This window comes from Paraburkholderia sp. J8-2, assembly GCF_905220195.1.
GTDB lineage: Bacteria > Pseudomonadota > Gammaproteobacteria > Burkholderiales > Burkholderiaceae > Paraburkholderia.
Map to the genome: position 1 here is coordinate 1 of NZ_CAJMZA010000038.1, position 57,671 is coordinate 57,671.

Here is a 57,671-nt window from a genome sequence, read left to right on the forward strand (position 1 = left end):
GAGCTCGCTCACCGACTTGCCGCGCGGAATCGGCCCAGGATTGCGCCCCAACAGAATGGAAATGCCGTTTTCCACGATGGCAATCTGCTGCTCGATGGCCGGTATCGTGGACTGCGCGAGTTTGTACTGCGACTGCACTTGCGAAAGCTCCGTCTGGGAAACGAGGCCCTTGCGATAGCGCAGCTCGAAAATGCGCAACGTTTCGCCGAAATTATTCGCGGTGGCCCGCGCAATTTCGAGTTGCCGGTCGAGTCCGCGCAGCGTGATGTAGCTGGTCGCCACGCCTGTCACGAGCGAAAGCACGACGCCGCGCTGGGCCTGTTCGCTCGCATAGACCTGCGCCTGTGCGGCTTCGGTCAGGCGCCTTACCCGGCCGAACAGGTCGATTTGCCAGGAAGCGGACAGCGCGCCCTGATAGAGATTGAATACGGGATCGAGCAGCGGCGAGAGCGGCGGCATCCCGACCTCGCTGGTCCGGTTGCGGCTCACGTTCGCGCCATAACCGACTTGCGGCAGACCCTGCGAGCGCGCCGAGCGCAACAGGCCGATGAACTGGTCGACACGCGCCGCAGCGACACGCACATCCAGATTGCCCTCCAGCGCGGCCTGGATCAGATCGTTCAACACCGGATCGTCGAACTGCTCCCACCATGCCGTGTTCACGACGGCTTCGGCCGCGGGCAAATCGACCCGCCACGTTGCGGGCACCGGCACCTCGGGGCGGCTGTAATCTGGGCCCACGCTAAAGCAGCCGACCAGGCAACTGGTAGCGGCGGCAAGTATCGCAGTCCACGTCCGCGTTCTCATGACGTACTCCAGGTTCTGCTGCGACCGCGTCGCATAGGCGCAGGCGGTGCGCTCGTTTGCGCCACACACATCATGCCGCCACCGCCAGCAGGCCGCCGAACAGCAGCGCTGCGAGCAACAGCGTCAGACACGACACGGACCACCCACGCACGAATGCATCCGTACACACCGCGATGCGTGCGGCCTGCGCGCCGCCTCGTTGCAGTCCGCGCAAGAGGCCGCCTACGTCGCCCACGGGCACGGACGGCACGGTCTTGCCCCATCGGCTCCAGCCAATCGCGAGCGCCGCGCCAACGAGTACCGGCCACAGCGCGGACCACAGCGCCGCGGGAGCCAGGGCCTCGGGTAGCGAGCCGACCGGGATACGCAGATACAGCACCCACGGAACGGCCAGCGAGGCCACCACCATTGCGAGCCACGCGCCTCTGAGCGGCCCCGGAGCGCGCGCGTTGTAATGGGTCGTGCCTATCGCGCCGAGACAGCGCACGAAATGAAGCATCAGCAACGTGGTTGCGGCTGAAGACGCCGCAGCCAGCATGCTGGCCAGATCGCCGGACAGCAGATCCTTGGCCGCGTATTTGGCCAGCGAGCCGCCGGTCAACGGCAAGCCGCCGAGGCCGAGCGCGACGATCGCCGTGGGCACCTGCACGAGGCGCAACGATCCGGCGCCCGTCAACGCGACCACGCCCACGGCCAGAAACAGCGTGCCTTTCACGAGCAGATGGTGCGCGGCATAGTAAGCGGCCGCCAGCACGGTGGCGGGATCGCCAGCGGCCAGTCCCATGCCGATCACGGCCATCAGGAAGCCCATCTGGCTCACGCTCGAGTACGCCAGCACGACCTTCGGCTGAAACTGGGTGATGCCGATCGCCACGCCGTAGAACGCGCCGAACATGCCCAGCGCCGCGAATGGAATGCCGAACTGCGGCCATGCACCGTTCGAAGCGAATGGCAGAAAGCGGACCAATGCGATCACACTGGCCTTGACCACCGCGCCGCTCAGCACCGCTGCCGCGGGAATGGGCGCAGCGCGATAGGCGTGCGGCATCCAGAAGTGCAACGGCACCATCCCGGCCTTCATGCCGAGGCCAACCAGCAGCAATAGCACGGTGGCATCGCGCCATGGCGAGCCCGGCAAGGCGGCAGCCGCATCGCGAATCAGCAGGCTGCCGCCGGGCGTAGCCTGTGCCAGCAGGACCAGCCCGCCCAGCACGAAGGCCTCGGCCAGCAAGGCAACGCCAAGATAGAGTGCGCCCGCATAGCGTGCTTCGGGTCCGTCGCCCTGGAGCACCAGCCCGCTGGCGCCGACACTCAATACCGCCAGCATCAGATAGAAGCCAGGCAGATCGGCCGTCAAAAACACGCCCACACTGCCGGTCAAGGCCATGAACCAGCAGACGACAAAACCATCGATATCTTCGCGGCCGCGTACATATCGCGCGGCGTAGATGCCGGCGAAGAACCACAACAGCGCCGCCGTGCCGAGCAGCAACGCGCCCGGCGTATCGAGCGCGAAACGCAGGGCGAACCGGCTGTGGCCGAGCGTCAGCGTTTCGCTCTGCCCCGCCCCGACTGCCGCCGCCAGCGCAGGCAGCGCAGCGATCGCGAACCACGACGGCAAGCGCCTGCGAACAGGCGCGCAAGCGCAAAGCAGCAGCATCAGCAATGGCAAGCCGATGGCGGCGGCGAGCAGACCTTGGGACATGTTCATGGCAACCCCGCCTGCGGCATCACGGTGCGGCCAATCTGCGCCACGTCGACCGGCAGCAGCACGGCGAGGCCAAGCAGGAACGAACACGTTGCGAGGCCGAGCACCGCGAGCTGCTGGTAACGGGGCACCTGCCGTTGCGGCGACCAGCCGGGCGCGGCGGGCTCCATCGCGCGCACCACCACCATGAAGACGTAGACGCTCGTGAGCAGGCCGCCCGCCAGCATCACCAGCGCCCACCACCATTGCCCCGTCGCGAGCGCCGCCGACATCAGCAGCCACTTGGCCAGAAAGCCGCCGGAAGGCGGCAAGCCGATCAGCGTCGCGCCGGCCAGCGCGAATGCCGTCAACGTCATGGGCAAGGCGCGGGCCGCGCCGCGCAGGTCGGCCAGGCGGTCGTGACCCAGCGTGCTATAAATCAGCCCCGCCGCGAGGAACATGGCCGCTTTGGCGCTAGCGTGCGAAATGGCCTGCAACAGGCCGCCCGTGACGGCGCGGGCGCCTTCGTGCTGCGCGGCGAGCGGAAACAGCAGGAACAGGTAGCCGATCTGCGCAACCGTCGAGTAAGCGATCAGGAGCTTCAGACGCGCCTGGCGCAGCGCCACCACGTTGCCGAAGAGGATCGCCATCGCGCCGAGTCCCGCCAGCAGTTGCGCGCTGGATGCGCTCACGATGCCGGCGAAGACATCGAGCCACAATCGCACCACCACGAACCACGATCCCTTGATGACCAAGGCGGACAGCAGCGCGCTGGCGGCGGCGGGCGCGCCCGCGTGCGCGGGCGGCAGCCACAGATGCAGCGGAAAAAGCGCGGTTTTGGCGAGCATGCCTGCCGTCATCAGCGCCAACGCAGTCCAGGCCAGCGGCTGAGCGCCGATCCTCGCCGCAAGCAGCGCGATGTCGAGCGTGCCGTAGGCGCCATACAGCAGAAAAACACCCAGCAGATACAGCATCGAACCGATCAGCGCGTACAGCAGATAACGCAGCGCGGCCTGTAACGTTTCGGCGCGGCCATCGAGGGACACGAGGGGAACGCCGGCAAAAGTCAGCAGTTCGAGCGCGACGTAGAGCGTGAAAATGTCTCCGCTGACGAAGACCAGATTGAGCGCCCCCCATACCGCGAGCAGCAGCAGCCAGAATGCCAGCGGCGCGCGCGCCTCGCTCGTGCCGGACGGCGTGCCGAAATCGCCATTCGCGTAAATGGCCACCGCGCCCACCACCACGGCGACCACCACCATCATGCAGACCGAGAGGCCGTCCGCGCGCAGCACGACGCCCAGGGGCGGCGACCAGCCGCCCAGCAGATAACGCAATGCGTCGCCCGATACCAGCAGCCTGGCCGCAATCTCCAGCACGACGCCGAAACCGAGGGCAATCGTCACCCAGGCCACGCGTTGCGCGTGGCGGCCGCCGAGCGCGAGACCGGCCATCATCCCGGCGAACGGCAACAGAATGGCGAGCGCGAGCAGCAGGCCGCCCGGCGTCGACTGCGCCGTGGGCGCGAGCGTCGTCACGTGGCCTCCGAATTGCGCGTCTGGCCCGACGCCGCATCGCCGTCCGCCGCAAGCGAATTCGAGCCCGTTTCCGAGAACCGGCGCAGCATGAGCCCGACTGCCAGCGCGGAAGCGGCGAACGACACGACGATCGCCGTGATCAGCAGCGCCTGTGGCACCGGATCGCCGGACATGCCCGCGCCCGCCCCACGGTGTGCAATCACGGCACAGGCCAGAAAAACGCCGTTGCCCGTGAGATTGAAGGCCAGCACCTTGCGCAAGGGCTGCGGGTTGACGATCAGGCCGTACAGGCCGAGACCCACGAGGGCGGCAGCGGTCAAGCCGAACAACTGCGAGACGTTCATGGGCTCACCTCCGGCCGCTGGGGTGGCCCGACCAGCAGGAGGACCAGGGTCACGGCAAGCGAAGGCAGCAGCGCGGCTTCGATGACGATGATCCACAGCTTCGCCCGGCCGTCGGGGTACGCCAGAAGCGCGCCCGCGATGACGGCGCCGAGCAGGCCAAGCGCGATGAACACGGCCGGCCCGAGGATCAGCACGGCGCGCAACCAGCGCCGGCTGATCGGTGGCGCATCGCGCAGACCGGACATCATGACGAGCAGCCACATCGCGGCAATCACCGTGGCGCCCTGGAATTTGCCGCCCGGATGATCGGCGCCGACCCAGAAAATATAGATGCCGATCACGACGCCTATTGGCGGCAATACGCGCGCCAGATACACCAGAATGTCGTTGGGGCTCACCACCTGCGCCAGTCCCGGTCTGCCGCCCCAGAAGCGGTCCGGCGCCAGCGACCAGACGCCGACCACGCCCAGCAGCAGCACGATCGCTTCCAGCAGCGTGTCGATCGCGCGGAACGACAGCAGGACCGCCGTGATCGGGTTGCCGACGCCAGTCGCCTGAATGTGCTGCGCCACCTCGGGCGCGAGCGTTGGCGCGGGGTCCGGCAAGTTCCACAGGCAAGCGGCAATCACGACGGCGACGCCCGTGGCGGCGGCTCCTGCCGCGACACGCATTGCGAGACCCGGCTCCTCGGCCTGGGCTGCCGCTTCCGTTGGCTGCAGCCGCGAAGCCGCGCGGATCAGCAGCGCGCCGGTCAAACCCGCACCGATCGCCGCTTCGGTCAACGCGACGTCGACCGCGCGCAGCACGAGCCACGCAAGCGTGAGCAGCAGGCCATAAGGAATGAACCCGGCGACCGCGGCGAACGTATCGCGCACCACGACGGTCCATAGCGCGAGCGCCAGCAGCAGAATCCCGATGCCAAAGGAGATGGCGGAGATCATCTGCCCTCCTCCTGCCGGCGCGCCGCGCGCGCGATGAGCTGCGACACATCGGACGACGTCAGCATTACCAGCAGCCAGACCACGATCAGCTTGAGGGCGATCACGATATGGCCCGTCTGCGGCACGAGGCCCAGCACCACCATGCCTAGGCCCAGATTGTCGGCCTTGGTCAACGCGTGCAGCCGCGTGTACGTGTCCGGGAACCGCAACAGCCCGACCGTACCGGCCACGAAGAAGAAAACGCCGGCCAGCATGGCAACGATCGTGAAGACGTCGGCTGCGGTTTTCATTTCCGGTCCTCCTTCGCGATCTCGCCTTCGGCCTGGCGATCGGCCTTGACGAAGGCCACCGAGGCGAACGCCGCAAGCACGGCGAGCGTCAACGCCACATCCACGACCGCTTCGACGCCGCTTGCCGTGCCGACCAGCAGCAAGGCCGCGATTCCTCCCGTGCCGAACAGTTGCGCGGCCATCATGCGGTCGGCGCGCGTGGGCCCGCGCAGCACGCTCAACAAGCCCACCGCCACCATCAGCAGCACCAGCGCGCAAACGGCAATGAGCACGTCAGCCATGACGGTCACCGCTGACCGAAGCGCCCACCAAAGCACCGGCGAGGCGCCGTTCTTCGTCGGCCAGCTGCTCGGCAACGGGCTGCGAAATGTCGAGGCAGTGGTAGACGAGCCCGTCGGCGGTCTCGTCTACCGGAAGCGACCCTGGCAAGAGACTCGTGATGATGGCGAACCCATTGCGGGCCGTTCCCGGCGGAAAGCCGACACGATAGACCACGATGCCCGGCCGCAAAGGCAGGCGCGGGTCCAATGCGCGGCGCGCTACGTCGATACCCGCGAGCAGCGACTGCAGGAGAAAATGCGGCGCGAATACGAGTAAGGCGCCAAGGCGCAACATGCCTGTGGCGGGAGGCTGCAGACGCAGGCTCATCTGTGTCGCGATGAACGTCGCGATCAGACCGCACGCGAGATCGGCCGGCTTCACGCTCGGCATCAGAATGAACCAAAGCGCCAGAAAACACAGCGCGCGCGCCAGCGCGACGCGCCAATGCGAACGCCAGTCGAGCAGGAAAGCACGCAGCGATGGTGGGCTCATGAACGATGCGCCTCCTCTATGGAAAACCAGCGAGCGCGAACATGGCGGATGGCCCCGGAGGGAATCCGCCCCACGCGGCTTACACCGCCCCGCTCGCCGTACCCGAATGCGATGCCGGCCGGTCTTCCTTGCCGAACACCACCATGTACAGCGCCGGCAGGAACACCAGGGTCAGCAGCGTCGCCACCAGCAACCCGCCCATGATCGCGAAGGCCATGGCGCCCCAGAACACGGTGGGCGCGATCGGGATCAGGCCGAGCACGGTTGAGATCGAGGTCAGCATCATGGGCCGTATGCGCGAAGTGCCCGAGGCGACCACGGCCTCCAGCACACCCATCCCCTCTTGCCGATAGGTCTCGATCTGCACGATCAGGATCAGCCCGTTCTTGGCGATCATGCCGATCAACGCGAGAATGCCCAGAATGGCGACGAAACCCAGCGGCCGGTTGAAGATCAGCAGCGCGAGCACCACGCCGATCAGGCCCAATGGCATCACCGAGACCACCATGGCCAGCCGCTTGAAGCTCACCAGCAGCACCATCATGATCGTGAGCATCAGCACGATCATCACCGGGATCACGGCAAACACCGACGCTTGTGAAATGGCGCTTTCCTCGAAAATGCCGCCGGTCGCGACGTGGTAGCCCTTGGGCAGCTTCGCGCTGAACTCGGCGATCTTCGGCGCGAGCGTGGCGACGACATCGTCCGGCAGCGTGCCATGCATCACGTCGGCGCGCACCGTGAGCGTCGGAACACGGTTGCGCCGCCATACCAGCGGCGACTCCTGCTCCTCCGTGAACGTCGCGAACTGGCTGAGCGGCACCATCCGGCCGCTCGGCGTGGGCACCTGCAGCGTACTCAGCGACTGCACCGTGAGCGGCTGCTCTTCCTGCGCTCGCGCCACGACGTTGACGAGGTAAATGTCGTCGCGTATTTGCGTAAGCGGCGTGCCGGTAATCACGGTGTTCATGATGGCGGCCAGCGCCGCGGAACTCACGCCGAGCTGGCGCGCTTCATCCTGGTTGATGTGGATGCGAATCTGCCGGGCCGGCTCCATCCAGTCGAAATTGATGTGGCGCGCGCGCTCGTCGGAACCCACGATAGCGGCCAGATCGAGTGCGGTCCTGCGCACCTGCGCCGGGTCGGGACCCGACACGCGATACTGCAGCGGCCACCCCACCGGCGGCCCCAGTTCCAGCGGCGACACGCGCGCGACGATGCCGGGAAACTGGTCGCTCAGCGTCTTCTCCAGCTTCGATTGCAGCCGGTCCCGTGCTTCGAGATTCTTCGCGACCACAATGATCTGCGCGAAAAACGGATTGGGCAGCTGAACATTGAGCGTGAGAATGAAACGCACGGCGCCGCGGCCCACATAGCTGCTGAAGTGATCGACATCGGGATCGCTTTTCAACATGGCTTCGAGCCGCGCGACTTGCGCCTCGGTCGCGTGGATCGAAGCGTTCTGGCGCAAGGTCAGATCCACCGTGAGTTCGGGCCGGTCCGATGCGGGGAAGAACTGCCGCGGCACGAACCGCACGAGGAAGATCGACACCACGAACGCCGCGAGCGTGATGGCGATCGTCAACCCCTTTAGCCGCAGCGCGCCACGCAGAAAGCGGTCATAGGCCATGAGCATCTTGCCGGGCTTGCGCGGCTCCTTCTCCGGCTTGGGCGCTTTCAGGATCACCACGCCGACGAGCGGCGAGAAAATCACCGCGCCGAACCACGACGCGAGCAGTGCGATCGCGACCACCGCAAAAATGGAAAACGTATACTCGCCCGCCGAACTCTTCGCGAAGCCGATCGGCACGAAACTGGAGATCGACACGAGCGTGCCGATCAGCATCGGCGCGGCCAGCGTGCGGTACGCGAACGTCGCGGCCTGATCCTTGCTGTCGCCGGCGGCGAGCCGGTTGATCATGGCGTCGACCGTGGTCATGGCGTCGTCGACCAGCAGGGTCAGCGCAATGATCAGGGCCCCTAACGACACCCGGTGCAGGTCGATATGCACGGCGTCCATGATCGCGAATACGATCGCGAGCGTGAGGGGAATCGACAGCGCCACCACCGTCCCGGGCCGCACCCCCAGACTCAGGAAGCTGCACACCAGAATGATGATGATGGCCTGCCAGAGCGACGCCATGAAGTCGTTGATTGCGACATCGACAGTATCCGACTGATTGGCGACGAGGAACGGCTCGATGCCGGCGGGCAGGTTCGCGGTGGCGTCGGCCATCTCGGCCTTCAGGTTGTGGCCGAGCGCGAGGATGTCGCCCGAATCGCGCATCGCAATCGCGAGACCGATGGCCGGCTTGCCGTTCACACGGAACATCGGCTGCGGAGGATCGGCGAAGCCGCGCCTCACGGTGGCGATGTCGCCGAGGCGAACGATGCGACCGCCGAGCACCAGGTTGACATCCTCGATGTCGCGTTCGGAATCGAAGGCGCCCGTCACCCTGAAGAACACCCGCTCCTGCCCGGTTTGCAGGACGCCGGTCGGCCTGATGAGATTTTGCGCTCTCAATGCCGCGACGATGGTCGGGTAATCCAGGCGCAAGCCCGCAAGACGCGTGGTCGAGAACTCGATGTAGATCTGTTCGTCCTGCGCGCCCAGCACCTCGATCTTCGACACGTCGGGCACGAGCAGCAGGCGCGAGCGGATCGCCTCGACGTGATCGCGCAACTCGCGCATGTTGTAGCCGTCGGCGGTGAAGCCGTAGATGATGCCGTAGGTGTCGCCGAAGTCGTCGTTGAAGAACGGCCCGAGCGTGCCGGCCGGGAGCGTTAGCCGCATGTCGTCCACGTTCTTGCGCACCTGGTACCAGATGTTCTGGACCTCGGAGGGCGGCGTGGATTGCAGAAGATCGACGAAGATCGTCGTCTGGCCCGCTGTCGTATAGCTGCGTATGCGATCGAGATGGCGGGTCTCCTGCAACGTGCGCTCGAGCCGCTCGGTGACCTGCGAGAGGGTGTCGTCGACTGTCGCGCCCGGCCACGCGGCGGCCACGATCATGGTGCGAAAGGTAAAAACCGGATCTTCGGCACGCCCCAACCGCAAGAATGACAGCGTTCCCGCCACCAGTGCGGCGATCATCAGGAACACCACCAGGGGGCGCTTCGAAAGCGCCCACTCGGAGAGATTCGGGCCAATCACCTGGGAGCCTCGGTCCAGTTAATTTTTTGTCCCGGCCGCAATGCCTGAACACCGGCAGTCACGACCACGTCGCCGGTGGCGAGGCCCTGGGAAACCTGAACGCGGTCCTCGCCATACGCCTGAAGCTCGACCTCACGCACCGAAACCGTCCCCGTCTTCGTATCGATCACCCAGACTGCCGGTTTGCCGCCGGGCTGGATCAGCGCGCTCGAGGGAATTTCGATGGCCGGCGCGCGCTGCAGCGTCATGTGGCCAATGACCGTGCTGCCAAGGCGCATGGCAGCCGGTGGATTGAGAACCTGAACCCGGACCGCAAAGGTTCCGGTCACCGGGTCGGCCCGGGGCGATACTTCGCGCACCTTACCAACGGCGGTGACCTCAGGGTTGCTGGCAAGCGCGATGACAATGTCGGGGTTGCCAGGCGCGACATCCTTGATCGCGGCGGGCACATCGAATACGGCATCCACCGCGCCTTCGCGAGCGATCTGCACGACCATGCGGCCAGCCGGAACCACCTCGCCCGGCTCCGCCCCGCGCGCCGTGACCACGCCCGCAACGTCGGAAACCAGATCGGTGTAGCTGAGCCGGTTCTGCGCGATGCTGACCAACGACTGCGCCGAATCGACTTGCGACTGGGTGATCTTCGCCATCGCTTCCGATTGTTCGAACGAAGCGCGCGACACGGCATGCTCCGCAAGCAGATCGCGCATGCGGGTGAACATGGTGCGCGCTTCCAGGGCTTGTGCCTGGGCCGCGGCCAGTTGCGCCCGCGCGGACTGCAGGCTGCTTTCCTCGTTCATCCGGTCGAGCCGCGCCAGCACCTGGCCCGCCCGCACGCGGTCCCCGACATCGACGTTGCGGGACGTCATTCTTCCGTCGATACGGAACGACTGATTGATCTCGGCCTGCGCCTGCAACCTTCCGGTCAAGGAGATAGTGGTTCCCGCCTCCTGCTTTTCCACCCTGACGGCGCGTACCGGGCGGACCTCCGTCACCGGCGCTTCTTCGCCTTTACGGCAGCCCGTCAGTGAGCCTGCCGCCAATACGCACAGCACCGCACTCAGCGTCACGGCCAAAGGCAGGGAAACCGCTCGACCCGTAGCATGATTCGCACACACTGGCGTATTCCTCTGAATCCCTGGAGCGGCTGCCCGCGTCCACCCTGAAATGACTTCGCGCCTTGTTGCCGCCTTGCCGGGCGCGCCGGGGTATCCATCCGAAAACAAAACGATTCAAGCGCTAGCCCATCGCGCGCACGTTCTCCGCGCACCGCTCGAGGGACATCGGAAGGCGCCGTACCTGAATACGAAAAGTGCTAGACGATGAACACCCTGATCGAAATGATCCGGGGGGCGAACGTCGCGATGGTGTTGATGAAAGCGGCCTGCTTTACGCCGCGCAGAATGAGAAAGCGAAACAGCCGGATAGCAATCGAAGCCACGACGATAGTCGTGACCGTGTTGCTGTCGCCGAAAGCGGGGAAAAATACGCCCGGCATGGCCTTGATCGGCACCCAGTACGAAACGTTGCCAACACAACTGCCGATCGCGGCGCCCGCCATGCCCCCGGCTAGCATTGCGGTCAAGTGCAGCGGCCAACGGCACGCGACTCATCTTCTGCCCGGTATCGGCCATCGGTTTCCTCGCTTTGTCCGGAACTTCGCGTTATCGAGAGACCAACCGCACCTGCGTTCACTTCATCGGGTCACGCGCACCGAGTTGTTGCCGAGCAGGACACGCACACGGTCGCCCGGCACGAACTGCTGATCCGCATCCTGAACCACCGACATCAGTTGCCCCGAATCCAGACGCACCACGATTTCGAGGCCCGCGCGCTGCGTGACGCGCTGCTCCACGGCATTGCCTGCCGCGCCGCCCAGCACGGCGCCGCCGATGCCCGCCGCAACCGAACCCGTGCCGCGCCCGATGTTGCTGCCTGCCGCGATACCGCCGAGCGCGCCGCCGGTTATCGCACCAATGCCGGTCGGGCCCGGCTGGATCGAGACGGGCCTCACGTTTTCAACGACACCGAGCTCGACCACCATCACCTGCTGCGCCTGTGCAGGCGTAAAGGTGGAGCCCGAAGTTGGGGCCTCGCAGGCGGAAAGCGCGAGCGTTGCAATCAGCAAAGGGACAAACGCGCGGCCAGCACCTCGCATGCCAGTCTCCTTGTCAGCGTCACCGGAGCGGACCCTGTGACGGCAATCGAAAGACAGTCTTTGCCACGAGGCATCGTGCGTATCCGGCTTCCAGAGCGCCGCACGATCCCGATAGAGACCGGATCACGCACGAAGATTCAGGAATTGTGCGCACGCGTAAAGACTAGCCGGTTTTAGAAGGGAACGCTCGGTGAGTGGATAAACCGGCGTTCACCATTTTGTCAGCTGCATGTTATGTCTCTTTTCGACAAATTGGCTGTCTTCACAGACAGCGGAATGCAGATGGTTGGTTTGCCAACATTTATGCGCCTCGCTTTTGTGCATGCTTCCTAAGCCCCGATAAATGAATGTCTGCAAATATCCAGGCGTTGGCTCGCGCCCTCGTAATACTGTCTAAATCGCGGGCCGCGTCCGGAACGGGACTCGCGGGTTCGTCGTCATGTTGATGGGAACCAGTGAACGCGTAGTGGGCCAGCTCTCAATATCAGGAATCCTTAGCGTCTGATGACGGATTGCGACTGTGCTTACGGCCGAGACAACCTTGTGCGCGTCCTCCGGCATCGTTTCCATATGGCATCCCTGCGCCGGGCCGTGCTCACTCTCCAGCAGCGCCCGCGCGTAGGCGTCAGAGACGGCACCGAACCCCGCCGGCAAGGTCGCCCCAAGGTGCGGACCGCTGCTCCCATGAAACATCGCCAGCTCTGCGCGCTCGCGAAAAGCCACGTTAGGGCAAACCCCTCTTTCGCTGCGCCGGAATAACGATATAAAAATCCATTATTTGGAAAACGCATTCTGAACGCGTAAGAATGCGAATTCTGAATTCTTACGCGCCGGGACACCCACGGAAGATGGAACTACGCCAGCTCGAAGCCTTCGCCGCAGTGATCACGGCCGGCAGCGTCACCGCCGCCGGCCGTTTGCTGGGGCGCTCGCAGCCCGCGATCACGCGGCTGATCCAGGAGCTCGAAACCGAGGTCGGCTATCCGCTGTTCACGCGCAATGGCCCGCGCGTCACGCCCACCGAGCAAGGCATCCAGCTCTACGAGGACGTCGAGCACGTGCTGACGGGCGTTCATCAGATCCAGAAGCGCGCCGGCGAGATCGGCCGCGGCGAAACCCGGCCGCTGCGCATCGCCGCCACTTCCGCGCTCGCCGCCGGCCTCGTGCCCGCAGCGCTCGCGCGCACCGAACTCGCGGGCGCCGCGCAGACGATCCAGCTGCGCAGCCTGCCCCCCGAGCAGGTCGTGCACGATGTCTTGACCGGCGCGGCGGACATTGGCGTGGCGAGCCTGCCGCTCGAGCACCGCGGCGTGGTCGTGCACTGGATCGGGCAATCCGCGTGCGTGGCCGCGCTGCGCGACGACGATCCCCTCGCGCGCCATGACCGGCTGCCGCTTTCGGCCTGCGCGGGCCGGCGCATCGTCACGATGCAGAACCCCTATCGCCTGCGCCGCCGCCTCGACCACGCGTTCGCGCAAGCCGACGTCACGCCAGCCGGTCTGATCGAAACGAATTCGTCGATGAACGCGCTGACCGCGGTTCGCGCCGGACTCGGCATCTCGGTGCTCGAACCGGTCACGGCCTACGGCATGCCGCTTGCCGGCGTGGCGATCCGCACGATCGACGCCGACATTCCGTACTTCTTTGGCGTGATCTCGCGCGACGCGATCGCGCTGCCCCCCGTGGCCGCGACGCTCATCGACGCGCTCGCCGACGCAGCGCGCGCCGTGCTGCCCGATTTCACGCTGCGCGCGAGCGCCGAGCACGCCCAAGTCCTGCAGTCGCTCTATGGCGACCTGCCTGCCAACAAGGAATCCTTGCCGTAATGAATCCGACCACTCCACCGTCCGCTGGTCTCGCCGCGCTCGAAGCCCGCCTGCGCGAAGATCTCGCGTGGCTCGAACTGCCCCCGAAGCGCTGGATTCCCGAGCGCACCCACGACGGCCGCCCCGTGGTCAATGTGGCGATTGTCGGCGGCGGTATGGCTGGGCTTGCGCTCGCCGCCGCGCTCGACCATCTCGGCATCGACGCCGTCATCTACGATCAGTCGCCGCGCGGCTTCGAAGGCCCATGGGCCACCACCGCGCGCATGGAAACGCTCCGTTCTCCGAAGCAGCTCACGGGCCCCGCGCTCGGCCTGCCCTCGCTCACGTTCCGCGCGTGGTTCGAAGCGCAGTTCGGCGGCGAGGCGTGGGAGGCGCTCGACAAGATCCCGCGCCTGCAATGGATGGACTATCTGCGCTGGTATCGCGATGTACTCGACATCGATGTGCGCAACGAACACCGGGTCACCGCAATCACGCCGCGCGCGGACGGCGGCGTGGCGCTGTCTGTCACGAGCCCCGGCGGCAGCGAGACTGTGTTTGCGCGCCACGTTGTCCTCGCGACGGGCCGCGACGGCCTGGGTGGGCCTTCCGTACCTGCATTCGCGCGTGATCTGCCGCGCCGCTTCTATGCCCACTCTTCCGATGTGCTGGACTACGGCACGCTGCGCGGCAAGCGCGTAGGCGTTGTCGGCGCGGGTGCGTCGGCCATGGACAGCGCGGCAACGGCGCTCGAAGCGGGTGCAGCGTCGGTCGATCTGCTGATTCGCCGCGCGGACATCCCGCGCATCAATAAAGGCAAAGGCGCGGGTAATCCGGGCCTCACGCACGGCCATGTCGCGCTTGCCGATGACTGGAAATGGCGCATCCGCCACTACATCAACGTGCAGCAGGTGCCGCCGCCGCGCGGCAGTACGTTGCGCGTGTCGCGCCACGCCAACGCCCGCTTCAACCTCGGTGCGCCAGTCACCGGCATCGAGCAGGTGGACGACGAACTGTACGTAAGCACCCCGAAGGGTGTCTTCGTGCTGGACTTTCTCGTGTTCGCAACAGGCTTCCGTATCGATCTGGCGAGCCGCCCCGAATTCGCGCCGTTCGCCCGCCACGTGCGCGCGTGGAAGGACCGCTACGCGCCGCCCGCAGGCGACGATGACATTGAGCTTGCCGATTCGCCCGACCTCGGGCCCGCCTTCGAGTTCCAGGAAAAGACACCCGGCGCGTGCCCCGGACTCGAGCGCATTCACTGCTTTTGCGCGCCCGCGACGCTCTCGCACGGCGCGCTGTCGGGCGACATCCCGGCCGTCAGCGAAGGCGCGAAGCGGCTCGCACAGGGGCTTGCCGCAACGTTCTATCGTGAGGACGTCGAACTGCATTACGCCAACATGGCGGCTTTCGCCGAGCCGGAAGTCGAAGGCGACGAATGGACAGCCGCCCCACCGCCCCCGGCGCTTGCCGAGCGCGAAGCGAAATGAAAATGAGCGTGTGAATCTGCAGTTTTCCGGAGTTGACCATGACATACGACACTGACGACGACATCATCGATCGCGTCGCCGACCTCACGCCCGGTTCGGCCACACATGCATTGCGGCACCAGCGCGCCAAGGTGGTGGAAGCGACCCAGGGCAGCTACGACGCGCTGTTCGATCCCGCGCTCGGCGGCCTCACGCTCGTCGAGCGCTTGCTCGTCGCGCTCTACGCGAGCCGCCTCGCGCCCTCCCCGGCGCTCGTTGCCCACTACCGCGGCGAACTGGCCGCACACGAAGTCGATGCGGCGGCGCTCGCCGCCGTGCAAACGGGTGCACCCGAGGACCTCCCTGCCCCGCGCCTGCGCGCGATCCTCGCATTCACGCGCACGCTGATCGAAAATCCGGTCGCTGGCGACAAGGCCGCGCTGCAGACGCTGCCCGCCGCCGGCTTGACGACACCCGCCGTCGTCTCACTCGCGCAGCTGATCGCCTTTCTGTCGTACCAGACGCGCCTCGTCGCGGGTCTGCAAGCCCTCAAGCAGCTGGAGCGCGCATCATGACCGACGTCATCCGTTCGCACGGCTTCACGAACGAATCGCTGGAATGGGACGCGTGGCTCGACGTGGTCGATCTCGACCATGCCACGGCGGAACAGATTACCGTTCTCGAAGAAAGCCATCCCAAGGCGAAAGTCTCGGACTACTACCGATTTCTCGTCCATCAACCCGAGATCCTGCGGCAGCGCTCCGCCGCGTTCAACGCGATCATGTACGCACCCGGCGGCTTGCCTCGCGCGGAACGGGAGCTTTCGACCACCGTGGTTTCGCGGCTCAACGGCTGTGTGTATTGCGCATCGGTGCATGCCCAGCGTTTCGAGCAGCTCGCCAAGCGCAACGACGTGATCCGCCAGGTCTTCGCCGACCCGCACAGCGCCGGTACGACGAAGCGCGAAGAGGCGATTGCGCGTTTCTCGGCTGCGCTGACCGAGCGCCCGAACGAGATTGACGCCGACCAGCTGCAAGCGTTGCGCGAGGCCGGGCTCACTGACGCTGAAATACTCGACCTGATCCATTCGATCGCCATTTTCGCGTGGGCGAACCGGCTGATGCTCAATCTCGGCGAACCCGTGTTTCCCGAGCCGGCAACCGCCGCCTGACCGAAGCATGCTGGACCGCCCTTCAACCAATATCCGGGGATAGCCGATGGACACTCAACCAGGCATCAAGCCCGTCATCGTGGCCGCCGTGCTGGCCAATGCGATGGAGTGGTTCGATTTCACCATCTTCGCAGCGATGACGCCGATCATCAGCAAGCTGTTTTTTCCGGTCTCGCACGGCGCAGCGGGAGCGGATCTGAATGCGATCCTGCTAACCACGGCTCTCTTCGGCGCAGGCTTTTTCATGCGCCCCGTGGGCGGCCTGCTGCTCGGCCTCTACGGCGATAAATATGGCCGCAAGGCGGGCATGACGCTCGGCATGGGCATCATGGCGCTGGCCGCCGCGATCATGACCTTCGCGCCGACCTACGCGACGGCCGGCCTCGCGGCGCCGCTGCTGATGCTGGTGGCCCGGCTCCTGCAAGGTTTTTCGATAGGCGGTGAATTCGGCACTTCCACGGCGTTCCTGATCGAACTGGCGCCGCCTAATCGCACCGGCTTCTACGGATCGTGGCAAATGAGCGGGCAGCTTATGTCGACGATGCTGGGCGCCGCGCTCGGCATGGTGGTCACGCAGGTGTTCACGCCCGAGCAACAGCTCGCGGGCGCCTGGCGCATCCCGTTCGCGGTGGGCCTGCTCATTGCGCCGCTGACCATCTACCTGCGCCGCCATGCAAGCGAAACCTATGCGCGCATCCACGCCACGCCGCGCGCCCGGACGACGGATGCGGCTGCCGTCAAGCGCGGGCTGCCAGACTATCTGATCGGCATGGGCATGGTGGTGGCGAGCACCGTTACCTTCTACGTCACGTTCGGCTATACCGTCACCTACGCGAAGCAGGTTCTCAAGCTGCCCGTTTCGGAAAGCTTCATGGTGCAAATGATCGCGGCCATCGTCATGCTGATCGTGACGCCGCTCGCGGGGGCGCTATCTGACCGCTACGACCGCAAGACGCTGCTGGTCGGGTCGCTGGGCGCCTACCTGGTTGCGATCTATCCGCTCTATGCGTGGGTCGTGGCGGCGCCGTCCGTGCCCCGGCTCCTCGTCACGCAAATCGTGATCGGCGTGCTCAGCGCGACCTTCCTCGGCGTCTATTGCACGACGCTTGCCGAGATGTTCCCCAAGCGCACGCGCGCGACGTCGCTCGCCGTGGTCAATAACGTTGTTGTCCTGATCTTTGGCGGCTTTGCACAGACTTTCGTGACGTGGCTCATTGCGCTCACGGGTTCGCCGCTGGCGCCGGTGCTCTATGTGATGATCGGCATCGCGCTCAGTCTCGTAGCTGTCATGGCGCTGAAGCCGGGCCATTTCAGGCAGCGCAGCGCGAGCGCCGCTCAAACCATGGGATGATGCGGTGGCGACAGGAGCGTGGCGTGACGCGAGTCAGCCCTCACGTCACCTTCCTGTAGCGAGAATTCCGCCGTCGTCCGGCTCCGTCTGTGCGTTTTGCGTGTTCTCCACGCGTTCGATCTGCACTCGCATCGACCGTGCTTCCGTCAACCCCAGGGTCTTCGCGGCGGCATAAGAGAGATCGATGATTCGGCCTTTCACGTAGGGGCCGCGATCGTTGATGCGCACGACAACCGACTTTCCGGTTGCCATCGACCTCACGCGCACGTAGCTGCCAAGCGGCAATGTACGATGCGCAGCCGTCAATGAGCCGGCATCAAAGCGTTCTCCGTTGGCGGTCTGCCGCCCCTGGAATTTTTCCGCATACCACGACGCCTCGCCGGATTGCACCACCTCGTGCCGCGTGCGACAGGAATCCACGCTGCATGCCGTTTGTCTGGGCGCGATCTGACCACACGCCGTAAAGAAGGCGCAGATTGCACAAACTCCCACATAGCGCAGCGATGGCTTCATAGACCACATATTAGTCAATGAGCGGCGATTAAACGTTTTCAAGTTTCGGAGCATTCCGCGTGCCCGGGTAAGTCGAGCCGGGCCGAAATTCTGGCAACTTTTCAGGTTTCTTGCAATGGGCCTGTCAGTCCGGCCCTCATTTTGCTGCCGGTAACGAACCCAAACAAAGCCCCTCCATTCGGAGGAAGGGCTTCGTCAACGCAATGGTTTATTGACCGAAGTAAATCGGCTTCATGCTGTCGCCGGTTGCGGCAGCGGGCGCACCAGACGCCGACGTCCCGCCAACCATTCCGCCGTAGCTGTTCCCGCCGTTCTGCGCGGCCACGCGCGCTTCGGCAGCCTGGATGTCGGCTGGATAGTTTGTGTTGTCGCCGTCACCTGGGTGGTAGCCAGCCTGTTCCAGCTGCACGAGTTCGGCGCGGACCTGCTCGGGAGTCACGGCGGCGTTCGATTGTGCGAACGAAGCCACCGGAGCAGACAGAATGGTAAGGATAACGAATGTTTTATCTAGCGATTTCATGATGAGCTACCTCTAAGGATTGCCATGTGGGGTGCAACAGGCCTTCTTGTCTGCACAAAAAAGCCGCTTCACTTCGCTCATTTCCTCCTCTATCGAGGGCCTGCTCGAAGCGGGCACCTTCGCCTCGTTGCAAGACCGGGCCGAACCTACGCGCAGGCGCAATACGCTCTCGCTATGTTTTTCCCGCGCCCCCGATCGCCTCCATCAATCGATGGGGGCCAGAAATGGGTAGCTCATCGTTGAATACCCGTTCAATATTTCCGCCATGTTCCTGCTTGTACTGCCCTGCTCCCGGTACCCGAGCCGCCCGAAGTGCAGGCGGAACCGTGGTTACGCTGCCACCATTCATGGTGATCGAAGTTGCGCAGAAGATCGGCCCGACGACGCTCACGAAGGTAGTGCGCCGTCACGCCAGCCAGCGCGATCACAATCACGATCGCGCCGGCAGCGGTACATAGCCACGTTTGGTCCACATCAGCCCCCCGCGGTTACACCGCTGTGCTTTGTATGCCGCTGGCACTCAGCCGTGGTAGTAGCCGTCGCTAACGGAGTTTTGCAGCACGCCGTCGACATACACGGCGACCGGGTCGCCGTCGGCGGAGGTGAGGATCGAGCCGGGGTGCGAGCCGATGATCTTCATCCGGCCACCTTGAAACCTGGCCATTGCTTCGTGATCGAGCGCTTGCGACTTCTGAAGATCGCGGATGGTCAACGTAGTCATGATGGGTCTCCTCGAACAGGACGGTTGCAGGATGCGTCAAGCGGCCAGCCGCTCGCGCCACACCATGCAGATGTCATGCCATCGGGGCACCATCCGCGCAAAGCCCGACCCAGCGTGCATACGCGACGATGCGAGTTTGGGCGCGGCCATCACCTGGCCGAGAGATGTCGGGGAATCGCCGACAGGCGGGCCGCGCCGCGTGGCGGTCGTCTTGTTTCGGTCGTTCGTGGGCAGCCGAACCTGGGTCTGAACGGCTGAGTGATACGCTAGGCAGTCACGGCGGTGCTGTCTTGTGCAACGCACGATCGCCAATCGATTTCCGCCTGGGTCCGAGGTAACGATGTGGATCTTCCGTGTTCATGAGCCCCGCCTCGGAGGGCTGCGCATTCGTGAATGGCGCCGCGAGGTGCGCCTGACCATTGCGCTTCTCGCCCTGCTGCTCGTTGGCGCGGCCACCGGGTTGGCCCTGCTCGACCAGTCCGGTGCTCCGCTTTCCGGCAAAGTATTTACGGCCCTTTGGGACGGATTCAATCTCGTCACGACACTCGGCGACTTTACGGAGTTCAATCCGAGTCAGAAGATCTTCATGCTGCTCGCCATGTCGGCGACGATGGTGATTGGCGGATTCGCGGTTTCCAGGCTCACTGGCATGTTATCGAGCGACGACGTGCTGGCTTATCGGGAGAACAGGCTTATGGAACGCAAGCTCGGGCATCTAGCGAATCATGTTGTGCTGGTTGGATTCCATTCGCTTGGCGAACTGGTCGCCAACCGCTTGCGCGAAGCAGGAGAGACGGTGCTCGTCGTCGTGGGCGACCAGGAGCAGGCGCACCGGGCGGCGGATCGCGGACTGATGGTGGTTCTGGGTCCCCCGGACGTATTCGACGACGTGCTCAGGCGCGCGCGGCTCGATAGCGCCAAAGCACTGATCGTGACAACGCCCGACAGCAACAACAATCTGGCGATCACCTTGCTGGCGCATACGCTGAACGCTTCGCTTGCGATTGTCGTGCCCGGCGAAAATCCCTTGAGAAAGGCGCTATTCGAAAGCGCCGGAGCGTCCGACGTCGTCATCGGCGAGGAGATCGTGGCGAATGCGCTGGTCGGCAAGCTCACGGACCGTGTGGAGGCAGCGGCAGCGCGACCTCCACGATCATAGTGGCTGGCGTACTCACGCCCCCTCTTCGAGCACCAGCAGATTCTCGTGCGAAAAGCCGAGCGCGACAGGCTGACCGCGTTGCGGCAAGGCGTGGTTGGGGTCGTTGAAAATATCCAGCGAAACGACGGCTTCCTTCACGCGCGCACGGATGCGCACCACCGCACCGAGAAAGTCGATGTCCTCGACCGTCGCGGCAAGCGAGTTGCGGCCCGCCGCCGGCGCTTCCAGACGGATCGCCTCCGGCCGCACTGCGAGCAGGCGCGCGCGGCCCACGTCGTCGGCGGGCAGCGGCTGCGAGGTGGTGAGCACCTGGCCGTCGACCGCGATGCGCCCCGTCGCCGGATCGACGATCTTGCCCGGCAGCAGGTTCAGCGTGCCGACGAACGACGCCACGAAGCGCGTGCGCGGGAAGTTGTAGATCTCGGCAGGCGTACCCACCTGCTCCACGCGCCCCTCGTTCATCACGACGATGCGATCGGAAATGGACAGCGCTTCCTCCTGGTCGTGCGTGACGAAAATCGACGTGATGCCAAGCTCGCGCTGCAGCGCGCGAATATCCTGGCGCAGCGAGATGCGGATTTTCGCGTCGAGCGCAGATAGCGGCTCGTCGAGCAGCAAGACCTCCGGTTTGCCGGCAATGGCGCGCGCGAGCGCGACACGCTGCTGCTGGCCGCCGGAGAGCTGCCACGGGTAGCGCTCGCCGAAAAGCGGCAGCTTGATGAGCTCGAGCATCTCCTCCACGCGCTTGTTGATTTCGCTTTGCGGGCGGCCCGCGACTTTCAGGCTGAAGCCGATGTTCCCGGCAACGGTCATGTTCGGGAACAGCGCGTACGACTGAAATACCATGCCGATCTTGCGCGCCCGCGTGCGCAGCCGCGTGACGTCCTTGCCCGCGATACGGATCGCCCCGCGCGTCGGATCTTCGAAGCCGGCGATCATGCGCAGCACCGTCGTCTTGCCGCAGCCCGACGGCCCGAGAAACGTGATGAATTCGCCGCGCTCGATCTGCATGTCGAAGTGATGCAGCGCCGTATGCGCGCCGAACGACTTGTGCAGATTCTCTATCTCAAGGAATGCCATGAATGATGTCCTGGTTCATCAGGATTTGTGAGCCGCCGCCGCGCGCACGGAGCCGAAGACCTGGATCAGGCCCATCGACGCCCACGTGACGACGAACGCGATGATCGCGAGCGCGGACGGTTCGTAGGCGCGGTTCGCGCCGATCAGCTGCAGATAAGGGCCGAACGCCGGACGGTCGAGCAGGCTCGCCATCGTGAACTCGCCGATCACGACGGCAAAGGTCAGGAACGCGCCCGAGAGGATGCCCGAGCGGATATTCGGGAAGATCACCTTGAAGAGGATCGTGGGCCAGTTGGCGCCGAGCGCCTCGGCCGCTTCGGTGAGCGTGCGCACGTCGACCGCGCGCAGGCCGGCATCGACCGAGCGATACATGTAGGGCAGCGCGAGCGTGACGTAGCCGAATGCGAGCAGCAGGTCGGTGGCGCGCTCGTTGCCGGTCATCGGCAGCCACGAACTGCTGTTGTAGAGGCGCAGATAGCCGAACACGATCACGATTGCCGGAATCACGACCGGCAGCAGCGTGATGAACTCGACCACAGGGCGCAGCTTCGGCAGCCGCAGTTGCACCCAGTACGCCGTCGGCACGACGAGCAGCACGCCGATCACGATCGTCACGAACGCCATCAGCACGGAATAGCCGAACGACGCCTGAAAGCTCGGGTCGCCCAGCACGACCTTGTACGCGTCGAAGCTGTATGTGCCGCGCCGCATGCGCAGGCTGAACTCGAAGGTCGCGAAGAGAGGGATCAGGAAATACAGTGCGCCGACGACAATCGCGATCCAGGCGCCCAGCCGGGATGGCTTTTTCATCGGCGCCCCCTTTCGGCGCGCGCACGCAGCCAGAGATAGCCGCCGTTCGAGAGCCCCGTGATCACCACCATGCCGAGCGCGAGCGCATAGCCGAGGTTCTGGTTGTGCAGCACGTCGCCGCGCACCTGCGCATACAGGAGGATCGTCACGATGTTCAGCGAACTGCCGGTCAACGCGTACGCGGTGGCGACTGCGCCGAACGCGTTGGCGAACAGCAGCAGCGCGCCGCCAAGCACGCTTGGCCACAGCACCGGCAGCGCAATGAGGCGCCAGTAGTGCCACGCGGTGCCGCCCAGGCAGTCGCATGCCTCGCGCCACTCGCGCTTCAGGCCATCCAGGGCAGGTGCAATGATCAGGACCATTAACGGAATTTCAAAGTACAGGTAGGTGATCGTCAGCCCCCAGAAACTGAGAATGCTGAAGCCTGTGGCGTAGAGGTTCACGTGCGCGTAGCGGTGCAGCAGCATCGTGACGAGACCGACGCGCCCGAGCGTGCAGATGAACGCGAACGCGAGCGGCACGCCGGCGAAATTCGACGCGACGCCGGAGAAGGTCAATAGCGTTGGACGGATCCAGCCGGGCAAGCGGCCGAGCACCGCGGCCCACGCGAGCAGCAGGCCGATGACCGCCCCACCCGCCGCCGACGCCGTACTCACCTTGATGCTGATCCAGTACGCACTCAGCACCTCCGGCTCGAAGAGCTGCCGAAAGTTGTCGAGCGTGAACCGGCCCTGTGCATTCTGGAACGCACCGGCCATGAGGTACACGGTCGGCGCGATCAGGAACAGCAGCGTGAAAATGAAGAACGGCGCGACGCCTAGCAAGGACAGGTAGCGCGCGGCGCCCGAGGATCGCTTTGCATGCGGAGCGTTTCCCGGCGGCACGGCGAGATCAGGCCCGTTGGGCTCCAGGTTGGATACAGTGCTCATAGGGCTTTCAGGAACGAGGAGTGAGCGATGCAATGCCAGCGAAAGTTGCGGCTGGCGCGCGAGCGCGGATCACCGCCTCGCGCATCACCATCCGCAATCGCGCTTACTTGACGTTCGCGCCTACGACGCTATCCCATTGCTTCGTCACAGCCGCTTTGGTCGCGTCCTGCTGCTGCAGCGTCGGGAATACGGCCGATTTGTAGGCCGTGGCGGGCGGCAGCTTCGCCAGCAGTGCGGCGGGCACCTTCTTCTGCGCGGCAAGCTCGTTGTAGCGGATCGGGTGGCAATAACCCGCGAGCCAGCCGAGCTGCCCTTCGTCCGAATAGAGGTACTCCATCCACAGCTTCGCGGCGTTCGGGTGCGGCGCGTAGGCGCTGATGGCCTGCACGTACACGCCCGCAACGACGCCCGTCTTCGGCACGACGACTTCCACCTTCGGATTGCCCTTGAGCGTGTCGCGGTCGGCAAGCGCGTTGTAGTCCCAGCGCACGAGAATCGGCGTCGTGCCCTGCGCAACGGAAGCGGCCTTGCCGATCACCGGCACGAAGTTGCTGTTCTTGTTCAGGTTGGCGAAGAACTGGAGACCGGCCGCTTCGGCCTTGCTCGCATCACCCTTGGCCGACGACAGGCCAGCCGCGTAGACGGCCTGGATCGCCTGGTTCGACGCGCGCGGGTCGCCGGCCAGCGCCACCGCGTTCTTGTACTCCGGCTTCTGCAGATCGCTCCAGTCGGCCGGGGCCTTGTCGATCATGTCCGCGTTGACTTCGAAAGAAAGGACGCCGTAATAGTCGCCATACCAGTATCCGTCGGCGTCCTTCGAGTCGTTCGGGATCGACTTCCACGTCGACACCTTGTACGGCTGCAACAGACCGTCCGCCTTCGCCGACGGACCGAACGACAGACCGACGTCGATCACGTCCGGTGCCTGCGGACCCTTGTTGCCTTTATTTGCCTTGATCGCCTCGATCTCGTCGCCCGAGCCCGCATCCGGATTCAGCTCGTTGACCTTGATCCCGTACTTCGCCTTGAAGGCTTCGATCATCGGACCATAGCCGCACCAGTCGTGCGGGAGCGCAATGACCGTCAGCTGCCCTTCCTGCTTCGCGGCGGCGATGAGGGCGTCGGACGGCGCCGCATTCGCGCTGCCCACGCCCATGGAGGCTAGTACAGCGGCGCCTGCCGCCGACAGCAAACCAAAACGGCTTGTACTCATCCGATTCATAGAATTTCCCATCCTTTGCCGAAATTAACGTGTGGTGAAAAACAGCAAGCAAATTGGCGCACGCCTGCAGGCTGCCGCTAATGCCCTTTTCCGGTGCATAAGCCGGGGCGTAAGGCGCGCCAGATCGTAATGGCGCAATGAGTCAGATTCGTGTCAGCGATTCTGCCCGAAGGGAAAACGCATTGAAAATAGAGGCATTTGTCTATATTGTTTTATTGCGAAACCATTTTTGCTCTGCTCTCGATTATTTATTACATCGAGTAAGAATAATTCGGAAAATGAAATATCTATTAAGTTTATTTGTGAGAAAAATTCTGTAAACGAAACTGCGGATAATAGAATGATTGATAAGAACATCTACTTAATAGATTAATAATCGGGAATTAGCCTGTCGTCGGCATGATCGACTCATGCCAGAAAAGCGCGGCGAAGGGCTCGCTCACGCCAGCCCGTCGCCGCCTCTCAGACAACAAGGAAAATATTTCGATGAAGAAGTCCGCAATTTCTGTAGCTATCCTTAGTTTTTCAGGGTTCTCGACCCAGGTGTTCGCGCAAAACTCCGTGACCCTGTATGGCCTCATCGACGCGGGGATTCAGTACACGCACAATTCGGGCGGACAGAGTTCGCAAATCTCGATGACGAGCGGCAACCTCTCGGGTTCGCGCTGGGGCTTGAAGGGCAGCGAAGATCTCGGCGGCGGACTGACGACGGTGTTCACGCTCGAAAGCGGTTTCAACGTGGAGACCGGCAAGTCAGGGCAAGGAACCCGCCTGTTCGGACGTCAAGCGTTTGTTGGCCTGCAGGACAGCCGGTTCGGCACGCTGACCGCCGGGCGTCAGTACGACCCGCTCACCGACCTCGTGCAGCCCATCCAGGGCGATAACTTTCTCGGCGGCATGTTCTCGACGCCGGGCGACATCGACAACGCGGACAATACCGCGCGCTTTAGCAATGCCATCAAATGGGCAAGCCCGACGTTGGCCGGCCTGAAGACGGAATGGATGTACACGTTCGGCGGCGTTGCCGGCTCGCAGGGATCGGGCCAGACGTGGAGCGGCGCGCTTTCGTACGGTCAGGGACCGCTCGGCCTCGCAGCGGGCTTCATGCATATCGACAACGGCAATGCGGTGCTGTCGACTCGCGGCACGACCACCGCTGACTCGCTTTTCACCACGTCGGTCAACGACGCCTACTCGTCGGCCCGTTCCATCAATATCGCGCGCCTGGGCGGCAACTACGCCATCGGTCCCGTCACGCTCGGCGGCTACTACAGCTTCGCGCAGTACGTGCCGGACGCAAGCTCGTCCTTCACGACGGCGCAAAAGTACAACACCGGCTCAGTGTATGCACTGTGGCAGATCTCGCCCGCGCTCACGACTGAAATCGGCTATACGTATATGAAGTCGAGCGGCGATTCGTCGGCGAAGTACAACCAGTTTGCGCTTGGCGCCGACTATGTGATCAGCAAGCGCACCGACTTCTACGCAGTGGGCGGTTACGGACACGCGAGCGGCGAAAATGGCGAAGGCACCGCGCAGGCTGTGATCGGTTCGACCGAAATCGATTCCGGCAAGAGCTCGCAGGCGATTGTGATGATCGGCATGCGCCACCGGTTCTAAGTGCGCTGGCAGTCCACCGCTGGCGGGCGTGATGGCCGGCGCAGGCCAGACCATCATGCTGCATGCCTCGTGGTCGATCGCGCGGCGATTCGAGCATCGATCGCCGTGCGCAACGCTGCCACCACGTCGCCCCACTCGCCGCGGCGCGTTTGACGGAACAGACGCGCATCGGCATACCACGGGCTGTCGTCGCGATTCAGTTGCCAGCGCCAGTCCGGCGTGAACGGCAGCGCGATCCACACGGGCTTGCCGAGTGCGCCCGCCAGATGCGCGACCGCCGTATCCACGGCGATCACCAGATCGAGCTGCGCGACAAGCGCCGCCGTCGCCGGGAACGTCGTCAAACGTGCGCCGGTGTCGATCAGCCGGCCGCGCTGCGCGAGTTCGTCCGCGCACGCGCGGTCGCGCTCGCGCACCGCTTGTTGCAGCGAGATGAAACGCGCATCGGCGTCGAAAAGCGGAAGGAGTTCCGCAAGCGGCATCGAGCGATTGCGATCGTTCACGTGCGTCGTGCTGCCTGACCAGACCACGCCCACGCGCAGCCTCCGATCGTCATTCTCGTTGGCGCCGATTACGTCGGACCACGATGCGCGCGCTGCATCTTCAACTTCGGTATCGACGCGCAGATACGCACCCGAGGTCGCGAAGTCCCCTTCGCGCAGCGTGAGCGCATGCGGCAGGCTCAACATCGGTACGTGGTAGTCGAACTCCGGCAGCGCCGAGAATTCGCCTGTCACACTCGCCGCACCCGCCACGTTCTGCAGCAACGACCGCAGCGCCTCCTGCACGCGCGCGATCACGCGTGCGCCCTTCGCGTTCAGGCGCTCGATGAAGCGAATGAACTGCAACGTGTCGCCGAAACCTTGTTCCGCGTGCACGAGCACGGTCTTGCCCGCGAGTGGCTGGCCGGTCCATTGCGTCGCCGCGGGGAAACCGTGTGTCATCTCGCCGTCGCGCCAGCGCCATTCGTATTCGCGCCAACCGTGCTCGAATTCGCCGAGCAGCAGATTGGTCTGCGCGCGATTCGTGCGTGCGCCGGCGTCGTTCGTGTCGATCGACAACGCTTTCCTGAACTGGCGCAGCGCCTCGTCGAAGCGATGCAGATCGCGTAACGCGACGCCCAGATTCACATAGGCGGCGACGAAATCCGGCTTGAGTTCGATTGCCCGCCGGTACGCTTCGAGTTCCTCGTCGTAACGGCCCAGCAAGCCGAGCAGCGTGCCGCGGTTGTAGTGCGCTTGCGCCGCGTGCGGATAGCGGCGCGTCAGTCGGGTGAGACAGGCGAGCGCGGCTTCGGCCTGCGCCAGTTGCATGAACGACATCGCTGCGCCGTGCAGCGCTTCAGCGTGATCGGGCGCGAGCGCGAGCAGGCGTTCGTAGAGCGCGACGGCGTCTGCATGGCGTTACGCGCACTGGCAAATGCGCGCCGCTTGCTCTAACTGCTGCGGAACCGTCGTGGCGGGCTGCGCTGCGCGCCATGCGAGTTCGGCGGCGCGTGTGTAATCCTCGCGCGCAGCGTAGACGAAAGACATCGCTTCCAGCGCGCCAGGGTGATCGGCATGGACTCGCAGGATCGATTGGAGATCGTGCTGCGCGGCGTCGATGCGGCCGGCGATGAAATGCTGCTTCGCCTTGGCGAGCAGCGCAACGATGGTGTCAGTCATGGGAACGCGGGGCGTTCGCGCCCGAATGCATGGAAGAGTACTCAAGGCGGCGCTTTGTCACAGCCGCGCCCGTGGTCGAAAATCATGATAAGGAACGGTGCAGCCAATTCGATTCGTTGAATAACATGCATTTCTTCGCGGTATTCATTCACCGTAATATTCAAGGATGCGGAATCGTCGAATATTTCTCTAAATTACGATAAAAATACGGAAAACCGTGCGTTCCACCCACCATGCGGGATCGCTAAAAGTCCCTGATTTAACTGATATTTTTATCATTTCTGGTGCGGAAGTAATAAGCCGGAACAAGTAAGAAACGGTTAGCCAGTAATCGTGGCATGTATGCCACAAATTCCGAAATGCACTCGCTATATCGCGTTATGCTCCGCGCTCGCTCTCTTTCGAGCGAAATACAAAGCAATGGAGTCACGATGAAAAAGAACACCCTATCCGCTCTCGCAGTCGCTGCAGCCTCTTTCGCCAGCGCGGCGCACGCGCAAAGCTCGGTTACGCTTTACGGCTTGATCGACGCCGGCGTCCTGTACACGAGCAACCAGTCGGGCAGCTCGAACGTGCAACAGACGAGCGGCGCGCTCAACGGCAGCCGTTGGGGCCTGCGCGGCAGCGAAGACCTGGGCGGCGGCCTCAAGACGATCTTCGTGCTCGAGAGCGGCTTCAGCATTTCGACCGGCGCGGCGAAGCAAAATAGCCGCATGTTTGGCCGTCAAGCGTTCGTCGGTCTTTCGAGCGAACAGGCCGGCGCGCTCACGCTGGGTCGTCAGTACGACAGCGTGGTCGACAACCTGGGCGCACTGTCGTTGAACGGCACGCAATACGGCGGCACGCTCGCCGCACACCCGTACGACAACGACAACCTCAACAACTCGTTCCGCGTGAGCAATTCGCTCAAGTACCAGAGCGTGAACTACGGCGGCCTCAAGTTCAACGCGCTGTACGGCTTCTCGAACGACGCAGGCGGCTTTGCGAGCAACCGCGCATACAGCCTCGGCGCCACCTACGCGTTTGGCGGCCTCACGGCAGGCGCGGGCTACCTGCAGCTCAACAACTCGGGTTCGACCATCAACAGCAGCGGCGCGGTCAGCGACGACGCCACCTTCACGGCTTCGCGTCAGCGCACGTACGGCGCGGGCCTGAACTACGCGTTCGGCGCGGCCAACGTGGGCTTCGTGTTCACGCAAACGCAGCTGAACAATCTCACGGCCATCAACTCCGCGAACGCGGGCACGACGACGTCGCTCGCGGGCGACAGCGCGCGCTTCGCCAACTACGAAATCAATGGCCGCTACGCGTTTACGCCTGCGTTCACGGTGTCGGGCGCCTATACGTACACGGACGCGAGCCTGGAAGGCGTGAATCCGAAGTTCCATCAGTTCACGCTGCAAGGCGATTACGCGCTCTCGAAGCGCACCGACCTTTACGCAGAAGCCGCGTATCAGCGCGTGGTGGATGGCGAAGGGAAGATTCACGCGGACATCATGGGCGTTTCCGCGTCGGATTCGAACTCGCAGGCTGTGGCGACCGTGGGTATCCGCCATCGCTTCTAACACGGCCATGCGTGTTCCGTCGCCTGTCGCGGGACGGCAAGCGCGAGACCGGATCGCCGCGTAAGCGGCGAACCGGCATGGGCAGACTAACGTTTCGGCGTTGGCCTGCCCCTATGCTTTCCTGAGATACCGCGCCGCAGCGCCTGCGACGACCGCTTGGCGTTCTAGGCGAGCGTGTCGAGCCATTGCCTCGCTGCTCGCAGGTCCGCCGTTTCGAACCCCTCTGTGAACGACGCATACACTGGGGCGAGTGTCTCCCGCGCCTCACGCGCGCGTGCCGCTTGCGCATGAAGCGCTGCCAGGCTCAATGCCGCGCGAAGTTCGAGCGATATGGCGCCCCGGCGGCGAGCGATCGCCATGGCTTCGTTGAAGTTCGCCTGCGCCGCGTCGCGGTCCACGGGTGCGACGCTCGAAAGCCCTGCGCAGAGCAGCGACAACTCGCCTTTGAGCCGATACAACTCGGGCTCGTGATAGCGTTCGTCCGACGTTTCGCAAACCGCTATTGCCTCGGCCAGCGCATGTTGCCCGGCGTCGCACAACCCCGCGTTTGCATAGGTTTCGGCCAGCAATGCCAGAAAGTACGAGCGGCCAAGGCGAGCACCGGTTGCTTCGTAGTCGGCGAGTCCGCGGCGAACTTGCGCAATCCCCTCCTCCTCTTCTCCGGCCTCCGATAGCGCCCAGCCGTGGAGCATGGTCGCCCACGCGAGAATCATGGGAAAGCCCTGCTCCGTCGCAAGGGCGATGGCGGCTTCGGCGCAGGCACGGGTTTGCGCAGTTTCTCGGCGTAATTGGTGAAGCTCAGCCTTGAAAATGAGCGTTTGGCCGAGACTGACCAGATCGTGCATCGAACGCGCACGACTGATCGCTTGTTCAGCATGCCTTAGCGCCGCGTCCGGGTAGCCCCTATGCCAAAGGACGAGGCCCAGGCTGCCTTCGCCCACGCTGCGCGGATCCCGCCCGTGCGCAAAAATCTCTTCATCGAGCTGCCCTGAGTCCTGCAGTAACGATGATGTCGCCAGGCCGGCAAGGTGGGTATGCGCGCTGGAGAGCTCGCCGAGCCTGAACAAGCTCATGCCGAGCAGATAATGCGCTTCCATGACTTGCGTGGGATTGTTCGCGCGCGCTGCCAGTTCGAGCAGCTGCTCGGCGATCTCTTTGGCCGTTTTATATTCCGCGCTCAACTGATAGAACATCCGCAAACCGGTTTGAACGCGGAACAAATGCGGTGTTCGCCCAGCCTGCCTGCACAGATCCAGCGCACGCGAATACGTCGCTTCCACATCGCGCGAAGCCCATCCTCTCGCGGCCATCAACACCGGCCCGATAGCAAGCAGCAACGTGAGTTCGCGATCGGCGCGTTCGGGCGTTTCCGGCATGCCCGAGAGCAGATCCAGCGCCATGCCAAGCTGGCGAAGCGCCTCGGCGGTAGCCGAACGTTGCCACGCCTGTTGACCGGCGCTCTGCAAATATTCGACCGCCTTCGGTACGTTGGCGCTGAGGCTATAGTGATGCGCGAGCTCGTTCCAGTAGTCCTTGAGACGGTCATGGAAAAGCGTCTCCATCGCCTGGCCGATGCGTGCATGCAAAAGCCGGCGCCGCTCGGCAAGCAGGGAGCCGCCCGCCACTTCCTGCGTCAAGGCATGCTTGAAGCCGTATTCCACCTCCGGAAACGCCGGTTGCTCGTAAATGAACTCCCCCGCTTGCAGACGTGACAAGCTCGCATAGAGTTCGTCGTCCGGCAGGTCGACGACATACTGGACAAGATTTGCCGGGAACGTCTTGCCAATCACCGCGAGCGTTTGCAACAACGCTTTGTCTGCGGCCTGCAGGCGATCGATACGCGCAGCCAGCACGCCCTGCACCGTAGTCGGAATATGTAGCGCGAGCGGCGCCGCTTCCATCCGGTAATGACCCGGTTCACCCACCAGCACGTGTTCTTCGGCCAGGGTCTGGACGACTTCTTCGATAAAAAACGGATTGCCTTCCGTTTTGTCGAGCACGTGCTGCTTGACCCCGGTGAGCGTTCGATCGTCGCCGACGAGCGCGCTGATGAGCCCTTGTGCATCGGCACGACCGAGAGGCTCCAGCGCCAACTGCGTGTAGCCGCTGCGCCCGCCCCACTCATGCTGATACTCCGGGCGATAGTTCAGCAGCAACAAAAGGTGCCCGCTCGATACGTGCTCGACCAGGTAAGCGAGAAAGGCTTGCGTCTCGCTGTCGAGCCATTGCAGGTCCTCGAACACCAGGACGACGGGTTCGTTCGCGCTCTCGCGCACGAAGAGATGCGTGATGGCTTCGAACGTGCGCTCGCGCCGGATTTGCGAATCCATTTGCGCGAGGGCCGGACTGGTTTCGCCAACCGCCAGCAGATGGAGCAAATAAGGCACCCCGTCCTCCAGCTTGCGTTCGAGGGCAAGCACACGGCCTGTCACCTTTTCGCGGCTTCGCCGTTCGTCGTCTTCCGCCGTGATCTGAAAGTAGTTTTTCAGCAATTCGATGAGCGGCAAGTACGCGAACGACTTGCCGTGCGAAACCGAGAAGGTCTCCACCACGAGGCAGCGTTTTAGCGCCGAGCGTTTGAACTCGTGAAAGAGCCGCGATTTCCCCACACCCGCCTCGCCCACCACGCCGACGATGCTGCATTGCCCGGCGCGGGTCGCATCGAGCGCCGCGCGCAATGTCTCGAGTTCGGGCGCGCGTCCGACGAATCGGGCCAGACCGCGCCGCTCGGCCACCTGAAGACGTGTGCGCAGCGCACCGGGCCCCTGCACCTCATACACTGCAAGCGGTTCGGCCACGCCTTTGACCTGTGTCTGCCCTAAGGCCTTGAACTCGAAATAGCCCTCGGTCAGCCGGTAAGTGGATTGACTCACCAATATCGACGCGGGCGTCGCAATGGCCTCCATGCGCGAGGCGATGTGGATCGCGTTGCCAACCGGGTCATAGTCCGCTTGCAAGTCGTTCTTGTGAATGGACCGCATGAGCACTTCGCCGGTGTGGACCCCCACGCGTATCTGCAGGGGAATGCCGCGCTCGAGGCGAATTCGGTCGCTATGACGGCGCATGGCTTGCTGCATTCTGAGCGCCGCATAGAGCGAGCGCTGCGCGTGGTCCTCGTGGGCGATCGGCGCGCCAAACAAGGCCAGAATGCCGTCGCCGAGCAATTTCGCCACAAAACCCTCGTAATGATGGACGGCCTCCATCATCAATTCGAGGACCGGCGCGATCAGCCCGTGAGCCTCTTCCGGGTCCAGCCCGTAGATCAGTGCGGTCGAGCCGGCCATGTCCGCAAACAAGGCGGTAATCGTCTTACGTTCGCTGAGCGCTTTGCCACGGGCTTCGAGGGCCGCCTGCGCGGCGTGGATCTGCTCAGCCAGGTGCGAAGGCGTGTAATCGACCGGGGACGGGGGCGACGCAGTGTGAGCGACCTGGGTGCCGCACTGCTCGCAAAATCTCGCGCCCTCGCGGCATTCGAAGCCACAATTTGTGCAGCGCATATAGCCCCTGATCCCGAGAGACGCCCTCCATGGCAAATACCATTAAAGCTCAATCTATCGAGGCATCAAGCTGACTCGCAAGCTCGTTCAAATCGTCCACGACGAAGTCCCACGCTTGCTCCGCTTTCAGGTCCGTTTTCTGACCGGGTCCATGCTCGGTCGGCCGCACGACGAACGCGGTCGAAAGACCGAGACGGCGCGCCGCGGCAAGGTCGCCGTTGTGCGCCGCGACGAGGCACAGTTCGGCTGGCGCAAGCCCCAGAATGTCGACCGTCTCGCTGTACACCTGCGGTGAAGGCTTGTAGGCGCGGACCACTTCGGCGCCGAGAATCGCGTCCCACGGCAAACCGGCGCGCTTCGCCATATCCACCATGAGCCGGATATTTCCGTTGGACAAAGGCGCGATGATGTAGCGGCGCTTCAGGCGGGTCAGCGCGCCGAGCGCATCCGGCCACGGATCGAGACGATGCCAGGCCAGGTTGAGTTCGTCGATCTCGGCGTTTGTTACTCCGGCGATGCCGCTGCGTTCCAGCACCTTCACGAGGTTCTCGCGGTGCAGAATGTCGAGGCGCACGTATGGCCGTCGCCCGCTGCGGATTTCCTCCATCGAGGGCGAATACTCGCGACGCCAGGCATCGGCGAACTCGAAAGCGTCGAGTTGCGGCGCGTGGCGTTGCAGAAAAGCGGTGGCTTCTCTCGCCACACCGCTGCGCCAGTCCACGACGGTGCCGAACACGTCGAATACGAGGGCCTTGATATTGGTGGGCTTTGTCATAGGGGACAGAATGGGCGGTTGATCGAAGGCCAATCGGCTAAGGCGGCGCAGCGCTCATTGAAGCACTAGAAGCGCAACCTTGCTGCGCGATGTGCCTCTACGCGCGCGTCAAGCCGCTTCGGCCTCCCGCTCGCGCCCCGGAATCGCGGCGAGCAACGTGCGCGTATATGCATGCCTTGGCGCGCGCCAGATGTCCTGATGGTCGCCGCTCTCGACGATCTTGCCCTGCTGCATGACGTGCACACGATCGGCGATATAGCGCACGACCGAAAGATCGTGCGAGATGAATAGCATGGAAAGCCCCAGTTCGCGCTTGAGTTCGACGAGCAGATTGAGGATTTGCGCCTGGATCGAGACATCCAGCGCCGATACCGGCTCGTCGCAGATCAGCAGGGCGGGTTCGAGCACGAGCGCACGCGCAATGCCGATGCGTTGACGCTGGCCGCCCGAGAATTCATGTGGAAAGCGCGCGAGCGCTGCCGCGGGAAGACCCACGCGCTCAAGCGCCAACCGAACGCGCGCGCGGCGCGCCGCCGCGTCGCCCTCGCCATTCACGGCCAGCACGGTTTCGAGAATATCGCCCACGGTGCGGCGCGGGTTGAGCGATGCATAGGGATCCTGAAATACCATCTGCACCTGGCGCCGCAGGGGCCGCAACGCACGCTCGCGCAGCGCGACGAGATCGGTGCCGTCGAGCGCGATCGAGCCGCTCGCAACCGGCACGAGGCGCATGATCGCGCGCGAAAGCGTGGACTTGCCGCAGCCCGATTCGCCCACGAGCCCGACCGACTCGCCCCGGCCAATCTCGAACGACACGCCGTCTACGGCGTGAAGCGGCGGCGCGCCACGGCGCTGAGGGTACGCCACGCGCAGATCGCGCACGGCGAGCAGCGGCGCGGCGTGCGCCGCCCGCACGCCCGGCGCTGCGTGCTCGGGCACCTTGCGCGGCACCACCACGAAGCCACCCTCCTCGCCCTCTGCTGGTGCCGTATGCCGGATTTCCGGCAAAGTCCACGACCGGTAGTGCAGATCGTCGGCCAGATTGAGGGAAGCGCTCAGGAGCCCTTGCGTATACGCGTGACGCGGGTGCGCAAAGAGGTCCTGGGTAGGCGCTTCCTCTACCTTGCGCCCGGCCAGCATCACCGCTACGCGGTCAGCATGATCGGCCACGACGCCGAGGTCGTGCGTGATCAGCAGGAGCGACATCGACAGCTCGCGGCGCAGCGCGTCGAGCAGTTCGAGAATGCGCGCCTGGATGGTCACGTCGAGCGCCGTGGTGGGTTCGTCGGCGATCAGCAGACGGGGGCGGCACGCCACGGCCATCGCGATCATCACGCGCTGGCGCTGCCCGCCCGATAGCTCGTGCGGGTAGTCGTCGAAGCGGCGCTGAGGCTCGGGAATGCGCACGAGATCGAGCAGTTCGACGGCGCGCGCGCGGGCGCTCCGGCGCGGCAGTGCTTCGTGCTGGCGCAGCGTCTCCACGACCTGCTCGCCGACCGAAAGCACCGGATTGAGCGACGTCATCGGCTCCTGAAAGATCATTGAGATCTGCTTGCCGCGCAACTCGCGCACCGCCTTGGGCGGCAAGCCCAGCAGCTCGCGCCCTTCGAAGCGCACGCTGCCCGTCACGCGCCCGGGCTCGGGAACGAGCTGCATGAGCGAAAGCGCCGTAGCGGATTTGCCGCTGCCCGATTCGCCCACCAGCGCGAGCGTTTCGCCCGCCGCGATGTCGAAGCTCACGCCGCGCACCGCTTCGTGTGCCCCAAAATTCACGCGCAAATCGCGTACTTCTAGCAGTTGGCTCACGAGACACCTTTACGGTCGTTGCCGTTGCCGCGGATTGAGGGCCTCGGTCAGGCCGTCGCCGAGCAGATTGAGGGCGAGCACGGCGAGGACGATGGCCGCGCCGGGAATCGCCGTGAGATACCACGCCGTGCGCAGCGAATCGCGTCCGGCGCCGATCATCGCCCCCCAGCTCATGACATTCGGGTCGCCCATGCCGAGGAACGACAACGACGACTCGATCAGAATGGCGCTCGCCACCATGACCGAAGCCGTGACGATGACCGGCGGCAACGCATTGGGCAGGATCTCGCCAAAAATGATGCGCGTATTGCTGAACCCCTGGCTGCGCGCCGCCAGCACGAAGTCCGAGCGCCGCAGCGTGCGAAACTCAGCGCGCACGATACGGGCGACCGTGGGCCACGAGGCAATGCCGATGGCGAGCGCGATGACCACCACGTTGGGCCGCCCGATCGCCACGAGCACGATCACCAGCAAAAACGACGGCACGGTCTGGAAGAGTTCGGTGAGGCGTACCAGCGCGTCATCGATCAGACCTCCGAAATAACCGCCGATCGCTCCCACCAGCGTGCCGATCACAAGCCCGATGCCGGCGGACGCCGCGCCGATCAGCAGCGACACGCGCGCACCGTGCGCGATGCCGGCCGCTACGTCGCGCCCGAGCGAATCGGTGCCGAGCCAGAACTGCGGGTCGCTGCCCGGCCATTCGAACGGGCCTCCCACCATGTCGAGCGGGTCGCCTGGGTAGAGCCGCGGCGCGAGCACGGCGAGCACCACGAATGCGGCGAGCAGTGCGAGGCCGGCGCACGCCGATGGGTTGCGCACCAGCGCGCGCCAGAAAGCAAGCCCGGCGCGCCGTGCGGGCGCGCCTGCGCGATCAGCGCCCCGGCGGCCAAGCAGCGCAAACTCCAACTGACGCCGCCACGGCGAACCCTGGCTTGCGGCGGCGCTTCCGGTTGCAACCGGCAGATCCGGCGATTCGAAACTCATTGCGGTTCCTCCGTTAACTGACGCGCGGATCGAGCCACGCCTGCAGCAGATCGACCACGACGTTCGCGACGATCACGAGCAGCGACGACAGGAGCAGCACGCCCAGCAGCACACTGAAGTCGCGCGCGAGCACCGCATCGAGTGCGAGGCGGCCGAGCCCCGGCCAACTGAACACGGTTTCCGTCACGGCCGCGCCGCCAAGCAGCGTGCCGAAATGCAGCCCCACGAGCGTGGTGAGCGGCATCAGCGCGTTGCGCAGCACGTGCCGCAACGTTACGCGCCACGGATGCAGACCCTTGGCCTGCGCCGTGCGCACGAAATCCTGGCGCTGGACTTCGATCATCGCGGCACGCGTAATGCGCGCGTAGATCGCCACGAAGAAGGTGGCGAGTGTTGCCGCGGGCAGCAACACGTGACGCGCGACATCGGCGACATAGGCGAAGCCGTGCAGGTTCGCCCCGATCGTGACGTTGCCGCCGCTCGGCAGCCACCCAAGCCGGACCGCGAACAGAATGATGGCGAGCAGGCCGATCCAGAAGCCCGGCGTGGAATAGAACAGCAGCGCGCACACCGACAACACGCGATCGGGCCACTTGCCTGCCCAGTGCGCCATCACCGCGCCGAGCACCACGCCGACGACGAGTGCGAGCGAAAGCGCCACGCCCATCAGCAGCAAGGTGTTGGGCAGCCGCGAGAGGATCAGCTGCATGACGGGCATGTCGTAGCGCGGCGAATAGCCCAGGCTGAAATGCGCGAGATGCTTCAGATACGTCCAGAGCTGCACGAGCAAGGGCTGGTCGAGCCCGAACTTCGCGCGCAGCAGGGTCATCGTTTCCGTTGTCGCCGAGCCGGCCTCGCCCGCGATCACGTCGGCGGCGTCGCCCGGCATCAGCTTGAGCAGGAAGAAGTTGAGAATCACGATGCCGAGCACCGTGGGCAGCGCCTGCCAGGCGGTGCGGCGCAGGATCGTTTGCCAGCGAACGCTTCGGCTCATCGTTGGACTCCGTCGGGTGTTGCGGTGCGCATGGGGTGCGCAGTCAGGCACTGAGCCAGACATCGGCGAAATTGCCTTCCAGGCCCTGCGCGCTCACCGTGTGATCGTGCACCCGGCGGTTGGCGAGCGTGACCATGCGCGGCGCGACGAGATTGAGAATCGGCAGATCGCGGTAAACGGTCTGCTGAAACTGCTTGTAGAGGCTCACGCGCCGGCTTTCGTCGATTTCAACCGATGCCGCTTCGAGCAGACGGTCCGCTTCCGGGCTGCTGTAATGCGGCGCATTCGAGAACGGCACTCCGGGCCGGATATTTTTCGACCAGTAAAGACGCTGCACGCCCACAGCCGGATCGAACAGCGTGTTCACGCCGATGCTCGTGAAGTCGAACTGGCGGTCGGCGTAGACACGCTTGAGGAACGAAGGAAGATCCTGCGAGCGCACCGTGACATCGATCCCCACACGTGCGAGCGCCGATTTCACATAGCCGGCCTGGCGCTGGTACATGTCGCCGTATGGCAGGTAATCATGGGTGAGCTTGAAGCGCACGCCATCCGCGCCGCGCGGCTTGCCTGCCGCGTCGAGCAGCGCCTCGGCCGCGTGCGGGTCGAAGGCGTAGGGCGTGATCTGCGCGTCGTGATACGGCGAAGCGGGCGTGATGGGCGTGGGCGAGACATCCGCATAGCCATAGGCCACGGTCTTTTGCACGATCTGCGGGTTGATGGCGTGCGCGATGGCCTGGCGCACGCGCGGGTCCTTCAACACCGGATGATCGAGATTGAAATCGATCTCGGCCAGCGGCTCGAGAAAGCGATAGCCGCGCGTTTCGGTCACGAGCTGCGGCAATTGCGTGAGGCGCGGCAAGTCGGTGAGCGGCACGGGGTTCTCGCCGCCCAGGTCGAGCGCGCCGGTCTCGAACGCTGCCGAGCGCGCGGCCGGATCGGGAATGACCTTGTACACGAGCGCATCGATATAAGGTTTGCCGGCGTCCCAGTAGTCGGGATTGCGCTCGTAGACGATGCTCGCGCCCCGCGTCCACGACTTGAAGCGAAACGGCCCCGTGCCAATGGGCGCGTTGTTGTGCGGGTTCGTGAGCGGATCGCCCGAGGCGTACAGGTGCTTCGGCACGATGGGCGACTCGCCCGCCGAAAGCGCCTTCAGCAGAAATGGTGCGGGCTTCGACAATTCGATGATGGCCGTGCTGGCGTCGGGCGTCTGCACTTTCGTCACGTTCGCAAAGGTACTGCGCCCGCGCGGGTGAATCGCCTTGAGCAGATCGACCGAGAACGCCACGTCTTCGGATGTAAATGGCTGGCCATCGTGCCAGCGCACGTTTTGCCGCAGCTTGAACGTGTAGCGCAGACCATCGGGGCTCACGGTCCATGCGGTCGCCAGTTGCGGTTGGGGATGCAGGTCGAAGTCGTAGGAAAGCAGACCTTCCAGCACCTTGGAGCTTGCCGCGAGCGCGGGACCGGTAGTCTGGAAGATCGAGACCAGCACCGGCGGCTCGGGATTGATCAGCACGTTCAGCGTGCCGCCGCGTTTGCGCGTAACAGCGCCCTGGGCGCGGGCAAGCGCGGGCAGCCCCGCCGTGGCGGCGGCTGCGCCGCTTGCAATGAGAAATTCTCGACGGGTCAAACGTGACATGCTGATGCGTTCCGATATGAATGGGGCAAAGCGGGGCTCTGCGAAAACCGGTCAATTCGCGCCGTGGCGACAGTTCTGCAATCGTAGCAACGGCCTTCTCGCGCGCTAACCAAGCGATGCTGCTATCCATATGAACTCACGCACCGAACCGCAAATGCAGCAGTGCGGCCATTCAATTGGAAAGCAGAAAAGCTTCTTTGTTATTCGCGCGCGGCGCGTGTTTAATCAATCGATTGAATGAACAACCAATTGATCAGCAAAGGCGCCCGGCGCCGCAACGAACTTCCAAGGTGTCTGTCTTGAGCGAAATTCACGTGGCCGAGCCGCGCCCATCTACCGCCGCCGCCACCCCCTTCGTGCCTGTGGCCTCCCCCGCTGCCTTTGCCGATAGCCCGGTGGCGCGCGCGTTCGCGCAGCCGCTCATGCTGGGCCTGTTCCTGCCGATCCAGGCTGGCGGATGGAGCGCGTCCACGCTGCCGCGCAGCACGGACTGGTCGTTCGACTACAACGCCGCGCTCGTGCAAAAGTGCGAGGCGCTCGGCTTCGATCTCGTCTTCGCCCTGTCGCAATGGCTGCCAAAAGGCGGCTATGGCGGCGTGTTCGACGGTCACGCGCTCGACTCGTTCATGACGCTGGCCGCGCTGACCGCGCGCACCGAGCGCATCATCCTGGCGGCGACGACCCACGTGCTCTACGGGCCGTGGCACCCGCTGCACTTCGCCAAGTTCACGGCCACGCTCGATCACATTTCGCGCGGACGTTGGGGCATCAACGTGGTCACGGGGCATCGTGCCGTCGAACACGAAATGTTCGGCTGGAACCGCATCGAGCACGACCGGCGCTACGAGATGGCCGCCGAATTTCTCGAGGCCGTGCAGCAGTTGTGGGCGCAACCGGATAACCTCAGTTTCGAGCCGGAACTCTCGGGATGGCGGCTGCAAGGCGCGTTCGTGACGCCCAAGCCGCGCTACGGACGCCCGCTGCTCATCAACGCGACGGGCTCCGATGCGGGCATCGACTTCGCCGCGCGTTACTCCGATGTGGTGTTCATCACGAGCCCGGCCGGCCCGCAGATCGATCGCGCGCTGGAGGCGCTGCCCGCGCACGTCGTACGCGTCAAGACTGCGGCGCGCGCGTATGGACGCGAGGTGCGCACGCTGATCAATCCGATGGTGATTTGCCGCGAGACTTCGGCCGAGGCGCGCGACTATCACGACGCCATCGTCGCGCACGCCGACGAAGGGAGCTTTCACCGTTTCGACAGCGACGCACACGCATGGCGAGGCGGTTTCGAAGATCGCGCAAAGGCGGCCTCGCGCGCTGTGGGCGGCAACATTGCGATCGTGGGCTCGCCCGAAGAGGTGGCCGACAAGATCATCAAACTTCACGCGGCGGGCATCGACGGCGTGCAGTTGAGCTTCTACGATTTTCAGCCCGACCTGGACTTCTTCGGCGAACGCGTGCTGCCGTTGCTGCACGAGGCGGGGTTGCGCCGCTGAAGCAGTGGGTACGCGGCACCCGAAGCACCGCGTACCCACTGCTTCAGGCGTGCTGCAGCGCCGCGCCCGCCGCCGCCTCGCGACCGCCCGGCCGTTCGAGCCCGAGATGCGAGCGCAAGGTGTTGCCCTCGTATTCGGTTCGAAAGAGTCCACGGCGTTGCAGGATCGGGACCACGCCATTCACGAATGCTTCCAGCCCGTCCGGCAGTGCGTCGGGCATGAGGTTGAAGCCGTCGGCGGCCTCGCCCGTGAACCAGTGCTCGATATCGTCCGCGATCTGCTCTGGAGTGCCAACGATCACGCGATGGCCGCCGCCGCCCGCGAGCGAGCGGATCAGCTCGCGTACCGTGTGGCCGCCTCGCCGCGCCTCGGCTATCGTCGCGTGAAAGAACGTGTGATTGCCGTTGCCGCCGCCCGGCAGCGCGAGGTTATCCGGCAGGCGCGCGTCGAGTTCGAGCTGATCGGGCGAAAGGCCCAGCGTGCCGGCGAGGCGCGTGAGGCTGTAGCGCCACGGAATCTGCTCGACGAGTTCGTCGCGACGCCGCAATGCCTCGGCCTCGGTCGCGCCGATAACGGTGGTGAGACCCGCCAACACCTGCACGCCCTGGGTTCGCCCGTATGCGGCGGCGCGCGCGTTGAGATCGCGCCGGTACGCGGCCGATTCCTCGAACGATTGCGACGCGGAGAAGACGGCCTCCGCGTGACGCGCGGCAAGATCGCGGCCGTCGCCTGAGCCGCCCGCCTGCACGAGCACAGGGTGCCCCTGCGGCGCACGCGGGAGGTTCAGCGGCCCCTGCACCTTGAAAAAGCGCCCCTCGTGCGCAACAGGCCGTACCTTCGTCACGTCGATGAAGCGCCCGCTTGCCTTGTCGCCAACGAAGGCGTCGTCCTCCCAGCTGTCCCAGAGCGCCTTGACGAGTTCCGTGAACTCGGCGGCCCGCGCATAGCGTTGCGCGTGATCGGGCACCGCGTCGTGGCCAAAGTTGCGCGCCGAGGGCAAATCGGCCGTCGTCACGACATTCCAGCCCGCACGGCCACGGCTCACATGATCGAGCGTGGCGAAGCGGCGCGCGATATTGTAGGGCTCGTTGTAGCTCGTCGAAGCCGTGCCGATCACGCCGATATGCGTAGTCGCCGCGGCGATGCTGGCGAGCAGCACGGTGGGCTCGAGCGCCGTAATCGGGCGGAAGTCGATCTGGTCGATGATCGCGGCATTGTCGGCAAGAAACACCGCATCGAACTTCGCGCTTTCGGCAAGTTGCGCGACACGCACATAGTGCCCCACGTCCACGAATGCGCGAGGATCGGCTTCGGCCAGACGCCAGGCGGACGGCACAAAGCCCGAATGCAGGATATTGACGTTCAGATGCAACTGGCGCGACGCTTCGGTTCGGCTCATCTCGTGGCCACTCCTCGAATCATGGATTTCAGAAAACGCGGCCTTCGGTGAGGTGCGTCGTCACGCCGTTCAAGGCGTAGTCGCCCACCACGCGCGCCTTGTGCAGCAGCGGGTTGTGACTGAAGATCGTGCGCAGGTTGCGCCAGTGCCGGTCGAAATTGTGCGCACGCGAAGTGGCCGAAGCGCCACCCGCTTCGAACAGGCGCTCGCCCGCTTCCAGCGCGAGCTTGCTGACCACGAGTTGCGTGCGCGCCGTGGCCAGTGCCCCTTCCAGCACGAGTGCATCGGCGTCTGGCGCACCCGCGCGGATCGCTTGTGCCGATCGATCGAGCGTGCGGGCGTTCTCGCGCACGAGCGCATCGATCGCATGGCTATGCGCGGAAAGTGTGCCGACGATCTGCTGGATGAACGCGTCTTCGCGCGCAGAGGGCGCCGTGCTGTGCAGCACGGGCCGCCCGTGCTCCAGCACGTAGCGCTTCGCATCGGCAACCACGTTGCGAACGATGCCCGCCGCCACCGCCACCAGATGGAGTTGGCGCAGCGCGCCGCCATGACGGCCGGCAAGCGTGGCGAGGCCCCGTTCCGTGATCTCGTCCGCCCGTACCAGCAGATTCTCGAACACGAGACTGCCGCTCGCCGTCATGCGCTGCCCCATGCCGTCCCAGTCGTCGAGCACCGTGAGCCCATCACGCCGGACCGGCACGATCGCCACGACCGGCTGGCCCTCGTCGTTGAGCACGCTCAGGCGCGCATAGTCGGAAAAGGCCGTGCCGGTCGAATAGTACTTGCGGCCGTCGAGCCGATAATCCTTGCCGTCGCGCCTGAGCGCCGTGGTGTATTCGCCCGGACGCGACGTACCCAGCTCGGTCGAGGCGCCGCCGAAAATCGCACCGTCGATTACACGCCGAATCTGCAAATCGTTGAACGGCGTGCGCGCCGAGAGCAGCAGCGCTTCGGTCTGATCGTAGTGAATGCGCAGCGCGTGCGCGAGATTGCTGTCGGCGGCGGCCAGCGCGGCGATCACGTCGAATTCGTCCACGAGCGAGCCGCCCAGACCGCCCCATTCCACCGGCAACCTGAGGCGCCCCAACCCCGAGCGGCGAAACGCGTCGAAGCCTTCGAAAGGCAGTTCGCGGCGCCCTTCGCGCGCCGCTGCGTCTTTGCCGATTTCGTTCGCAAGCGATGGCAAGTTGGCGAGCGCGTCCTGCAACGACAAATTCGGCGAAAGTTCAGTGGGAAGTGCGGACATTGAGTTTTCCTTTTCGTCAGGCCTCGAGGCGTTTGGCCAAAAGGGAAAGTATAGGGAGCGCATTGCCCGCGACTAACCACGGAATTCGCATTTTGTTATTCGTCTGTCTGCGTTGGCCTGCATTGTGCGCATTCAAGCAGCATGACGTTGCGGCCAAAGCAAATCACGCTGGCGCGGGGACCTATTTCACGAATCGTTCTTTGACCGCGCAGCAAGCGCTTGCCGATAATCGTTCGCTCCAGTCTGCCCGCGCAGACGCTATGCGCCGAGTGCCCATTCGCGACCGAGGAATCTTCATGACGCTTCTCTGGTACACCCGTTGCCCTGCACCGACGCCATTTGGCATTGCCGCGCAGCAAGGACTGCTGCAGGAGGAATTCGCTGCCGACGGCATCGAGGTGAAGGCGCTGCAGGACGCCGCCGATCCGTCGATTCGCCGCTCGCACTTCACGCATACGCAGCCATGGTCGTTTCGCCAGGGCGGCAACATTCCAGCGCTGTGGGCACGAGCGCAAGGCAGCGACACGCGGCTCATCGGCGTGAGCTGGGTCGACGAGTTTCAGGCGCTCATTACACTCGATCCGCGCCTCACACCAACACGCGCCTCGCTCGCCGGCCGTCGATTCGGATTACCGATCAATCACGCCGCCGAAGTGGTCGATTTTCACCGCGCCACTGCGCTGCGCGGCTTTCACACGCTGCTCGAAGCCATCAGCGTCTCACCTGGCGATGTCGAACTGGTGGATCTGCCGCATGCGCCTCGTGGTCTCGCGCACGCGAAACCGGAAGAATCCGCACCGCTTGCCGAATGGCTCGATGCGCAGCGCGCTCACGAATTTGCACGCGAGGCCGCGGCGCTCTTGCGCGGCGAAGCCGACGTGGTGTTCGTCAAGGGCGCGACGGGTCTCGACATAGCCAACGTAATTGGCGCGCGCGTGCTGGTCGAAATCAGCGCGCATCCCGATCGCCGCGCGCATGCGAACAACGGGACGCCGCGCCCGCTTACCGTCGATGCTCAACTCCTGCGCGAGCGTCCCGACCTCGTCGAACGCGTGCTCGCACGCACGCTCGACGCCGCCGCGTGGGCCCATGCGCATCCCGGCGAGGTCACGCGTTATGTGGCGCGCGAAGTGCGCAGCGCCGAGCACTGGGTGACGCGCGCCTATGGCGCTGGCTTGCACCGGCAACTGGCAATCGGGCTGGATGCCGGGGCGCTCGGGGCGCTCGAGCACTTCAAGCGCTTTCTCTTCGAGCACGGTTTTATCGCAGCCGATTTCGACTTCGCACAATGGGTCGATCCGGCGCCGCTCGAGGCGGCGCTTGCGCGTCGGGCGGCATTCGCCCGCTAACTCGTGAAGCGTGGCCCCTTGCGCTCCCAACTTTCTGATCGCCTTTTTGCCTAATCGATGATTCCTCTCCTCCTGCGCACGTCGGCACGTCGTATCGTTCTGCTGGTTCTGGTCATGGCGAGCGTCATCGCGCACGTCGCCGCGCACGCTCAGACACGCGGCGGCACGCTCAATTTCGTGGTGATGCCGGAGCCAACGGCGCTCGTGGACGTCGCCACGACAGCCGTGAATGTCCTCAAAGTCAGCCCGAAAGTGGTTGAAGGATTGCTCGACTACGACTTCGATTTGAAGCCGAAGCCGCTGCTCGCCACATCATGGGAGATCGAGGATGGCGGCCGCCGTTATGTGTTTCACCTGCGGCACGGCGTGAAATGGCACGACGGCGCGCCGTTCACTTCGGCCGACGTTGCGTGGTCGATCGACTCGCTGCGCAAGGTGCATCCGCGCGCGCGCACCACCTTCGCGAACGTCACCGCGATCGCCACACCCGACCCCTATACGGTCGTGCTGACGCTCAGCGAACCGACACCGTGGCTGATTCGCGCGTACTCGGCCTCGGAAACGCCGATCCTGCCGAAGCACATTTACGAGGGCAAGGACGTGCTCGCCAATCCGGCCAATAATGCGCCCATTGGCACCGGTCCGTTTCGCTTCGTCAAATGGGTGCGCGGCAGCTACATCGAATATGCGCGCAACGACGATTACTGGAACGCAGGCAAGCCGTATCTGGACCGCATCATCGTGAAGATCATCGCCGATCCCGCCGCGCGTGCAGTGGCGTTCGAGGACGGCTCGGTCGATCTCGCCGGCGATACGCCTGTTCCGCTCGCCGACCTCGATCGCCTCAAGGCCAACCCGAAGCTCGGTATCGAAACACGCGGCTACGAATTTCAGGCGGGCGTGGCGCGTATCGAGTTCAATCTCGACAATCCCGTGCTCGGGCAATTGAAAGTGCGTCAGGCGATTGCCTCGGCGATCGATCGCGAAGTCATCCGCAAGGTCATCTACTACGGCTACGCCACGCCCACCGCGAGCCCGCTGATGCCGTCGAACCGCTACTACGACGCTGCGCCCACGCCCTACCCGTTCGACGTGGCGCGCGCGAACCGTCTGCTCGACGAGGCCGGTTATCCGCGCAAGGCGGACGGCACGCGCTTCGCGCTCACGCTCGACCCGCTGCCGATTGGCGACCTGCCCGCGCGCACGGGCGAGTACATCAAGTCGGCGCTCGCGCGGGTGGGAATCGCCGTGACGATCCGCAATCAGGATCTTGCCGCCTATTTGAAGCGCGTTTATACCGACCGGCAGTTCGATTTCACCGTGAACGGCATGAGCAATCTGTTCGATCCGGTGGTCGGCGTGGCGCGCTTGTATACGACCGACAATTTCCGCCCCGGCGTGCCGTTCACGAACGGCTCGCACTACAGCAACCCGCAAATCGACAGCCTCTTTGCACAAGCCGCGCGAGAAAGCGATGAAACAAAGCGCAAGCAGCAGTTCGCGCAAATCCAGCGTATTCTGGAGCGCGATCTGCCGGATCTGAATCTCGTCTCGCCGCAGTGGGTGACGCTCGCCTCGAAGCGCGTGCACGACCACTCCATTTCACCCGACGGCACGGCCGCGAGTTTCGCCGATGTCTGGCTTTCGCGGTAAGCGCGCTCACGTCGCACTGATTGCATGAACAAAGGAAAATCCATGGAATACCGGCAACTTGGCCATAGCGGCCTGAAAATCTCCACGCTCACGCTGGGCACGATGATGTTCGGCGGACAGACCGACGACGCCACGGCCGAACGCATCATCGGCGCCGCGCAGGAACAAGGCGTGAATTCGATCGATACTGCCGACGTCTATCACCAGGGTGAATCGGAGCGCGTGGTTGGCCGCCATATTGCACGGCAGCGCGACCGCTGGGTGCTCGCCACGAAGTTCGGCAACCCGTTCGACTTCTCGCCCGGCAGCGGCAGCCGCGACATCAACGCAGCCGGCGCGTCGCGCAAGCACGTGATCCGCGCGGTCGAAGCGAGCCTGGCCCGCCTCGGTACCGATTACCTGGACCTCGTGTATCTGCATCGCGAGGACCACCACACCCCTGTCGAGGAAACGGTGCGCGCGCTGGGCGACCTGATCGCGGCCGGCAAGCTGCGTCACTACGGTCTGTCGAATCATCGCGCATGGCGTATTGCCGAGTTCAGCCGTGTAGCCGATTTGCTGGGCGTGCCGCGGCCCGTCGCGAGCCAGCCCCTCTACAACCTCGCCAATCGCCAGGTCGAGGCGGAGCAGTTGAGCGCCGCGTGGCACTATGGACTAGGCGTGATTTCGTACAGCCCGCTCGCGCGCGGCGTGCTGACCGGCAAGTACGAACCCGGCGCCCAGCCCGGCGCCGACACGCGCGCGGGACGCCAAGACCGCCGCCTGAACGAGACTGAATGGCGAGCGGAGACGATCGAACTCGCGCGGCGTGTAGAGGCGCATGCGCACGCACGCAAGCTCAGCGCTGCGCAATTCGCGCTGGCGTGGGTGCTCAATAGCCGCTATATCACTTCGGCGATTGCGGGGCCGCGCACGGAGGCGCAATGGCGCGATTATCTGCCCGCGTTGCAGTACCGTCTCGATGAGGATGACGAAGCATTCGTCGATTCGCTCGTGGCGAGCGGCCATCCGTCGACACCGGGATTCAATGACCCGGGCCACCCGTTCTTCGGCCGCATCGTGCGCCATGGCGCTGCACCCGACCCGCGTGCGCCGGGCGGCGAACGTTAAACGCACAGGGAGTGCACCGTGAACGCATTCACGCCAGACGCCACGCTCGCGCGCGACGACGATCAGGCGGCCGCGTTGATCGAGCGCGCGGCGCTGCTGGGCCGCGCGTTTGCCGCCGTGGCCGACGAGCATGACCGCGACGCCACCCCGCCGCTCGAGCAGTTCCGCGCGTTGCGCGAAGCGGGCCTGCTTCGCGCGAATATCGCGCGCCGCGACGGCGGCTTCGGCGCCGGGCTCGCGCTCGCGCGCGCCATAGTCGCCGAAGTGGCCTATGGCGACCCATCGGTGGCGCTCATTCTCTCGATGCACTACAGTCAGCACGCCATGATCGTGCACGACGCGCGCGAGAACACGGGCCACTGGCCCGCAGCGCTCGCGCGACGCCTCACGCGTGCGAGCGTGGAAGGCCGCGCGCTCGTCAACGCGGCCCAGGTCGAGCCGGCGCTCGGTTCGCCCTCGCATGGCGGCCTGCCCGAGACGCTCGCGCGCCGAGAAGGCGGCACGTGGCGCATCACGGGCCATAAGCTCTATGTGACGGGCGCACCCTTGCTCGCGTGGATCAACGTGCTCGCACGCACGGACGAGCCCGAGCCGCGCCTCGGCCATTTCCTCGTGCCCCGCGAGGCGGCGGGCGTGCGCATCGTGGAGACCTGGGACCCGCTCGGCATGCGAGCGAGCGCGAGTCACGACGTGGCGTTCACGGACGTGGCGATTCCCGTTGACGATGTTGTCGGCTTGCGGCCGGCCCATCTCGGCGTGCAGCGCGATCCGCATGCCACGGCGTGGTACTTCAGTCTCGTCGGCACCGTCTATGACGGCGCAGCGCGCGCGGCCCGCGACTGGCTGCTCGCCTTCCTCAGTGAGCGCAAACCGGCCGCGCTCGGGGGCGCGGCGCTGGCCACCGTTCCCATCGTGCAGGAAAACGTGGGGCGCATCGAGATGCGGCTGGCTAGCAACGACTGGCTGCTGCGCACGCATGCCGAGGCGATCGACGCAGGCACCGCGCCCGCCGAGCTGTCCGCCCTCGTCAAGCACGACGTGGTCGACAACGCCATTCAGGCCGTTGAGATCGCGCTTGAACTCGCGGGCAACCATGGGATTGCGCGGCACAATCCGCTCGAACGCCATCACCGCAATGTGCAGTGCGCGCGTATTCACGCGCCGTCCAATAGTTTGCTGCGGAGCATGGCCGCGCGCCGCGCGCTGGGCGTGTGAGAAAACCCCGTCGCGCGAGTTGCGGCCGGGGTGGATACGTTGTGCCGAGCGCTAGACGATGCCCGGCGCAGCCGCTTCCAGCACGTTCACGCGTTTTGGAATCAGCTTCAGGTCAAAGAACGTATCGGCGATCTGCTGCTGCTCCGCAAGAATGGCTTTCGTGATAGGGCCTGTGCCGAACTGCACGCGTGCGATTGCCTCGCTAGCCGCATCGTTCGGCAGACCCCACAACTGCGCGAGCTGGGTGGCGAGCGCGGCCCGGTTAGCCTGCCCCCATTGGTCGATCTGGCTCAATTCGTCGATGAGAATTTTGATGACATCGGGGTTCTGCTTCGCGTAGCTGAGCGACGAGAAGTAGTAGGCGCGGTTGCCGACCACGCCGCTCGCGTCGGCGAGAATGCGCGCGTCGAGGGTTTTTTGCGCGGCGGCGAGGAACGGGTCCCAGATCACCCACGCATCGATGGAACCGCGCTCGAACGCCGCGCGCGCGTCGGCGGGCGCGAGGAACACGACTTTCACGTCGCCATACTGGATGCTGTGCGCTTGCAGCAGCTTCACGAGAAAATAGTGGACGTTGCTGCCGCGATTGAGCGCAATCGTCTTTCCCCTGAGATCCGCCACACTGCGTATCGCTGAAGCGTGAGGCACCAGCACCGCTTCCGACTGCGGGCGCGGCACCGTGGCCGCGACGTAGGCGAGCGGCGCACCCGCTGCCTGCGCGAAGATGGGGGGCGCCTCGCCCACGTCGCCAAAGTCGATCGAACCCACGTTGAGCGCTTCGAGTTGCACCGGGCCTGCGTCGAACTCTGTCCACGTGACGGAGACACCAAGCGGAGCGAGCCGCTTCTCGAGGGTTCCACGTCCTTTCAGAAGACTCAGATAACCTTTCTGATTGCCTACGCGCAGCGTACGCGCTGCGCTGGCCGCGCGCGCGGGTCCCGCGTTGAGCATGGGCAACGCGGCGAGCGCAGCGGCTCCCGCTGAGATGCGAATGAAGTGACGGCGTGCGTTCATGCCCGGTTGTCTCGACGTGAGGTCGACAGTGAATAAGGAAGAAGCCGATGTTATAAGCCGCGCGGCGCAGCGAAAACCATCAAATCCTGCGTTTCTAATTCTCGCCGCAGATAACCGTATTGCTTTGCGTTCTATGTCACCAGTCGATATGTAAATCTCGATTTAATATTGGCCGCCCCAAAGTCTCACAACCATAATCGGCCTTCCCAGACCGCGAAGGCCTCCATCGTGATAAATAAATTAGTTATCCAAATAGTATTTTCCACTATCGCACTGTTTGCGCTGCAATTGCCGGTGCACGCTGCCGACAATGCCGCTCACGTGTTGCGCGTCGGCTTCGTGCCCGGCCCATACGCCGACGAATTCCGCGAAGGCGTCGAGCCGCAACTCAAACGCAAGGGTTACACCGTTCAGTATGTCAACTTCAGCACCGGTCTCGAAGCAAATCAGGCGGTTTGGCACGGCGAGATCGCGGCGGACGTGATGCAGCACAACGTCTATCTGAAGGCATACAACGACCGGAACGGCACCGATCTCGTCGGCGTCGTACAAGTGCCGACACCGCCTATGGGCCTCTACTCGACCCGCCATCGTTCGCTCTCCGAGGTGAAAGCCGGCGCAACGGTCGCCGTGCCGAACGACCCCGTCAACCTCGAACGCGCGCTCAAGATTCTCCAGTCGATCGGCTGGATCCGCATTCGCGAGAATCCCAATCCTGTCGATGTCTCCGAGCGTGACGTGGTCGCCAATCCTGCTGGCATCCGTATCGTCCCGCTCGAAACTGCACAGGCGCCGCGCGCCCTCGAGGACGTCGATTTCGCGGCGATCCAGGGCAACTTCGCCATTTCCAGCGGGCACCGTTTGACCGAAGCGCTGGCGCTCGAGCAAATGCGCTCGCCATACGTGAATCAAGTGGTCGTCAAATCGGCGAACCGCAACTCACCGGAGACCGCCGATATCGTCGCGGCCTATCGGTCGGAAGAGTTCCGTGCCGCGATCCTGCGCAATGAGACCTACAAAGGCTATCGCCTGCCCGATTACTTCCCGCACTAACGCATTCCAGATTGCCGCTGTCTAGTCTCGACCACGTTTTAAAACAAGACCCGAACCATGAAAAAAACACTTCTCGCGCTCACTACCATCGCACTATCACCCGCCGCAGCCTACGCTCAGAGCAGCGTGACGCTCTACGGTATCGTCACGGGCAACGTGACCTACACGAATAACGTTCAAACAGCGGCAACGGCCGCCGGTGGCAAACCCACCGGGGGCGGCCAGGTCGCCCAGTTCGACAGCGGCACCTCGGGCCCGAGTTCGAGCCGCTGGGGCCTGAAAGGCACCGAAGATCTGGGCGGCAGCGTGAAGACGTTGTTCGTGCTCGAAAGCGGCTTTAGCGTGAGCAATGGCACGCTCGGCCAGGGCGGCACCCTGTTCGGCCGTCAGGCATGGGTCGGGCTCACCGCGCCGAACTACGGCACCGCATCGCTTGGGCGTCAGTCCGACGCCGCGGTGGATTACGTGTCGCCGCTGCTCTATGCGTGGTACTTCGGCAATCTCGCGATCCATCCGGCCGACTACGATAACCTCAACTTCACGCACCGCATCAATAACGCGATCAAATACAGTTCGGACTCCTTTGGTGGATTCCGGTTTGGCGCGTTATACAGCCTGGGCGGGATTGCCGGCAACTTCACGCAGAACCAGTACTGGTCCACGGGCTTCAGCTATTCCGGACCGAGCGTTGCGATCGCCGCGTCGATCATCAACGCGCGCAATCCGAACAACTCGCTCTATGGCACGAATGCGAACGCGAGCGCCACGGGCAACAATCTCGGCTCGGCCGGTTCCGCCACGAGCCCGGCATCGAATCCGTCCATCTCGGGATTCGCCTCCGCGCGCACGCAGCAAACGGTCGCCGTGGCCTCGACCTGGACCATCGGCTCGGCCATCCTGGGCCTCGCCTGGTCCAACACGCAATACCGCGATCTCGGCGCTACGGCCTCGCTCAACACGCAGAACTACCACGGCACGGCCTCGTTCAGTACGGTGGGCGCGAGCGTGCGTTATCAGGTCACGCCGTTCCTGCGCGTGGGCACGTCGTTCGATTACACGAATGGCGGCAACCTGAACGGCAGTGGTGGCGCGCGCTATGAGCAGTGGAACCTGGGCGCCGGCTACTCGCTCTCGAAGGCCACCGAACTGTACGCAACGGCCGCGTACCAGCACGCAAGCGGCGTGGACTCGTGGGGCCGCCAAGCGGTCGCGGACATCGGCTACCTGTCGCCCTCGACAACGTCGAATCAGGTTGCGGTGTCTGCGGGTATCAAGCACCTGTTCTAACGCGCAACGCGAGCCGCCGTTCAGCCGATTCGAGGGCGCCGGCTCGCTCGTCCATCCTGTTGGATAATGAGGCGTTCGTTTGGACGCGCACGCTCATCCGCCCTACGATGCGTGTCGCCACTCTCACTCCGGAACGCCTGCCATGTCCTCAACATCCGCTTATCTTCCGCACGATCTCGACAATGCGCTGCTCGTCGGCCGCGTCTGGCGGCCCACACCAGAGGGCGACGGCCCCTGCGTCGTCGTCGTGCGCGGCGGCATGATCTTCGATATTTCGCAGATTGCCCCCACCACGGCCGACTTGTTCGAGTACGACGATCTGCTCGATGTCGTGCGGCATACGCCCGGCGAGCCGCTCGGCACGGTTGATGCGCTGCTCGAACACAGCCTCGCGGGCGATCGCCCCGACGATCGCCCTTCGCTGCTCGCGCCGTGTGACCTGCAGGCCATCAAGGCTTGCGGTGTGACGTTCGCCGTGAGTCTTCTGGAGCGCGTTATCGAGGAACAGGCCGGCGGCGATCCTGCCAAAGCGCAGGACGTGCGCGCGGAAATCACGAAGCTGATCGGCGCCGATCTTTCGAAGATCAAGCCCGGCTCCGCGGCCGCGATCAAACTGAAGGAAGCGCTTCAGCGCCGCGGCGCGTGGTCGCAATACATGGAAGTCGGTATCGGCCCGGATGCCGAGGTGTTCTCGAAGTCCCAGCCGATGTCTGCCGTAGGCTTTGGCGCCGATATTGGCCTGCATCCCGCCTCTGCGTGGAATAACCCCGAACCCGAAATCGTGCTCGCGGTGAACAGCCGCGGCGAGGTGGTCGGGGCGACGCTCGGCAACGACGTCAATCTGCGCGATATCGAAGGCCGCTCCGCTCTGCTGCTCGGCAAATGCAAGGACAACAACGGCTCGTGCGCCATTGGGCCGTTCATTCGTTTATTCGACGAAACGTTCACGCTCGACTCGGTTCGCGCCACCAGCGTCTCGCTGCGCGTGGAAGGTGCGGACGACGGCTTTCTGCTCGAAGGCGTGAGTCATATGCAGGAAATCAGCCGCGATCCGCTCGATCTCGTTTCGCAGGCGTGGGGCCGGCACCATCAGTATCCGGACGGTTTCATGCTGTTCCTCGGCACGATGTTCTCGCCGATCAAGGACCGCGACGCGCCCGGCGGCGGCTTCACCCATCACCTTGGCGACCGCGTCACGATCAGTGCGCCGCCGCTTGGCGGCATCGTCAACACCGTGCGGCTCTGCACGGAAATCGAACCGTGGACGTTCGGTGTGCGGGCGCTTTACGCCAATCTCGCCGAGCGCGGTCTTTTTTAAGGTTCTTCGTGGATTTGCGGGGAGATCGGTTGCGGGCAGGCGGTAGTCGGCCCGAATCGGCCAGTTGGAAAAGATTGGGCAACGTCGTGTTCAACGACGTGAGACTCCGAAGCTCATCGGGGCGCCATGATGCGCAGCACAGGATGCCCGTCGACGTCCTTCAGCGGATACCAGGACCGATGCGTCTGCGCATCGACAGTCACAACATGTGCGTTCGGGCCGACCCTGCCGTCGCCGATCCTCGTCACGCGGGTCGCGCCCACACGGAACATTGACACGACGCCCGCCTCGCCGGCCACGTATGCCACGTGCAATACGGGATCGAACGCCAGCACATCCGGATCGCCGCCGACGTCGTACGCCTCGACAACCTTCATCGTGCGCATGTCGAGCACAAGCAGGCGATCGTTGTCCTCACAGGCAATCAGTGCGAGGCGTGATTCCGGAATGAGCAGCAGTCCGTGATTGCCTTTCGCGCCCGGGAGCTCAATACGCGCAACAACCGTGTTGCTGGCCGGGTCTATCTCCACCAGTTGGCGACGTGTCTGTACGTTGACGAAGATGTGCCGGGAGACCGGGTCGTATTGCGAATTGCCCACTTCACCGTCGAGCGGAATCGTCGCAATACGGCGGTTGCCCGGGACATCGATCACCGTCTCCGTTTCTCCTGTCTCATCGGATACGAAGAGTCTGCGCGTATCGGGCGCGTACGCCATGCCGTCCGGATAGACGCCCCCGGGCGCCCGTGCGGCGATCTTCAGTGTGCGCTCGTCGATCGCGACAATCTCGTTCGTGCCGGTCGCCGAAGCGAACACGCGGGACAGTTCGGGAACCGCCAACACGCCGTGCACGGCGGAGATGCCGGGAATACGCGCGACGACGCGCGATGCGAGTGTGTCAAATACGACGACTTCGCTGTCTCCCAGATGCGCGATGAACAGCAGATGCCTGCCGGGGTCGTAGCTTTCATAATCGAATCGTGACGCGCGCCCTGGCAGCGGCACATCCTCGATGTGCTGCAGTGGCAGGTTGCCGCTCGCCGCGTCATCCGCGCCATCCGCACCATGCGCAATACAGCCGGCGCAGCTTCCGGCTGCGATCGCGGCCGCGAACAACATGCTGATGAGCGGCGCAACGAGGCGATGACCCGCGTGCCCGCCGATCACGATGCTCCTCCGTCCGGCCTGATACGACGGAAAACTGCGAGCACCGCGAGATCGTAGGCAATCTTGAGCGTGCCGCACGCTATGAGTGGTGCGCCGAGCCAGCCGGCGCCGAGCAGCCCGCCGGCGATCGTTGGCGCGATAGCCGCCGCGAGGCTACGCGGCACTGCCGTGAAGCTTGCCGCGGCCGGTCGTTCGGCTGGCGTCACGACGGCCATCACGTAAGCACTGCGGGTCGGCACATCGAGCTGCGACAGCGCACTGCGTACCAGCAGCAACACGAGGGTCAGCGGCAGCGAATGCGTGAAGGCGGCAGCGATCAGGCACACGCTCGAGGGAATGTGGGTGAACACCATTGTGTTGAGCAGGCCGATCCGGCGGGCAATCGGCGCAGCCGCCAGTTGCGAGCCGGCACTGAGCAGCCCCGACCAGAAAAAGAACTGCCCAGCGTGGGCGAGAGACAGACCAAAGCGCTGAATAAGCCACAGCGTCAGCAGTGAGTTCACGAGCAGCCCACCTGCAAACGCGTCGATGCTGAACAGCAGCGCGAGGCGTGTGACGATCCCGCGTGACGGCCCGAGCGGCGCCCGGACCGCCGCCGTGTGTGCCTGACGCTTCGGCAGGCGGAGGTATAGCAGAAATACAGCGATGCCCGTTATCGCGTAGAGGATGAACATCCCGCGCATGGCGAGGAGCGCGGAAACCCTGGAATGCGCCGCCATCCACTCCGGGAGCCCGGAGAGCAGCGCGCCCAGTGCAGCCGACAGCCCGCCCACGAGGCTGTAGCGGGCGAAAAGCGCAGTCCGGGCGTCGCCAGTCGCGGACTCGGCGAGCCGTGCGTGCTCAAGCGGCAGGAACAGGCTGACGTCACCCGAACTCGGATTGAGCGTGCCGACAAATGCGACCACGAGCAACGGCCATAGTGACGACAGGAATCCAAACGCAAGACCGGTTGCTGCCATCAGGGCGGCAGCGAAAAGCAGCAGCGCGCGTTGCGGATAACGGCTACCTAGCAGGCCGACCACAATCGTCGCAACGGCCGAGCCCAAAAGCGTGGAAGTGCCGATCAGGCCCACCGTGAGCTTCCCGAAGCCAAGCGACAGAAGATACGCTGGCAGCAGCACGGCGACGAAACCGTCACAGATCCCGCGCAAGCTCCTTGCCGCAAGCAGCAGCCATGCACCCCGGTCCACGCCCGCAGGCCGGAGCCGGATCGAAAGTGGCGCCCTGGCTGGAGTCATGGCAGTACCCGGGTTGTCGTCTCGACGTTACACCACGCGCGGGCATCCTGCCCGCATGCTTCAGGCCTGCGCGCGCGACGGCATTGCCGCCTGAAGTCTCATTGCGGCGTTATCCCAGTTGATGACGCTGCACAGCGGGTTGACGCACGCCGCTTCAACATGTAAAGCGCCATCTGGCCACGCGTGTATCCGGGCACGTGCGCCGTCGTCGTGCTCATGGGCGCCCCCTCGTATTGCTGCCCTTTTCACTGGCTGCGGAAAGCTCGCGCAGCAGGTTATCTGAGGGTTCATGTAGATGAGGCTAGTTGTATGTAGCGTCATCTACAAGTTAACTCTGCGCACGAGCGTCAGATCGGGACCATTCACGGTCCGCGTCAATGGCTCGCAGCGTCCGCAGCGCGTTTAGCCAAGGCAAAAGCATCACTAGCGGAGGCGGGAGCCTTGAGCCGATACATCTCCTCAAGTCTGGCGTGAAGTGCAGCAGCATCAAAGCGCTTGCCGGCCTGAACCAGATTTCCTACGCTCGTGAGCTCCCCGGTCAACAACACGTAGAATCGAAGTTCATCCAGTGAGTCCCAGCATTCACACACCGTCTGCAGCGCTTTCAGGTGAAGGCCAGAAAGATAGTCAAATGCCTCATGCGGTTGAAAGCTGATGGAAACCGTGTTCGTTACGTCAAGAGGCGACAACGTGCCGGCCTGAATAATCAAGTACAACGTAATCGCTGCTGCGGTCACGGAATGCACTGACCGGCAATCGATATCCGAAGCAATAGCATATGCTTGCGAAAACTTCTCACGATGCGATAAAAACCACGATACCGCGACGCGATATTCTCCTCCGTCGTTCATCCTCGCGCGCAATCCCTCTTCAACAACGTCGGCGTACTCTGAGTCGCTGAGAAAGCAAAGTGCGTCGTAGACTGCATAGTTCGAAGGCGGTGTTTCCATGCAGAAATTAAGCAGGCGTTCCGTCGCGGCCCACGACATCCTGAATTCCGTTGCGAGCGATAGAAGAAACGCGCCACCTTCAACTGTTGGTACCGGGTGCCCCCTTTCCATGGAGCGGCCCACCGTGGCACATTCGACGGCCTTCGCAACATTCCCCAATCCAAGGAACGCTAGAGCACAGCGCAACTCGGACTCAGCGGTTCTGACTTTTACGCGTTCCAGTAGCCCTTCAGCTTCTTTGAAGCGATGCATGAAAAGTTCGCTTGTCGCGAGGTCGACAATGTCTTGATCAGAACGTAGCAAGGTCCAGCATTTCTTCGCCAATCCGAGAATTGACGCCGCGAGAAGGACACCCGACGCTGCAATCATGGCCTCTTTGGTGAAACCACTGGGCCACTCACGAACGATGTCAAGCAAACTCCCAGGAGAGACTAACTTATGCCCGGAGTTCGTTACGGCTTCGAACATCGATTGCGTATCGTGGTCGAAACCTGCGTAAGCTATTGAGAGCGTGGCAACTTGTATCAGCGCGATTAGCGGAACGACGACTCTGGGATCCCACCTTGACCTCATGAGCTGATTCGTCGCGGCCTTTAGCGAGAGTAGCAACTTAATCTGGAAAAGGGTCGCGTAAAGCAGGAGCGCGGTTGCTAGCGCAAGGGTAGCGAAATCAGGCGGAAGTGCGCGCGGCCGCAGCAAGATGAGCGAAGCGAAAATGAGAAAGAATACAAACGGTTCAACGAGCCACGAGATTGAATGGTAGTTCTTCGTGGCTATGAAGCGTCCTTCGGAAGGGAGGCTCAATTTCTCCCACGTCATGACCGCAATATGCAAAGGCCAAACCAGGCCCTGACACAGCGCTGCGACGACGTCCAATGCCGTCATCAACACCCGCCGGCGCAATTGTTCCCATTCGGTTCCTTCAGCTGCTTGATACACCCTCGCCATCTCGGCACGACTGGATCGCGTGTCGCGAACGAGAATTACGTACGCAATTCGAAATCCGATTACCGCGTAGACAATGACGGCAAGCAACATCTTGATCTCCCCCACAATCAATTGCGTCCAAGCACCCCTCCACGACCGTGACCACTACATGTTTGATGCCATCGGCGATTTTGGTGATCGCGTCACCCGCC

51 protein-coding genes and 1 pseudogene (1 of these 52 running past the window's edge) are annotated in these 57,671 nt (G+C 64.1%); 18 read left to right on the forward strand and 34 right to left on the reverse strand.

Annotated features, from left to right (window positions below; genetic code table 11):
* From U5A52_RS38140 to U5A52_RS38195, 12 genes are all read right to left on the reverse strand, one after another.
* Positions 1–807 (reverse strand): TolC family protein (locus tag U5A52_RS38140; RefSeq protein ID WP_321939279.1); only part of this gene is annotated, 807 nt, incomplete at its 3' end.
* Positions 808–877: 70 nt separating this feature from the next.
* On the reverse strand, positions 878–2,518 hold the full coding sequence (locus U5A52_RS38145; protein ID WP_321939281.1) for a proton-conducting transporter membrane subunit: 1,641 nt from the start codon (positions 2,516–2,518) through the stop codon (positions 878–880).
* Positions 2,515–4,029 (reverse strand): complex I subunit 5 family protein, encoded by a 1,515-nt coding sequence (locus U5A52_RS38150; RefSeq protein WP_321915820.1) that lies wholly within the window; start codon positions 4,027–4,029, stop codon positions 2,515–2,517. The genes U5A52_RS38145 and U5A52_RS38150 overlap by 4 nt, the downstream gene beginning before the upstream one ends.
* Entirely contained in the window at positions 4,026–4,373 is a 348-nt protein-coding gene (locus U5A52_RS38155) for an NADH-quinone oxidoreductase subunit K (protein ID WP_321915819.1), read from the reverse strand. Before U5A52_RS38155 ends, U5A52_RS38150 begins: the two co-directional genes overlap by 4 nt.
* Positions 4,370–5,314 carry a hydrogenase subunit MbhD domain-containing protein gene (locus U5A52_RS38160; protein WP_321939283.1) on the reverse strand — a complete coding sequence of 315 codons (945 nt, stop codon included), beginning with the start codon at positions 5,312–5,314 and terminating at the stop codon, positions 4,370–4,372. Before U5A52_RS38160 ends, U5A52_RS38155 begins: the two co-directional genes overlap by 4 nt.
* Positions 5,311–5,604, reverse strand: coding sequence for a monovalent cation/H(+) antiporter subunit G (gene mnhG, locus U5A52_RS38165; protein WP_321915817.1), 294 nt, complete (start codon positions 5,602–5,604; stop codon positions 5,311–5,313). The genes U5A52_RS38160 and mnhG overlap by 4 nt, the downstream gene beginning before the upstream one ends.
* Entirely contained in the window at positions 5,601–5,885 is a 285-nt protein-coding gene (locus tag U5A52_RS38170; protein WP_321915816.1) for a monovalent cation/H+ antiporter complex subunit F, read from the reverse strand. The genes mnhG and U5A52_RS38170 overlap by 4 nt, the downstream gene beginning before the upstream one ends.
* Positions 5,878–6,417 (reverse strand): Na+/H+ antiporter subunit E, encoded by a 540-nt coding sequence (locus tag U5A52_RS38175; RefSeq protein WP_321939284.1) that lies wholly within the window; start codon positions 6,415–6,417, stop codon positions 5,878–5,880. The genes U5A52_RS38170 and U5A52_RS38175 overlap by 8 nt, the downstream gene beginning before the upstream one ends.
* 79 nt (positions 6,418–6,496) lie before the next feature.
* On the reverse strand, positions 6,497–9,571 hold the full coding sequence (locus U5A52_RS38180; protein WP_321915814.1) for an efflux RND transporter permease subunit: 3,075 nt from the start codon (positions 9,569–9,571) through the stop codon (positions 6,497–6,499).
* Entirely contained in the window at positions 9,568–10,641 is a 1,074-nt protein-coding gene (locus tag U5A52_RS38185) for an efflux RND transporter periplasmic adaptor subunit (RefSeq protein ID WP_321939345.1), read from the reverse strand. The genes U5A52_RS38180 and U5A52_RS38185 overlap by 4 nt, the downstream gene beginning before the upstream one ends.
* A gap of 245 nt (positions 10,642–10,886) precedes the next feature.
* A complete protein-coding gene (locus U5A52_RS38190) occupies positions 10,887–11,156 on the reverse strand; it encodes a hypothetical protein (RefSeq protein ID WP_321939286.1) in 270 nt (89 codons plus the stop codon).
* Between the two features lie 111 nt (positions 11,157–11,267).
* Entirely contained in the window at positions 11,268–11,729 is a 462-nt protein-coding gene (locus tag U5A52_RS38195; protein ID WP_321915812.1) for a hypothetical protein, read from the reverse strand.
* 848 nt (positions 11,730–12,577) lie between these two features.
* On the opposite strand from U5A52_RS38195, the gene U5A52_RS38200 reads away from it, so the two are divergent.
* The 5 genes from U5A52_RS38200 to U5A52_RS38220 are packed head-to-tail and all read left to right on the forward strand — an operon-like array spanning position 12,578 to position 17,525.
* Positions 12,578–13,555: a LysR family transcriptional regulator gene (locus U5A52_RS38200; protein ID WP_321939288.1), complete on the forward strand. Its 978-nt coding sequence runs from the start codon at positions 12,578–12,580 to the stop codon at positions 13,553–13,555.
* The gene (locus U5A52_RS38205) at positions 13,555–15,024 is read left to right on the forward strand and encodes an NAD(P)/FAD-dependent oxidoreductase (RefSeq protein WP_321915810.1); all 1,470 of its coding nucleotides are present in this window, start codon (positions 13,555–13,557) and stop codon (positions 15,022–15,024) included. The genes U5A52_RS38200 and U5A52_RS38205 overlap by 1 nt, the downstream gene beginning before the upstream one ends.
* A gap of 38 nt (positions 15,025–15,062) precedes the next feature.
* The gene (locus U5A52_RS38210) at positions 15,063–15,578 is read left to right on the forward strand and encodes a CMD domain protein (RefSeq protein ID WP_321915809.1); all 516 of its coding nucleotides are present in this window, start codon (positions 15,063–15,065) and stop codon (positions 15,576–15,578) included.
* The gene (locus U5A52_RS38215; protein ID WP_321915808.1) at positions 15,575–16,174 is read left to right on the forward strand and encodes a peroxidase-related enzyme; all 600 of its coding nucleotides are present in this window, start codon (positions 15,575–15,577) and stop codon (positions 16,172–16,174) included. Before U5A52_RS38210 ends, U5A52_RS38215 begins: the two co-directional genes overlap by 4 nt.
* A 46-nt stretch (positions 16,175–16,220) precedes the next feature.
* Positions 16,221–17,525 carry an MFS transporter gene (locus tag U5A52_RS38220; RefSeq protein ID WP_321915807.1) on the forward strand — a complete coding sequence of 435 codons (1,305 nt, stop codon included), beginning with the start codon at positions 16,221–16,223 and terminating at the stop codon, positions 17,523–17,525.
* A 45-nt stretch (positions 17,526–17,570) separates the two neighbouring features.
* Here U5A52_RS38220 and U5A52_RS38225 read toward each other — a convergent pair whose 3' ends face one another.
* Positions 17,571–18,080 (reverse strand): septal ring lytic transglycosylase RlpA family protein, encoded by a 510-nt coding sequence (locus tag U5A52_RS38225; RefSeq protein WP_321939290.1) that lies wholly within the window; start codon positions 18,078–18,080, stop codon positions 17,571–17,573.
* Positions 18,081–18,246: 166 nt separating this feature from the next.
* The gene (locus U5A52_RS38230; protein ID WP_321939292.1) at positions 18,247–18,558 is read right to left on the reverse strand and encodes a DUF4148 domain-containing protein; all 312 of its coding nucleotides are present in this window, start codon (positions 18,556–18,558) and stop codon (positions 18,247–18,249) included.
* 326 nt (positions 18,559–18,884) lie between these two features.
* On the opposite strand from U5A52_RS38230, the gene U5A52_RS38235 reads away from it, so the two are divergent.
* The gene (locus U5A52_RS38235) at positions 18,885–19,016 is read left to right on the forward strand and encodes a hypothetical protein (RefSeq protein WP_321915804.1); all 132 of its coding nucleotides are present in this window, start codon (positions 18,885–18,887) and stop codon (positions 19,014–19,016) included.
* A gap of 62 nt (positions 19,017–19,078) precedes the next feature.
* Here U5A52_RS38235 and U5A52_RS38240 read toward each other — a convergent pair whose 3' ends face one another.
* Positions 19,079–19,279 (reverse strand): hypothetical protein, encoded by a 201-nt coding sequence (locus U5A52_RS38240; RefSeq protein ID WP_321915803.1) that lies wholly within the window; start codon positions 19,277–19,279, stop codon positions 19,079–19,081.
* Positions 19,280–19,619: 340 nt separating this feature from the next.
* On the opposite strand from U5A52_RS38240, the gene U5A52_RS38245 reads away from it, so the two are divergent.
* Entirely contained in the window at positions 19,620–20,438 is an 819-nt protein-coding gene (locus U5A52_RS38245; protein WP_321939294.1) for an NAD(P)-binding protein, read from the forward strand.
* A gap of 12 nt (positions 20,439–20,450) precedes the next feature.
* On the opposite strand, the gene U5A52_RS38250 is transcribed toward U5A52_RS38245, so the two are convergent.
* The 4 genes from U5A52_RS38250 to U5A52_RS38265 form a co-directional block, all read right to left on the reverse strand.
* A complete protein-coding gene (locus U5A52_RS38250) occupies positions 20,451–21,518 on the reverse strand; it encodes an ABC transporter ATP-binding protein (protein WP_321939296.1) in 1,068 nt (355 codons plus the stop codon).
* Positions 21,519–21,536: 18 nt separating this feature from the next.
* Positions 21,537–22,328: an ABC transporter permease gene (locus U5A52_RS38255; protein WP_321915800.1), complete on the reverse strand. Its 792-nt coding sequence runs from the start codon at positions 22,326–22,328 to the stop codon at positions 21,537–21,539.
* On the reverse strand, positions 22,325–23,257 hold the full coding sequence (locus U5A52_RS38260) for an ABC transporter permease subunit (RefSeq protein WP_321915799.1): 933 nt from the start codon (positions 23,255–23,257) through the stop codon (positions 22,325–22,327). Before U5A52_RS38260 ends, U5A52_RS38255 begins: the two co-directional genes overlap by 4 nt.
* 103 nt (positions 23,258–23,360) lie before the next feature.
* Positions 23,361–24,470, reverse strand: a complete 1,110-nt coding sequence (locus tag U5A52_RS38265; RefSeq protein WP_415774119.1) for an ABC transporter substrate-binding protein — start codon at positions 24,468–24,470, stop codon at positions 23,361–23,363.
* Positions 24,471–24,965: 495 nt separating this feature from the next.
* Between U5A52_RS38265 and U5A52_RS38270 the strand changes: the two genes are divergently transcribed.
* On the forward strand, positions 24,966–26,099 hold the full coding sequence (locus U5A52_RS38270; RefSeq protein ID WP_321939299.1) for a porin: 1,134 nt from the start codon (positions 24,966–24,968) through the stop codon (positions 26,097–26,099).
* Positions 26,100–26,152: 53 nt separating this feature from the next.
* Here U5A52_RS38270 and U5A52_RS38275 read toward each other — a convergent pair whose 3' ends face one another.
* The 3 genes and pseudogenes from U5A52_RS38275 to U5A52_RS38280 form a co-directional block, all read right to left on the reverse strand.
* Positions 26,153–27,043, reverse strand: coding sequence for a glycosyltransferase family 9 protein (locus tag U5A52_RS38275; RefSeq protein WP_415774121.1), 891 nt, complete (start codon positions 27,041–27,043; stop codon positions 26,153–26,155).
* Positions 27,044–27,151: 108 nt separating this feature from the next.
* Positions 27,152–27,490: pseudogene (locus U5A52_RS43400) on the reverse strand (tetratricopeptide repeat protein); the annotation flags it as partial.
* 12 nt (positions 27,491–27,502) lie between these two features.
* Positions 27,503–27,763: a hypothetical protein gene (locus U5A52_RS38280; protein WP_321939302.1), complete on the reverse strand. Its 261-nt coding sequence runs from the start codon at positions 27,761–27,763 to the stop codon at positions 27,503–27,505.
* Positions 27,764–28,194: 431 nt separating this feature from the next.
* Between U5A52_RS38280 and U5A52_RS38285 the strand changes: the two genes are divergently transcribed.
* Positions 28,195–29,328: a porin gene (locus U5A52_RS38285; RefSeq protein ID WP_321939304.1), complete on the forward strand. Its 1,134-nt coding sequence runs from the start codon at positions 28,195–28,197 to the stop codon at positions 29,326–29,328.
* Between the two features lie 164 nt (positions 29,329–29,492).
* On the opposite strand, the gene U5A52_RS38290 is transcribed toward U5A52_RS38285, so the two are convergent.
* The 6 genes from U5A52_RS38290 to U5A52_RS38315 all read right to left on the reverse strand — a co-directional run bounded on the left by U5A52_RS38290 (position 29,493) and on the right by U5A52_RS38315 (position 39,032).
* Positions 29,493–32,825, reverse strand: a complete 3,333-nt coding sequence (locus tag U5A52_RS38290) for an AAA family ATPase (RefSeq protein ID WP_321939306.1) — start codon at positions 32,823–32,825, stop codon at positions 29,493–29,495.
* Between the two features lie 49 nt (positions 32,826–32,874).
* Entirely contained in the window at positions 32,875–33,600 is a 726-nt protein-coding gene (locus tag U5A52_RS38295) for a haloacid dehalogenase type II (RefSeq protein WP_321939309.1), read from the reverse strand.
* Positions 33,601–33,708: 108 nt separating this feature from the next.
* The gene (locus U5A52_RS38300) at positions 33,709–35,406 is read right to left on the reverse strand and encodes an ABC transporter ATP-binding protein (RefSeq protein ID WP_321939311.1); all 1,698 of its coding nucleotides are present in this window, start codon (positions 35,404–35,406) and stop codon (positions 33,709–33,711) included.
* A gap of 9 nt (positions 35,407–35,415) precedes the next feature.
* Positions 35,416–36,393 carry an ABC transporter permease gene (locus U5A52_RS38305; RefSeq protein ID WP_321939313.1) on the reverse strand — a complete coding sequence of 326 codons (978 nt, stop codon included), beginning with the start codon at positions 36,391–36,393 and terminating at the stop codon, positions 35,416–35,418.
* A gap of 13 nt (positions 36,394–36,406) precedes the next feature.
* Positions 36,407–37,387, reverse strand: a complete 981-nt coding sequence (locus tag U5A52_RS38310) for an ABC transporter permease (protein WP_321939315.1) — start codon at positions 37,385–37,387, stop codon at positions 36,407–36,409.
* Positions 37,388–37,430: 43 nt separating this feature from the next.
* Positions 37,431–39,032 carry an ABC transporter substrate-binding protein gene (locus tag U5A52_RS38315; RefSeq protein WP_321915789.1) on the reverse strand — a complete coding sequence of 534 codons (1,602 nt, stop codon included), beginning with the start codon at positions 39,030–39,032 and terminating at the stop codon, positions 37,431–37,433.
* A 299-nt stretch (positions 39,033–39,331) separates the two neighbouring features.
* On the opposite strand from U5A52_RS38315, the gene U5A52_RS38320 reads away from it, so the two are divergent.
* The gene (locus U5A52_RS38320; protein WP_415774120.1) at positions 39,332–40,531 is read left to right on the forward strand and encodes an LLM class flavin-dependent oxidoreductase; all 1,200 of its coding nucleotides are present in this window, start codon (positions 39,332–39,334) and stop codon (positions 40,529–40,531) included.
* Between the two features lie 43 nt (positions 40,532–40,574).
* Here U5A52_RS38320 and U5A52_RS38325 read toward each other — a convergent pair whose 3' ends face one another.
* The gene (locus tag U5A52_RS38325; protein WP_321939317.1) at positions 40,575–41,930 is read right to left on the reverse strand and encodes an LLM class flavin-dependent oxidoreductase; all 1,356 of its coding nucleotides are present in this window, start codon (positions 41,928–41,930) and stop codon (positions 40,575–40,577) included.
* A 28-nt stretch (positions 41,931–41,958) separates the two neighbouring features.
* Positions 41,959–43,179, reverse strand: coding sequence for an acyl-CoA dehydrogenase family protein (locus tag U5A52_RS38330; protein ID WP_321939319.1), 1,221 nt, complete (start codon positions 43,177–43,179; stop codon positions 41,959–41,961).
* Positions 43,180–43,475: 296 nt separating this feature from the next.
* Here U5A52_RS38330 and U5A52_RS38335 point away from each other — a divergent pair, with 296 nt between their 5' ends.
* From U5A52_RS38335 to U5A52_RS38350, 4 genes are all read left to right on the forward strand, one after another.
* Positions 43,476–44,528 (forward strand): ABC transporter substrate-binding protein, encoded by a 1,053-nt coding sequence (locus U5A52_RS38335; RefSeq protein WP_321939321.1) that lies wholly within the window; start codon positions 43,476–43,478, stop codon positions 44,526–44,528.
* 114 nt (positions 44,529–44,642) lie between these two features.
* Complete coding sequence (locus tag U5A52_RS38340) at positions 44,643–46,181, forward strand: ABC transporter substrate-binding protein (protein WP_415774122.1); 1,539 nt, start codon at positions 44,643–44,645, stop codon at positions 46,179–46,181.
* 42 nt (positions 46,182–46,223) lie between these two features.
* Entirely contained in the window at positions 46,224–47,291 is a 1,068-nt protein-coding gene (locus U5A52_RS38345; RefSeq protein ID WP_321939324.1) for an aldo/keto reductase, read from the forward strand.
* A gap of 18 nt (positions 47,292–47,309) precedes the next feature.
* Positions 47,310–48,506, forward strand: a complete 1,197-nt coding sequence (locus U5A52_RS38350; RefSeq protein WP_321939326.1) for an acyl-CoA dehydrogenase family protein — start codon at positions 47,310–47,312, stop codon at positions 48,504–48,506.
* Between the two features lie 51 nt (positions 48,507–48,557).
* Here U5A52_RS38350 and U5A52_RS38355 read toward each other — a convergent pair whose 3' ends face one another.
* A complete protein-coding gene (locus U5A52_RS38355; protein WP_321939328.1) occupies positions 48,558–49,520 on the reverse strand; it encodes a sulfonate ABC transporter substrate-binding protein in 963 nt (320 codons plus the stop codon).
* Between the two features lie 267 nt (positions 49,521–49,787).
* On the opposite strand from U5A52_RS38355, the gene U5A52_RS38360 reads away from it, so the two are divergent.
* The 3 genes from U5A52_RS38360 (at position 49,788) to U5A52_RS38370 (ending at position 53,178) form a co-directional block, all read left to right on the forward strand.
* Complete coding sequence (locus U5A52_RS38360) at positions 49,788–50,573, forward strand: MetQ/NlpA family ABC transporter substrate-binding protein (RefSeq protein ID WP_321915836.1); 786 nt, start codon at positions 49,788–49,790, stop codon at positions 50,571–50,573.
* Positions 50,574–50,630: 57 nt separating this feature from the next.
* The gene (locus U5A52_RS38365; protein WP_321939330.1) at positions 50,631–51,860 is read left to right on the forward strand and encodes a porin; all 1,230 of its coding nucleotides are present in this window, start codon (positions 50,631–50,633) and stop codon (positions 51,858–51,860) included.
* Between the two features lie 142 nt (positions 51,861–52,002).
* A complete protein-coding gene (locus U5A52_RS38370) occupies positions 52,003–53,178 on the forward strand; it encodes a fumarylacetoacetate hydrolase family protein (RefSeq protein WP_321939331.1) in 1,176 nt (391 codons plus the stop codon).
* 113 nt (positions 53,179–53,291) lie between these two features.
* On the opposite strand, the gene U5A52_RS38375 is transcribed toward U5A52_RS38370, so the two are convergent.
* The 3 genes from U5A52_RS38375 to U5A52_RS38385 form a co-directional block, all read right to left on the reverse strand.
* Positions 53,292–54,296 (reverse strand): YncE family protein, encoded by a 1,005-nt coding sequence (locus U5A52_RS38375; protein WP_321939333.1) that lies wholly within the window; start codon positions 54,294–54,296, stop codon positions 53,292–53,294.
* Positions 54,297–54,340: 44 nt separating this feature from the next.
* Entirely contained in the window at positions 54,341–55,582 is a 1,242-nt protein-coding gene (locus U5A52_RS38380; protein ID WP_321939335.1) for an MFS transporter, read from the reverse strand.
* Positions 55,583–55,956: 374 nt separating this feature from the next.
* Positions 55,957–57,570, reverse strand: coding sequence for a hypothetical protein (locus tag U5A52_RS38385; RefSeq protein WP_321939336.1), 1,614 nt, complete (start codon positions 57,568–57,570; stop codon positions 55,957–55,959).
* A 58-nt stretch (positions 57,571–57,628) separates the two neighbouring features.
* Between U5A52_RS38385 and U5A52_RS38390 the strand changes: the two genes are divergently transcribed.
* On the forward strand, positions 57,629–57,671 hold the 5' end (the start) of the coding sequence (locus U5A52_RS38390; RefSeq protein WP_321939339.1) for a hypothetical protein. The gene runs 566 nt beyond the window's last position; the window shows 43 of its 609 coding nt (coding positions 1–43); its start codon is at positions 57,629–57,631; the stop codon falls past the right edge of the window.

What these genes read in the sequence shown, in the direction of transcription:
- U5A52_RS38155 (WP_321915819.1), bottom strand. Translation starts at nt 4,373, where the DNA reads ATGAACGTCTCGCAGTTGTTCGGCTTGACCGCTGCCGCCCTCGTGGGT.
- U5A52_RS38385 (WP_321939336.1), bottom strand. Translation starts at nt 57,570, where the DNA reads ATGTTGCTTGCCGTCATTGTCTACGCGGTAATCGGATTTCGAATTGCG.
- U5A52_RS38270 (WP_321939299.1), top strand. Translation starts at nt 24,966, where the DNA reads ATGAAGAAGTCCGCAATTTCTGTAGCTATCCTTAGTTTTTCAGGGTTC.
- U5A52_RS38380 (WP_321939335.1), bottom strand. Translation starts at nt 55,582, where the DNA reads ATGACTCCAGCCAGGGCGCCACTTTCGATCCGGCTCCGGCCTGCGGGC.
- U5A52_RS38260 (WP_321915799.1), bottom strand. Translation starts at nt 23,257, where the DNA reads ATGAGCACTGTATCCAACCTGGAGCCCAACGGGCCTGATCTCGCCGTG.
- U5A52_RS38280 (WP_321939302.1), bottom strand. Translation starts at nt 27,763, where the DNA reads ATGACTGACACCATCGTTGCGCTGCTCGCCAAGGCGAAGCAGCATTTC.
- U5A52_RS38170 (WP_321915816.1), bottom strand. Translation starts at nt 5,885, where the DNA reads ATGGCTGACGTGCTCATTGCCGTTTGCGCGCTGGTGCTGCTGATGGTG.
- U5A52_RS38335 (WP_321939321.1), top strand. Translation starts at nt 43,476, where the DNA reads ATGACGCTTCTCTGGTACACCCGTTGCCCTGCACCGACGCCATTTGGC.
- U5A52_RS38200 (WP_321939288.1), top strand. Translation starts at nt 12,578, where the DNA reads ATGGAACTACGCCAGCTCGAAGCCTTCGCCGCAGTGATCACGGCCGGC.
- U5A52_RS38145 (WP_321939281.1), bottom strand. Translation starts at nt 2,518, where the DNA reads ATGAACATGTCCCAAGGTCTGCTCGCCGCCGCCATCGGCTTGCCATTG.
- U5A52_RS38325 (WP_321939317.1), bottom strand. Translation starts at nt 41,930, where the DNA reads ATGAGCCGAACCGAAGCGTCGCGCCAGTTGCATCTGAACGTCAATATC.
- U5A52_RS38355 (WP_321939328.1), bottom strand. Translation starts at nt 49,520, where the DNA reads ATGAACGCACGCCGTCACTTCATTCGCATCTCAGCGGGAGCCGCTGCG.
- U5A52_RS38240 (WP_321915803.1), bottom strand. Translation starts at nt 19,279, where the DNA reads ATGACTACGTTGACCATCCGCGATCTTCAGAAGTCGCAAGCGCTCGAT.
- U5A52_RS38250 (WP_321939296.1), bottom strand. Translation starts at nt 21,518, where the DNA reads ATGGCATTCCTTGAGATAGAGAATCTGCACAAGTCGTTCGGCGCGCAT.
- U5A52_RS38160 (WP_321939283.1), bottom strand. Translation starts at nt 5,314, where the DNA reads ATGATCTCCGCCATCTCCTTTGGCATCGGGATTCTGCTGCTGGCGCTC.
- U5A52_RS38305 (WP_321939313.1), bottom strand. Translation starts at nt 36,393, where the DNA reads ATGAGTTTCGAATCGCCGGATCTGCCGGTTGCAACCGGAAGCGCCGCC.
- U5A52_RS38310 (WP_321939315.1), bottom strand. Translation starts at nt 37,387, where the DNA reads ATGAGCCGAAGCGTTCGCTGGCAAACGATCCTGCGCCGCACCGCCTGG.
- U5A52_RS38330 (WP_321939319.1), bottom strand. Translation starts at nt 43,179, where the DNA reads ATGTCCGCACTTCCCACTGAACTTTCGCCGAATTTGTCGTTGCAGGAC.
- U5A52_RS38205 (WP_321915810.1), top strand. Translation starts at nt 13,555, where the DNA reads ATGAATCCGACCACTCCACCGTCCGCTGGTCTCGCCGCGCTCGAAGCC.
- U5A52_RS38340 (WP_415774122.1), top strand. Translation starts at nt 44,643, where the DNA reads ATGGCGAGCGTCATCGCGCACGTCGCCGCGCACGCTCAGACACGCGGC.
- U5A52_RS38295 (WP_321939309.1), bottom strand. Translation starts at nt 33,600, where the DNA reads ATGACAAAGCCCACCAATATCAAGGCCCTCGTATTCGACGTGTTCGGC.
- mnhG (WP_321915817.1), bottom strand. Translation starts at nt 5,604, where the DNA reads ATGAAAACCGCAGCCGACGTCTTCACGATCGTTGCCATGCTGGCCGGC.
- U5A52_RS38285 (WP_321939304.1), top strand. Translation starts at nt 28,195, where the DNA reads ATGAAAAAGAACACCCTATCCGCTCTCGCAGTCGCTGCAGCCTCTTTC.
- U5A52_RS38290 (WP_321939306.1), bottom strand. Translation starts at nt 32,825, where the DNA reads ATGCGCTGCACAAATTGTGGCTTCGAATGCCGCGAGGGCGCGAGATTT.
- U5A52_RS38175 (WP_321939284.1), bottom strand. Translation starts at nt 6,417, where the DNA reads ATGAGCCCACCATCGCTGCGTGCTTTCCTGCTCGACTGGCGTTCGCAT.
- U5A52_RS38275 (WP_415774121.1), bottom strand. Translation starts at nt 27,043, where the DNA reads ATGACACACGGTTTCCCCGCGGCGACGCAATGGACCGGCCAGCCACTC.
- U5A52_RS38245 (WP_321939294.1), top strand. Translation starts at nt 19,620, where the DNA reads ATGTGGATCTTCCGTGTTCATGAGCCCCGCCTCGGAGGGCTGCGCATT.
- U5A52_RS38210 (WP_321915809.1), top strand. Translation starts at nt 15,063, where the DNA reads ATGACATACGACACTGACGACGACATCATCGATCGCGTCGCCGACCTC.
- U5A52_RS38365 (WP_321939330.1), top strand. Translation starts at nt 50,631, where the DNA reads ATGAAAAAAACACTTCTCGCGCTCACTACCATCGCACTATCACCCGCC.
- U5A52_RS38315 (WP_321915789.1), bottom strand. Translation starts at nt 39,032, where the DNA reads ATGTCACGTTTGACCCGTCGAGAATTTCTCATTGCAAGCGGCGCAGCC.
- U5A52_RS38255 (WP_321915800.1), bottom strand. Translation starts at nt 22,328, where the DNA reads ATGAAAAAGCCATCCCGGCTGGGCGCCTGGATCGCGATTGTCGTCGGC.
- U5A52_RS38215 (WP_321915808.1), top strand. Translation starts at nt 15,575, where the DNA reads ATGACCGACGTCATCCGTTCGCACGGCTTCACGAACGAATCGCTGGAA.
- U5A52_RS38375 (WP_321939333.1), bottom strand. Translation starts at nt 54,296, where the DNA reads ATGTTGTTCGCGGCCGCGATCGCAGCCGGAAGCTGCGCCGGCTGTATT.
- U5A52_RS38230 (WP_321939292.1), bottom strand. Translation starts at nt 18,558, where the DNA reads ATGAAATCGCTAGATAAAACATTCGTTATCCTTACCATTCTGTCTGCT.
- U5A52_RS38195 (WP_321915812.1), bottom strand. Translation starts at nt 11,729, where the DNA reads ATGCGAGGTGCTGGCCGCGCGTTTGTCCCTTTGCTGATTGCAACGCTC.
- U5A52_RS38345 (WP_321939324.1), top strand. Translation starts at nt 46,224, where the DNA reads ATGGAATACCGGCAACTTGGCCATAGCGGCCTGAAAATCTCCACGCTC.
- U5A52_RS38265 (WP_415774119.1), bottom strand. Translation starts at nt 24,470, where the DNA reads ATGAGTACAAGCCGTTTTGGTTTGCTGTCGGCGGCAGGCGCCGCTGTA.
- U5A52_RS38370 (WP_321939331.1), top strand. Translation starts at nt 52,003, where the DNA reads ATGTCCTCAACATCCGCTTATCTTCCGCACGATCTCGACAATGCGCTG.
- U5A52_RS38220 (WP_321915807.1), top strand. Translation starts at nt 16,221, where the DNA reads ATGGACACTCAACCAGGCATCAAGCCCGTCATCGTGGCCGCCGTGCTG.